Source organism: Rhizobium sp. Nf11,1 (genome assembly GCF_050587665.1).
Lineage (GTDB): Bacteria > Pseudomonadota > Alphaproteobacteria > Rhizobiales > Rhizobiaceae > Rhizobium.
In genome coordinates this window covers 282,900-339,474 of sequence record NZ_JBOBHU010000004.1, presented here as the reverse complement: position 1 = coordinate 339,474, position 56,575 = coordinate 282,900, and the positions used below count along the sequence as shown (strand labels likewise).

Genomic DNA, 56,575 nt, shown 5'->3' with positions numbered 1-56,575 from the left:
GCACATGCTCGGCCTGGCGCTGTTCCTGATCGTAGATCTTGGTCGGGTGCATATGGCCGTTGAACTCGGTGATGAGGTACGGCACCTTATGTGACAGCCCGGTATTTTCCTGCTGGGCGCGGAGCGCGGTGCGCGGGCGGTTGGAGCCCGGCAGTTCTTCGTTGCCGAGGATGAAGTCGTTCATCGTGTAGACGTCTTCGAGCAGCTCGCTTTCGGTGATGTAACGCACGCCGCCGGTCTGGCGGGTGCTGTCGAGCTCACGGGCCAAGCGGTTGGTCTGAACGTAGAAGTCGTGGCTATCCTGCGACTCGTTGATGCGCACGCCCCAGATGATGATCGAGGGATGGTTCCAGTCGCGCTCAATCATGCGGCGGACGTTCTCGATCGATTCCTTCTGCCAGTCGGCATCGCCGATATGCTGCCAGCCGGGGATTTCCTCGAAGACCAGGAGGCCAATTGTATCGCAACGGTCGAGGAACCATTTTGACTGCGGGTAATGCGAGGTGCGGACGATATTGCACTTCAGCACGCTCTTCATGATGTCGGCGTCGCGTTCCTGGGCGGAACGGCCGGCGGCGTAACCGACATAGGGGAATGCCTGATGGCGATTGAGGCCGCGCAATTTCAGCGGCTTGCCATTGAGGCGGAAACCTTCGGGGGTGAATTCGGCGGTACGGAAGCCGAAACGGGTAGAGAGACGGTCGGAGCCGTGCTCGGTCCTGATTTCGACGGAGATTTCGTAGAGCGCTGGATTGCTAATGTCCCAGAGCGCGATGCCGGTGAGGCCGCCGAAGGAAAGCCGGGTTTGCTCGCCGAGCGTTTCGGTCGCGGCGGTGGCGATCACGGCGCCGTCGGCTTGCTTCAGCGTGGCGGTGACCGTTGCAGAGAAATTGCGGCCTTCGGGATTGGCAATATCGACGCGGACGGTCGCGGATTTCTCAGGGGCGAGAACGTCTGATGTTTCGATCTTGAGATTGCGGATCGAGACCGGGTCGGTGACCTTCAGCCAGACGTCGCGGTAGATGCCGGCATAGGTCAGGTAATCGATGCGGCCGCCGAAGGGTGGAATGGCAGGATTTTCGCTGCCGTCGATTTTCACGGTCACGAGGTTTTCGCCCTTGACCAGCCTGCCGGTAAGGCGGGCCTCGAAGGGAGTATAGCCGTCCTTGTGGGCGATGATCTCCTCGCCGTTCAGATAGACGACGCTATCGGCCATCGCGGCGTCGAAGATCAGCGAAACCTCGCGGCCCTCGAATTCCGGCAGCCAGCGCAGCACCTTCTGATAGGTGAAGGCGCGCTGATAGCTCTTTTCATCGAAATAGTTAAAGGGCAGTTCGACGGCGGTGTGGGGCAGGCTGACCGGCTTGGCGGCATCGAAGTTTTCGAGCAGGCGCTGGCCGAAGCCCTCGTGGAAACTCCAGCCCTCGTTGAAGGAAACGACGGAACGCATCTTAGGCTCTCCGGGTCGTAGCATCAGGAGCCGTGCGGCTCCCTTTGGCGCATGAAAATCGGATCATCGGGTATTCCTCCTTGATGCAATGAGGCGCGAGCGCTCCAGCGCGTCGCATCAAAACTGATTCATGCGATGCGCTTTAGCTTTTTTCGTGCAGGCCGTCATCCGGAACCGCTGCCGCCCCTTGCAGATGACGCTCCGGGGCAACACCGTCCTATCAGACGACGGCGATATCGTCAGGCATGCCTGTCCAACGCACGGCGCTGCGCTCCATAAACTACGGATATTGTGCGCCGTTCGTCTTGGTATAGATCGAATAGACCGAACGGGTCGCGGTAATGAACAGCCGGTTCTTCTTAGGGCCGCCGAAGGTGAGATTGGACACCGTCTGCGGCACCTTGATCTTGCCGAGCAGCGTGCCATCGGGTGAGAAGCAATGCACACCATCACCCGCGCTTGTCCAAAGGTTGCCGCCGATATCGAAACGAAAACCGTCGGGATGGCCGGCATCGAGGCTGCAGAAATAGCGGCTGTTGGCAAGCGTTCTGCCGTCGACGACATCAAAAACCCGGATGTGGCATGGCACTTCGTGTTTGCCCGAGCCGGAATCGGCGATGTAGAGTTTCGTTTCATCGGGCGAGAAGGCAAGGCCGTTCGGCTGGATGAAATCTTCGACGACGGCGTCGATTGCGCCGCTTATCGGGTCGATCCGGTAGACGTTGCGGGTCGGCTGTTCGGGCTCGGCCTTGTGGCCCTCGTAGTCCGAGAGGATGCCGTAGGTCGGATCGGTGAACCAGATCCCGCCGTCCGAATGGACGACAACGTCATTTGGCGAATTTAATCTCCTGCCCTGGTAGCTGTCGGCGAGGACGGTGATGCTGCCATCGAATTCGGTGCGGGTGACCCGGCGGCCGCCATGTTCGCAGGAGATGAGCCGGCCCTGTTTGTCACGGGTATTGCCGTTGACATAGTTTGAGGGCGAGCGGAAGACGGAGACCGTCCCATCCGGTGTCCAGCGCATCATGCGTTCGTTCGGGATATCGCTCCAGAGAAGGCAGTTCAGGTCGGAAAACCAGACCGGGCCCTCCGTCCAGCGGCAGCCGGAATAAAGCTCATCGAGGGCGGCGCTGCCGATAACCAGAGCGGCGAAACGTTCATCGCGGACCTCATAAAGCGGATTGTCAGCCACGCCAGTTCCTCCCTGAATGCTGCTGTCTTTCTCCTAGCGACAAATCCTCCCAGCGACCAGAGCGCGGCAACGGGAAATGTGAGGGCTCGGGTTTTCTCAGAGAGCGGCGACCGGATGCGGCGAGCCGTCGTAAGCACCCCAGATCGATTGATCGAAACAGATGACTGAGCCGGTCATCAGGCCGGATTCCGCCGATGACAGGTAGGCGCAGGCGCGCGCCACCTCGTGTGGATCGACGAGCCGGCCGAAGGGCTGATTCGCCGCTGCCTTCTCCAGCCAGTCTGCAGGTGCATCGTGATATTCGCGCTGGATGCGATCCTCGCCTTCGGAGGCCATCCAGCCGATGTTGAGGCCGTTGACGCGGATGCGGTTGCGCAGCAGCGCATAAGCGGTGTTCTTCGTCAGCGTTTCCAGCGCGCCCTTGGAAGCGCAGTAGGCGGCGATGAAGGGCTGGCCGGCTTTAGCCGACATCGAGCCTATATTGACGATCGTGCCTTCGATCTTTTCGCGGCGCATGACCTTCACTGTTTCCTGCATCAGGAAAAACGGCGCCCGCACATTGACGGCAAACATGGCGTCGAAGAGTTCGGGGCTGGTGTCGAGGATGGTGCCGCGATCGGTAATGGCGGCGGCATTGACCAGCGCGTCGACACGACCGAAGGCCTTGTCGCATGCGTGGACGACGTGGCTCGCATCCTCGACTTTGGCGAGGTCAGCCTTGACGTAAACGACCTTCACGCCGGTCGCAGCCGAAATCTCCGCCGCCCTCGCCTTGCCCTTGGCTTCGTTGCGGCCACAGATGATGATGCCTTCCGCGCCGCGTTCGGCGAAGAGACGAGCAATGGTGGCACCCAAGCCTTGCGTGCCGCCGGTGACGATGGCGATCTTGCCGTCAAGGCGGCCGTGATCCGTGCTCATGTAATTCCTCCTTAGTGATGATGTGCGAATGCCTCCCGCAATGCGGGAGGCTCTTAGATTGGTGCCGTGTGGCCCCCTCATCCGCCCTACGGGCACCTTCTACCCTCGGGGAGAAGGTGCCGGCAGGCGGATGAGGGGGCCTCTATTTCTACTTCAGCTCAACTTCTTCCGCGCCTGCTCGGCAAGCGCTACCTTGAAGGTCTCGTCGCTCCAGCCTTCCCGCAGCGCCTCATGCATCAGCTGCGCCTGCGTCTTCGGCGCCAGCCCGCCGAGCGGCGGGTCGCGGTCGAGATTGGTGGGGAAGGAATAACCTTCGGCGCAGGCGGCGACGGCGTTCGCGATTTCGTCGGACGAGAGCCGGTCTTGCAATGCCTTCAGGGCGGGGAAGAGCGTGGCGCTCATCCTCTCGCGATTGACAGTCTCCATGGCCCGTCCAAAGGCGGAGGAGACCTGCAGGAGGTTGGCGACACGCTTTATGTCGGCCGAACGGTTGGTGCCAGCGGCGTGGAAGAGGGCGGGATTGAAGAAGACGACGTCGCCTTTTTCGAGCGGCAGCTGGATGTGGTTGGCCTCGAAATAATCCCGGAACTCCTGGCGCTTCAGCGCCAGATAACCCGGTAAATAGGTCTGGCTGTGCGGCAGGAAGAGCGTCGGACCGCTTTCGAGCGGCATGTCGCAGTGCGCGACCGCGCCCTGCAGCGTCAGAACAGGCGATAGCCGGTGAACATGCGCCGGAAACTGCTCGATAACCTTCGATGACTGGAAGCCGAGATGATAGTCGCGATGGGCCGACTGCGCCGCACCGCCCGGATTGACGCGATTGACCTGCGCCGTCATCTGATAGCTCGGCCCGAGCCAGGCTTCGCTTGCGAGCGCGATAACGGCGTTGCCGTAATATTCGGCGAAATTTTCCGGATCGGCGAGGCAGTGTTTTTCCAGCGAATTCCAGATGCGATCGTTGGCGCCGGGCTTGGCGAAATGATCGCCGCCGCCCGTCGAGGTGCGGTGCTGATCCTCGATGATGGCATTGAAAATCGCGCTGGCGCGGTCGATGATGCCGGTGTCTTGATAAGCATGTTTGAAAACGACGACGCCTGGGCCTTCGCCGAAGGCTTCGCAGATTTCGGCCAGCACGAGGCGTTTGCCTTCGCCGGTTGCCGCCGCCGTTACCTTGCGGCTGTCATAGATCAGCACGTTCTTCTCGACGGCTGAAGCTGTGGGGTAATCGGCAAGCGCGGTAGTCTTTTCCGCAAGGCGGCGAAAATCGTCGAGATCGCAGGCATCTTCGCTGAGCCAGACTCGGTCGGCGCGCAGTTTCTGCTGATTGTCGGTCTTCATGATGGCTCCTCCTCTTTCGATGAAGGCACTATACGCTGCGATACCGGGTGATGTAGATCAGAAATCCATCAAAAAACCATCAAGCGGATTCTATGGCCCATCCCTTTCTCGTCAAGGACATCGCCTTCCAGGCGGGACTGAGCACCGCCACCGTCGACCGGGTGCTGAACGGCCGGCCGGGTGTGCGTCAGCAGACGGCAATGCGGGTGAGGGCGGCGATCGCCGAGCTGGAAAAACAGCGGGCCGGCGCGATGGGCAGTGGGCGAACGCTGGCGATCGATATCGTCATGGAGACGCCGCAGCGGTTCAGCGATGCAGTGCGCGCCGCTTTCGAGGCCGAGATGGCGGCCTTCCTGCCCGGCGTTTTCCGCTGCCGTTTCCATTTTGCCGAGGTGATGAAGCCGGCCGAACTGGTGCAGATTCTCGATCGTATCCGGCTGCGCGGCACGCATGGCATCGTACTCAAGGCGCCTGACGTTGCCGAGGTGGCCGCGGCCGTCGCGCGGGCGGATGCCGCCGGCATTCCGGTGGTGACGCTGGTGACCGATCTGCCGAATTCGTCCCGCATCGCTTACGCCGGCGCCGACAACCGGGCTGCGGGAGAGACCGCCGCCTATCTGATCGGCGAATTCCTCGGAACTGCCGGCGGCAAGGTGCTGGTGACGCTGTCGAGCGGGCGGTTCCGCGGCGAGGAGGAGCGCGAAATCGGCTTTCGCCGCGTCATCCGCGCCCATTATCCCGCAATCGGCATTGCCGAAATCAGCGAAGGGCACGGCACCGATACCGCCACGGGAACGCTTGCGGCGGCAGCACTTGCGGCTGATCCGGCCATCAATGCCGTCTATTCGATCGGCGGCGGCAATCGCGCGGTGCTGGCGGCCTTCGATGCGGCAAAGCGTCCCGTCCGCGTCTTCGTCGCCCACGATCTCGATGCCGATAACCGCGCCCTGCTTTCCGCAGGCCGTATCGGCTTCGTGCTGCATCACGATCTCAGAACCGATGCCCGCTCGGCCTTCAGGGCAATCATGAGCCGGGCACAAGCACCGGGGCGGGCCGTTCCGGCTTCACTTTCTTCCGTCGAAATCGTCACGCCCTATAATATGCCCACGCCCGGTTGAGCCAATTGACTTCCTTCCACGCTGAGTTCGGGCTACAGCTTCGGAACGGACAAAGGTGAGCGGCATGGATTACAGCGACGTCAGCACGATTGCGGCCTGGGTTACGGAGCGGGGACTGAAGGGCGCTTCGGAAGCGGAGCTCATGACCGGCTTCTGCGCCGCCTGCCGCGATGCCGGCCTGCCGCTCGACCGCGGCATGGCGCTAATGGACACGCTGCACCCCGTGCATGAGGGCAGGGCCTTCCGCTGGGACAGCGTGGAAGAGATCGAAACCGAATTCGAGTATGGCCCGACGGGCTCGGGCGAAGCGGCTGCGACCTGGCAGCGCTCGGCCTTCTATTATCTTTGGTCGGGCAACGAGCGGGAGGTCCGCCGACGCATCGGCTTCGGCGATCCGATCGATTTCACCATGCTCGACAAGATCGCCGAAGCTGGTAACACCGATTTTGTAGCAATGATGCATCGTTTCAGCGAAGCCGGCACGATCGGTGAGATGGATTGCTTCTTTTCGCATTTCGCAACCAAGCATCCCGAGGGTTTCTCGGAGCACGATATCGCCATTCTGCGCAAGCTCGTGCCGGTTCTCGGACTGGCGATCAAGTGCATTGCGCTCGGGCGCATCGCCCGCACCATCGCGGAAGTCTATCTCGGCGAGGATGCGGCGCGGCAGGTGATGGAAGGCAAGATCAGCCGCGGTAAATCGGAGCGGATTTCGGCTGCGCTGTGGTTTTCCGATCTGTTGAACTACACCAAGATTTCGGATCGCGTGCCGCCGGAGGAAATCATTCCGCTGCTCAACGATTACAGCGAGATAGCGATCTCGGCGATCCATGAGGCGGGCGGCAATGTGCTGAAGCTGATCGGCGATGGTGTGCTCGCCATCTTCAAGGGCGAAGTGCCGGCCGAGACCTGCCGGGCGGCGCTGAGGGCGGAATCGCTGCTGCGGGAAAAACTCACTAAGCTGAATGCCGCACGCGCCACCGACGGCCGGCCGACGACCGATGTCTATATCGGTCTGCATATCGGCGATGTCTTCTACGGCAATATCGGCAGTCAGGACCGGCTGGACTTCACCGTCATCGGTCCCGCCGTCAACGAGGTCAGCCGGATTGCCTCCATGTGCCGCTCGGTCGACCTTAACCTGCTGATCTCCTCCGATTTCGCCGCGGCCATACCGGCGGAAGAGCGTGCCGCGCTTGCCTGCGTCGGACGTTATGCGCTGCGCGGCGTGCAGCGTGCGCAGGAACTCTACACGCTCGACAGCGCCCGGCTAAACGACTGACATTTTCACGAAACCTTCGAGGCTTACCGCAACAGGCCCTGGCCGCCGTCGATCCAGATCGGCGTGCCGGTGATGTGCCGGGCGCGATCGGAGGCAAGGAAGAGGATGGTTTCGGCAACATCCTCGCTTTTGCCTGCCTTTCCGCCGGCAATCGGGATATCGCCCTGCGGCCAGATGACCGGCACCTCCGTCTCCTCGCGACGGCGGCTGTCGGTATTGGCGCTGATGTTGGTCTCGATCTCGCCAGGGCAGACGGCATTGACGCGGATGCCGTGCCGGCCGAGTTCCAGGGCGAGCTGCTGCACCATGGCGACCTGGCCGGCCTTGGTTGCCGTGTAGGCGGTGGCGCCCGGCGTCGTAAAGGTGCGGGTGCCGTTGATCGAGGAGACGACGACGATCGAACCGCCACGGCGCTTCAGGTGCGGAACCGTCAGGTGCAGGGTCAGGTAGGTGCCGCGCAAATTGACGGCGATGGTCTTGTCCCATTCATCCGGCTTCAGATCGTCGATGGGCGCCCAAACCCCATTGATGCCCGCATTGGCAATGACGATGTCGAGGCCGCCGAAGGTGTCGGTGAGCTTCTTCACCGCGGCTCTCATTTGCGTTTCGTCGCTGGTGTCGGCCGTCAAGGCGATCGACTGACCGCCGGCGGCTTTGATCTCGGCGCAGGTTTTTTCGACTTCGTCGGCGGTGCGGCTCAGTGCGGCAATTCTTGCTCCCTCGGCAGCAAACCTTAACGCAGCCGCTTTGCCGATACCGGAACCGGCACCCGTCACCAGTGCGATCTTTCCCTCAAGCTCCATGGTCGGCCTCCTTGACCTTCTGCCGATAGGCAATGTTCGACGCGACCGTTGGTTCCCGGCAGCAGCGGACGCAGGGCTATCTCAGGAGCGCTTGTCGCAAGGCCCATTTTTCCGGCCCGTGGACGGCGGCGAAGAGCAGGCCGGCGAGGAAGGTGAAGTGATCGACGAAGAAGCCGAATTCGGCCTGGTTCTGTTGCCAGTGGGACGGTCCGTGGAAGACGAAGGCAAGGAAGATCACGTAGATGCCTGCCAGCAGGCTCGCCTCGGTGAAAAAGGCGCCTGATATGAAGGCAAGGGCCAAGGCGATCTCGAAGAAGGCTGCGACCCAGGTGAGGAAGGTCGCCATCGGAAATCCGGCGGCAGCGATATAGCCCGCCGTGGCGCCGATATCAGCGAACTTGAAGCCTGCTGCCATGAAGAAAATGAAACTGAAGATGATGCGGGCGACGATGACTGCAATTGCTCTGGCCATTCCGAAATCTCCTCTTTGAGTTTCCATTATGACGGATGAGGCGCCCAATCTCCGACAGGGCGATTAAAAAAGGGCCGCTTGCGTGACCCTTCCACTCTCACCACTCGGCAAAGCTCCCGTCGGCGTGCCGCCAGATCGGGTTGCGCCAGCGATGGCCCTCCTTGGCGCGCTCGATGACATAGGCCTCGTCGACTTCGATGCCGAGGCCCGGCCCCTGAGGGATGGAAACGAACCCATCGGCATATTGGAACACCTCCTTGTTGGAGATGTAGTCGAGGATATCGTTGCCGGTATTGTAATGAATGCCGAGGCTCTGTTCCTGGATGAAGGCATTGTAGCTGACCGCATCGACTTGAAGGCAGGCAGCGAGCGCGATCGGGCCAAGCGGGCAATGCGGCGCCAGCGCGACGTCATACGCTTCGGCCATCGCCGCGATCTTGCGGCATTCGGTGATGCCGCCGGCGTGGGAAAGATCCGGCTGGATAATGTCGACATAGCCGTCGGAAAGGACTTGCTTGAAATCCCAGCGCGAATAGAGCCGCTCACCAAGCGCGATCGGTGTCGAGGTATGATTGACGATATCGCGCAGCGCTTCCTTGTTTTCGGACAGCACCGGTTCCTCGATGAACATCAGCTTGTAGGGCTCGAGCTCCTTGGCGAGAATCTTTGCCATCGGTTTGTGGACGCGGCCGTGGAAATCGACGCCGATGCCGATATGCGGGCCGATCGCCTCGCGGATGGCGGCGATGGTCTCGACCGCCCTTTCCACCTTCTCGTTGGTGTCGACGATCTGCATTTCCTCGCAGCCGTTGAGCTTGATCGCCTTGAAGCCGCGGGAAACCACGTCTCTGGCATTGTTGGCGACGTCAGACGGACGGTCGCCGCCGATCCAGGAATAGACCTTGATGCGGTCGCGCAGCTGACCGCCGAGCAGGGAATGGATCGGCTGGCCCAGCGCCTTGCCCTTGATGTCCCAGAGCGCCTGGTCGATGCCCGAGATCGCGCTCATATGGGCCGCGCCGCCGCGATAGAAGCCGCCGCGATACATCACCGTCCAGTGGTCCTCGATCAGGAAGGGATCCTTGCCGATCAGGTAATCTTCCAGCTCATGGACGGCGGCCTCGACGGTCAGCGCGCGGCCCTCGACGACCGGTTCGCCCCAGCCGACGATGCCCTCATCGGTGTCGATCTTCAGAAACAGCCAGCGCGGCGGAACGATATAGGTGGTGAGTTTGGTGATCTTCATCTTAGGTCTCAATCTCTTCTCGGATTTGCGATGGGACAGCGTGTCCACGGCCTCTCGTGATCGATCATTTCGTCCTGCCGATCGCCTTCTCGGCGGCAGCAAGGTCGCGAACCGCAAGGTCGAGCATGCGATTTGCGCATTTCCTCGCGCCTGTTTTGTCGCGCATACGCAACGCCTCAACTAGCTCGCCGTGAACGAGCACCGCATCCTCGCGATTCTCGACGGCGATGTTGGAAGCGTGCAGCGCGTATTTCAGGGCGGCGTGGATGGCGCTCGACAGACGGCGGAACACCTGGTTGTGGCTGGCGGTGAGCAGCACCGTATGAAACATCACGTCGGCGTCGGTGAAGCTTTCCGGATCGCCTGCGCTGTCGCGCATCTGCCGCCAGGCCTTGTCGAGATCGGCGATCTCCTGGGCGCTGGCACGTTCGGCGGCATATTCGGCGGCGGCCGGTTCGATGGTGCGGCGCGCTTCGAGAATGCAGCCGAGCAGGTCGAAGTCCCTGATGTAAGGTCCCATCCAGTCGAGCACTTCGGCGTCCAGGATGTTCCATTCATCCCGGTCGCAAACGGTCGTCCCGACCCGCGGCTTGCCGCGGACGAGCCCCTTGGATTCAAGGACTTTCAACGATTCGCGGATCACGGTGCGGCTGACTCCATAGAGTTCGCAAAGGTCGTTCTCGCGGGGCAACGGCGAGCCCGAGGGATAGCGATCCGCGCAGATGTCCTGAGCGATCGCTGCCGTGACGTTGCGGCGTACGCGGGGCCGGCGTTCGCTACCGGAGCTTTCCGTTCGGCCCTGTTCCTCGGTCGATTCCAACTTCACCTCTCCGCAATCTCTCCCAGGCAGCAACCGAACCTGATTATCCGAATTCGGTCCGCTTTGCGACGGGTCCATCGGGCTCCCATGAGTGACCTATTATTCCAATCATCATACATTGGCAATTGACTGGTATGATGATTTAACATAATTCGTTGGATGCTGCCTGGGAGGCAGCTGCTCGATTTCAGGGTTTAGGGAGAGAGACATGCGCTTGTTCAAAGCAGCCATCCTGGCTGGCACTTTCGCCATTCTGGCGGCCGGCTCGGCATTTTCCGCAGACGTCAAGATCGGTTTCATCGTCAAGCAGCCGGAAGAGCCGTGGTTTCAGGACGAATGGAAATTCGCCGACCAGGCGGCCAAGGAAAAAGGCTTCACCGTCGTCAAGATCGGCGCCGAAGACGGCGAGAAGGTTCAATCGGCGATTGATAACCTCGGCGCGCAGGGCGCTCGGGGCTTCATCATCTGCACGCCTGACGTGAAGCTCGGTCCCGGCATCGTCGCCAAGGCCGAAGCCAACCAGCTGAAACTGATGACGGTCGACGACCGTCTCGTCAGCGCCGACGGCAAGCCGCTGGAAGAGGTGCCGCATATGGGTATCTCGGCCACCAAGATCGGCGAAACCGTTGGCCAGGCGATCGTCGATGAAATCAAGAAGCGCGGCTGGGACATGAAGAATGTCGGCGCGATCCGGGTCTCCTACGATCAACTTCCAACCGCCGTCGACCGCGTCGAGGGTGCGATCTCGGTGCTGAAATCCGCCGGTTTCCCGGCTGAGAACATCTATGATGCGCCGCAGGCGAAGACGGATACCGAGGCAGCGCTCAACGCCGCGACCACCGTTCTCAACAAGCATGCCGACGTCAAATATTGGGTCGCTTTCGGCCTCAACGACGAAGCCGTTCTCGGTGCCGTTCGCGCTTCGGAATCGGTTGGCATTCCGGCGACAAACGTTATTGGCGTCGGCATCGGCGGTGCAGAATCGGCGATCAACGAGTTCAAGAAGCCGGCAGCGACGGGCTTCTTCGGAACAGTTATCATCTCGCCGAAACGTCACGGCTATGAGACGGCGCTGAACATGTACGACTGGATCGCCAACGGTAAAGAGCCGGAAAAGCTGACGCTGACGTCAGGTTCGCTGGCGCTACGCGGCGATTACGAGAAGGTCCGCAAGGAACTCGGCATCGATTGATCATCGCTCAAGATGAGACGTCTCCGGCGGCGGCGTAAGCGTGCCGCCGGAACCTTCGGTGGGATGATGATGGCTTTTCTCGAATTCAAACATATCTCCAAGGGCTATCCCGGCGTGCAGGCACTGTCGGACGTCTCGTTTGCCGTCGCGAAGGGCGCCGTCCACGGCCTGATGGGCGAGAACGGCGCGGGCAAATCGACGCTGATCCGCGTGCTGTCGGGCGATCAGGCCGCCGACGCCGGCAATATTCTCATCGACGGCGAGGAACAGAAATATGCCTCGGTTCGCGACGCCTTCCACGCCGGCGTCATCGTCATCCATCAGGAACTGCAGCTCGTTCCGGAGCTGACGGTGGCTGAAAATCTCTGGCTCGGGCGTTTTCCTGCCAAGGGCGGGGTGATCCAGGCCAAGACCCTGATCGAGACGGTGCGGTCGAAGCTCGATGAAATCGGCATCGATGTCGATCCGGCGGCCAAGGTCGCTTCACTTTCGATCGGCGCGCGGCAGATGGTCGAGATCGCAAAGGCCGTCATGCTCGAGGCGCGGGTGATCGCGCTCGATGAGCCGACCTCCTCGCTCTCCTCGCGCGAAAGCGAAATCCTGTTTTCACTGATCGAAAGATTGAAAGCGAAGGGAGCGGTCATCCTCTATGTTTCGCACCGTCTCGACGAAATCTTCCGGCTTTGCGACAGCCTGACGGTGCTGCGCGACGGCAAGCTTGCTGCCCATCATCCTGAGATCGCCGCCACGACACGTGAACAGATCATCTCGGAGATGGTCGGCCGCGAGATCAGTGATATCTGGGGTTGGCGCGAGCGTCCGCTCGGCGACATCCGACTGGAGGTCACGGGCCTCTCGGGGGCCAAGCTTCGCCATCCCATCAGCTTTTCAGTTCGCCGAGGGGAGATCCTCGGCTTTTTCGGCCTGATCGGCGCCGGCCGCAGCGAGATGGCGCGGCTGCTCTACGGCGCCGATGCGAGGCATCAGGGCCAGGTGACGATCGATAGCATCGCCGTTTCGCCGAACGATCCGAAAGCGGCGATCGACGCCGGCATGGTGCTTTGCCCGGAGGATCGTAAATCCGACGGCATCGTTCAGGGGCGGTCGATCGAGGAGAATATTGCGATCTCGTCGCGCCGGCATTTCTCTCCCTTCGGGGTTCTGAACCCGAAGAAGGAGGCGGCGCTGGCCGATCAGTTCATCGCCCGGCTGCGGGTGCGCACGCCATCGCGCAAGCAGGACATCATCAATCTTTCGGGCGGCAACCAGCAGAAGGTCATTCTGGGCAGGTGGCTTTCCGAACAGGGCATCAAGGTTCTGGTGATCGATGAGCCAACGCGCGGCATCGATGTCGGGGCGAAGTCGGAAATCTATGAAATCCTTTATGAGCTGGCGGCCGACGGCATGGCGATCGTGGTGATCTCAAGCGAGCTGCCCGAGGTCATGGGAATCTCCGATCGCATCATGGTGATGTGTCAGGGCAGGGTGGCGGCCAATGTCGCCCGCCCGGATTTCGACGAGCGCGGCATCCTGACGGCGGCACTCCCCGACAAGAATGCCGCAGGCATCATGTAAGACTGGGAACACGGACGATGACTTCGTTGAAAAAAATCCTTCTGGGGGAGCAGGGGCTGGTGGTGATTTTCGCCGCCGCCTTCGTGATCGTCTCGCTCTTCGTTCCGAACTTCCTGACCGAGCGAAACATGCTTGGGCTGCTGCAATCGGTCGTCACGATCGGCATCGTCGCATGCACCATGATGTTCTGCCTGGCTTCCCGGGACTTCGACCTTTCCGTCGGATCGATCGTCGCTTTCTCCGGCATGGCTGCGGTGATGGTCTCGAACGCGACAGGCTCCATTCCCGTCGGGTTGCTGGCAGCCTTGCTCTGCGGCGCCGTCGTTGGCCTGGTCAACGGTATCGTCATCGCCCGGTTCCGCATCAATGCGCTGATCACGACGCTTGCGACTATGCAGATCGTGCGCGGGCTGGCGCTGATCGCGTCGGATGGCCGCGCCGTCGGCATCAACGATCCCGCCTTCTATCAGCTTGCCCTGTCGCGTTTCCTCACCGTGCCGACTCCGATCTGGATCATGCTCATCCTTTTCTTCTTCTTCGGCTTCGTGCTCAACCGCACCGTTTTCGGTAAGAACACGCTGGCGATCGGCGGCAATCCCGAAGCTTCGCGGCTTGCCGGCGTCAACGTCGTCAATATGCGCATCTGGATCTTTGCGCTGCAGGGTCTTGTCTGCGGCATTGCCGGCATCCTGCTCGCCTCGCGCATCACTTCCGGCCAGCCGAATGCGGCGACGGGGCTCGAGCTCTCGGTGATCTCGGCCTGCGTCCTCGGCGGCGTTTCGCTTGCCGGCGGCCGGGCGGCAATGAGCGGCGTCATCGTCGGGGTGCTGATCATGGGAATTGCCGAAAACGTTATGAATCTGCTGAATATCCAGGCATTCTATCAGTATGTCGTGCGCGGGCTGATACTGCTGATCGCAGTGCTGCTCGACAATTTGAGATCTTCGGCTGCGGGACGACGCGGATGAGCAAAGGGCATGGCGGGGACGACATCGATCTGGGCCGCGGTGATCTCTCCGTCAGGATCAGCCGCCGGGGCGCGGCCGTCACCGCCGCAACATTCCGGGGCAAGCCTTTCCTCGTTTCGACAGGTGGCCAGGATGGGACCTTCGCGAGTTTTCCCATGGTTCCGTTCGGAAACCGCGTGGAAGGCAATGCCATGACCTTTGGCGGACGCAACTATGCCTTCCAGCGAAATTGCCACGATCCGCTCTACCTGCATGGCGATGGCTGGATCAGCCTATGGGAGCTGGAAGAATCGAGTTCCGAGCACGCGCAGCTCCGCTTTTGGCGCGATGCCGACAGGATCTCGCCCTATGCCTATCTCACCCGGCAAGAGATCCGCCTCAGCGGCAATCGGCTAGCGCTGACGCTCTCGGTGGAGAACAGGGGAGAGGCGGTCCTGCCCTTCGGGCTGGGGCAGCATCCCTTCTTCACACGGACGCCGGAAACACGATTGACGATCGCAGCCGACCGCTTCTGGAGCGAACGGCCGGACCATCTCCCTGATGCACCTGGTCCGGTACCCGCTAAATTCGATTTCACTTCCGGTGCGCTGTTGCCGTGGCAATGGATGAACAACGCCTTCGAAGGATGGAACGGACGGGCAGCCATCGCTTGGCCGGAACTTGGAATCCAGGCGACGCTGGAAGCCGATGATGCGCTCAATCGCTTCATGCTGTACATGCGGCTCGACCGGACAGATTTCTTCTGCCTGGAACCGATGAGCCACCTGCCGAATGGGCATCATCTGCCGGATTTCGGAGGGCTCAAACCTCTTGAGCCGGGCGAGGCTCTTTCAGGCAAGGTCACGATCGATCTGTCGGCGCTGCCGGTTCAGCCGGAGGGAAGATAGATGGGTGATCGCCTGCAGCGCAAAAATATTCTGATCACCGGCGCTGCGCAGGGTATCGGCCTTGCGATCGCCAAGGCTTTCATCAGGGAGAATGCCGCGGTCTATCTCGTCGATCGCGATGGAGCGCTGCTGGCGCATGCAGCGGGAGAACTCGCCAGCACGGGCGGCCGGGTTGGTTATCTGCCGGCCGACATTACCGATGCCGGAACAATCGCCAAGGCGGTTGCTCAGGCGAATGACGAGATCGGGCCATTGAATGCGCTCGTCAACAATGCCGGGGTCAATGTCTTTGCCGAACCGCTCCACACGACCGACGAGGAGTGGAGCCGCTGCTTCGATATCAATCTCAAGGGAGCATGGAATTGCTGCAAGGCGGTGCTGCCCGGCTTCATCGAGCGCGGCGACGGCGTCATCCTCAACATTGCCTCCACGCACGCTTTCACGATCATTCCGCATACGTTTCCCTATCCGCTGGCGAAACATGCGCTGCTCGGCATGACGAAATCCCTCGCCCTGGAGTATGCGTCCCGCAATATCCGGGTGAACGCGCTGGCGCCGGGCTATGTCTCGACGCAGAAGGCGATCGACTACTGGAACAGCTTCCCCGATCCGGAGGCAGCGAAAGCCGAGACGATGAAGCTGCATCCCGGCGGGCGGATCGCAACGCCTGAGGAGATCGCCATGGCGGCGGTGTTCATGATCTCCGACGAATGCCCGTTCATGAACGCCACCTGCCTGACGATCGACGGCGGTCTCAGCGTGCAGCAGCATCCCGCCTGAAAGGCTTTCTATTTCGCCGATTTTTACGAGCCTGTCGTCTTCTCAGGATAGAGCGTTATATTGTCCCACCGGGAGGCTATCCAATCTCCCTCAGGCATGGAGCGGCGCCCTGCCGCTTCCTCAAAACCATCGAAACAGGAGGACGGCATGCAGATCAATCGCACGGCTTCGGCTCATTGGAGCGGCGGCCTCAAGGACGGCAAGGGCTTGATCTCGACTCAGAGCGGCGCCCTGACAGACTATCCCTACGGCTTTGCCAGCCGCTTCGAAGGCATTCCCGGCACCAACCCGGAAGAGCTGATCGGCGCTGCCCATGCCGGCTGCTTCACCATGGCGCTGTCGCTCATCCTCGGCGAAGCCGGCTTCACCGCCGAGCATATGGAAACCTCGGCCAAGGTGACGCTCGAAAGCGTCGAGGGTGGCTTCGCCGTCACTGCCATCCATCTCTCACTTTCCGGCCGCGTCCCCGGTGCAGATGAGGCGACCTTCACCGAACTGGCCAACAAGGCGAAAGCCGGCTGCCCGATTTCCAAGGCGCTCGCCGCCGTTCCGATCACGCTCGACGTCAAGCTCGCCTGATTTTTTTCTGCTATTGCCGCGAAGTGCCGCGCGTCTGATGTCGCGGCACTTTTCAATCGTGGCTCGCGCTCATCATCACCTCGTTTCGAAATTTATCGTACCGCTCGCGTCACGCAGGCGGCATTGACAAGTGACGTTTGATATTTTACGACTGACGAAATTCGAAAATCGTCAGTCGTTACTCGAGGTCTCGAAGTCCATGAACGACATTGCGGAAAATACGCTCGACGTCACGCGACAGGAGAATATCACGCGGATACTCGACGCGGCCGAGCGGCTGTTCCGTCACTACGGCTACAGCAAAACGACGGTGGCAGACATCGCCCGCGATCTCGGCATGTCGCCGGCCAATATTTATCGATTCTTCGCTTCGAAGGTGGAGATCCATCAGGCGCTCTGCGGACGCATGCTCGCCACTTGCTATCAGCTCGCTTACGACATCCGCCACCAGCCGCTCAGCGCCAGCGAACGGCTGCGCCTTTATGTCGAGACCCAGTATCAATGGACGATGGATACGATGCTCGACGAGATGAAGGTGCACGAGATGATCGTGGTCGCGATCGAGCGCGACTGGCATGTCATCGAGAAACATATCGATCGCGTCCATGATCTGATTGCTGAAATCATCGCCGAAGGCATCGCCTCCGGCGAGTTCGCCGAGCACGATCCGGTGGTCGCCTCGCGCTGCTTCGGCGCGGCGACGGTCAATCTCTGTCATCCCCAGATGGTGGCGCAATGTCTCGCGAAGACCAACCGCGCTGCCGTCGACGAACTGATCGATTACGCCATCAGGGCGCTCAAGAAATAATCGACGGCAGCCGTCGTCGGTCCCCCGAAACATTCCAGGAGTGCGGAAGATGTTTTCGCTCAACACCCTCAGCAACCGCATGCCGTCCGTCGCGAACCTCGCGCTCATCGGCGTCATCGGGATCGGCCTGTCCGCCTGCTCGGAAGAAAAAGCTGAGGTCAAGGAAGTTATTCGGCCGGTGAAGGTCGTGGAGATCGCCAAAGCCGACGATACCCGCAAGCTCGATTATTCGGGGTCGGTCAAGGCGCGCACGGAGATGAACCTCGGGTTTCGGGTGGCCGGCAAGATCACCGAGCGTCTCGTCGATATCGGCGACCGGGTGACGCCGGGCGACGTTCTCGCGCGCATCGATGCCACAGACTATCAGCTCGCGGTCAAGACGGCCGAGGCCAATCTCGCCGCGGCCGAAAGGGGCGTCGAAACCGCCGATCTCGCCAACAAGCGCGCCGAGCAGTTGTTCGACAAGAGCGTCGCCCCGAAGTCGCAGCTCGAACAGGCAGCACTCAGCCATGACCAGGCGATCTCGCAGCGCGACGCAGCGCTCTCGGCGCTGGATCAGGCGAAGAACCAGGTGAGCTATACCGAGCTCAAGGCCGGCCAGAATGGGATAGTGACATCGATCAATGCCGATATCGGCCAGGTCGTTGGCTCCGGCAGCCCCGTTTTGACCGTTGCCGTCGATGGTGAAAAGGAAGTGCAGATCGCGGTTCCGGAAAACGACATTGCCGAATTCAAGCCCGGCAAAACGGTCAAGGCCAGTTTCTGGGCTGATGCCAGGCTGGTGCTCGACGGCAAGGTGCGCGAGGTTTCCGGCAGCGCCGACCAGCAGTCGCGCACCTTTGCGGTTCGCGTGAGCCTGCCGAATGATCCGCGGGTGTTGCTAGGCATGACCGCGACCATCGAAGCCGATGTCAACAACGGCAACAGCTATGTCTCGATCCCGCTCACTGCGCTGGCCGAAAAGGACGGCCAGCAGATGGTCTGGACGGTCGACCGTGACACGGCGACGGTGCATGGCCGCATCATCGAGGTCGCCGATTTCACCGGCGACGGCGTGCATGTGACCCAAGGCCTCGATAGCGGCGATCTCGTCGTTGCCGCCGGCACCCAATTCATGAGCGAGAACCTGAAGGTGAAGGTGCCGGAGCAGCAATCGGCTTCGGCCGATTCCGACCAGACCGTGCGTTGATCGCGCAAATCAAAGTTATTTGAGCATGATGTTCGCCCGAAACCGCTGACACTTTTCGGCATCATGCTCCAAAGGGAACAGAACCATGGACGCCAACACTGAAAAGCGGCCCTTCAATCTGTCGCGCTGGGCGATCGGACATCCGAGCATCGCCCGCTTCCTCTTCGGCCTGATCATCATCACCGGCATTCTCGGCCTGATGCGCATGGGCCAGCGCGAGGATCCCGAATTTACTTTCCGCGTCATGGTCGTCCAGGCGATCTGGCCAGGCGCTTCCATTCAGGAAATGGAAGATCAGGTCGTCAACAAGATCGAGCGCAAGCTGCAGGAAACCCCGCATCTTGACTGGGTCAAGTCCTATACGCGGGCGGGCAGCGCCATCATCACGCTTCAGGTCAAGGGTGATACGAATTCGAAGGACGTGGCCGATGCCTTCTACCAGGTGCGCAAGAAGGTCGGTGATATCTCCAGCGAGCTGCCGCAAGGTCTGCTCGGCCCCTATTTCAACGATGAGTTCGGCGATACCTTCATCACCCTGCATTCGATCAGCGGCGAGGGTTATACCTATCCGGAACTGAAGAAGTTCGCGATCCAGGCGCGCGACATGCTGCTGACGACACCGGGCGTCGAGAAGGCGGTCATCATCGGCGACCAGCCTGAGAAAATTTATATCGACGTCTCGTCCAAGGCACTCGCCGAGCGCGGCCTGACGATCCTCGACCTGCAGAACGCCATCAAGGGTCAGAACAATGTCGATCCGGCGGGCTCCGTCGATACCGGCCTGCGTTCGGTACGCATATCTGTCGAAGGCGACGTGAAGAAGGCGGCCGATATCCGTGAGCTCAGCCTTCGCGCAGGCGCCCAGGTGACGCGCCTCGGCGATATCGCCACCGTCAGTTCCGGGCTCGAAGATCCCTACCAGCGCAAGTACCGGTTCAACGGCCATGACAGCGTCCAGGTCGGCGTCGTCATGGCCAAGGGCTTCAACGTCACCGATGTCGGCAAGGATGTGGAGGCGACCTATCAGCGCTTCGAGGAATCGCTGCCTTACGGAGTCGCAGTCGATCAGATCGCCAACCAGCCCGACGTGGTAACGGATGCGATCGGCGAATTCATGCATGCGCTCGGCGAAGCCCTCACCATCGTGCTCGTCGTCTCGTTCCTGTCGATTGGCTGGCGCTCGGGCCTCGTCATCGCCATCGCCATTCCGCTGGTGCTCGCCGCGACTTTCGCGCTGATGTACGAACTCGGCATCGACCTGCAGCGCATCTCGCTCGGCGCCCTGATCATCGCGCTCGGCCTGCTGGTCGACGATGCGATGATCGTCGTCGAGATGATGGAGCGGAAGCTGGAGGAGGGACTGGTCAAGATCGAGGCGGCAAGCTTTGCCTATTCCTCAACCGCCTTCCCGATGCTGACGGGGACGCTGATCACCACGGCCGGCTTCATTCCCGTTGGTTTCGCCGCATCGACGGCCGGCGAATATGTCCGCTCGCTGTTCTACGTCGTCGGCATCGCGCTTGTTACCTCGTGGTTCGTCGCGGTCTATTTTACGCCGTGGCTCGGTTACATGATCCTCAAGCAGCGCCATCACGCCGGCGAGCATCATGATGCCTTCGACACCCGCTTTTATCGCCGGCTGCGCGGCACCGTCGGCTGGGCGGTTCGCCATCGGGTGATCGTGCTGCTGTTGACGCTCGGAACCTTCGTCACCAGCCTCTGGGCCTTCCAGTTCATTCCGCAGAATTTCTTCCCGCAATCCTCGCGGCCGGAAATCCTGGTCGATCTCTGGCTGCCCGAAGGCACCAGCATTCGGGAAGTCGAAGTGCAGGCGAAGGCGCTCGAAGCGAAGATGATGGATGATCCCGACAAGCGGTTCATCGCCACCTATATCGGCGAAGGCGCACCGCGTTTCTTCCTGCCGCTCGACCAGCAGCTGCGCAACCCGAACTTCGCCCAGCTGCTGGTTATGGCGAAGGACGAACCGGCGCGCGAACGGCTGATCGTCAAGCTGCGCACCATTCTTGCCGAAGACTTCCCATCGATCCGCGGCAAGGTCGACCGCCTCTTCCTCGGCCCGCCCACAGGCTGGCCGGTGCAGATGCGCATCATGGGGCCCGACCGCCAGGAGGTGCGAGCGATCGCCGATCAGGTGAAGGCGCGCTTTGCGGCCAACCCGATGCTCGGCGCCATCCATGACGACTGGCTGGAGCCGGTGCCGGCGATGAAGCTGGTGATCGACCAGGACCGCGCCCGGGCGCTTGGCGTGACCTCGCAGCGCGTGCGCCAGATGCTGCAGACCGCCATGTCCGGGGCTCCGCTCGACGATTTCCGCGACGGCGAGGAGACGGTCTCGATCGTCGCCCGCGAGCCGGATGCCAGCCGCTCGCTGCTGTCGGCGGTCAATTCCGTCTACGTGCCGACGGATTTCGGCGGCTTCGTTCCGGTCTCGCAGGTCGCCAAGGTCGTGCCCGTCATGGAGCAGGGCATCGAATGGCGGCGCGACCGGCTGCCGACGATCACGGTGCGCGCGACGCTGCCGGACGGCGTGCAGCCGAATGACGTGGTCATGAAGATGTATGCCGACATGAAGGACCTGCGCGACAGCCTGCCGGCCGGCTACAACGTCGAGATCCAGGGCGGTGCCGAGGATGCGGCGGAAAGCCAGATGTCGATTGCCGCCAAGGCGCCGATCATGCTCGCCGTCATCATCGTGCTGCTGATGGTGCAGCTGCAGCATTTCGGCAAGGCGATGCTGGTGCTTGCCACCGGCCCGCTCGGCATCATCGGGGCGGCCGCCGCCTTGCTGATCAGCGGCGCGCCCTTCGGCTTTGTGGCGATCCTCGGTGTCATCGCGCTGCTCGGCATTATCATGCGCAATTCGATCATTCTGGTCGATCAGATCGATCAGGACATCAAGGCTGGTATGCACCGGCAGGAGGCGATCGTCGGTGCGGCCGTGCGGCGTTTCCGGCCGATCATGCTGACGGCGCTGACCGCCGTGCTGGCGTTGATCCCGATCTCGCGCGGCGTCTTCTGGGGTCCGCTCGCCTTCGCCATGATGGGCGGCATCTTGGTTGCGACAGTGCTCACCATTCTGGTTCTGCCCGCCGGTTACGCCCTTTTCTTCGGCCGGGAGCCGAAGGCAAAGGACGAGCCAGGCCGGGATGCCGACGCCATCCAGGAAGAGGCGGATGACAGACATCCGCCGGCGTGGGCAGCCGAGTGAGGACGGCGCGGCGAAAGCCGCGCCGTTTTCCTTGCAGGCTATCTTCCTTCGCTCAGCAAGCAGTCCGTAAAACGACCATTTGTTGCTGCCTGCCGCCACCTCGAGGTTGCGCAGCTCGGACGACGTGCCCTGGATCTGCTCGCGGGTGCCGTCTTCAGATGCTGTCAGGGTCAGTTCCATTGATGCATGAAGAACGACGGGGTGGTCCGACTTTATGGGCTTCCTCCCGCAGGACACCCAGACTTGATGCATTGGCTGCAGGCGACAAAAGCTTGCGAAGGCAACAGGATATCTTAATGCTAGGCACGGAATCAATGATGTAACACGAGCTTTCAGCCGACATGAGCAAAGTATTTATTAGCCATGCTACCGCAGACGCCCGGCTTGCAAAGCTGATGGTCAATTTTCTCAAGGAGGCCGTTGGCGTCAAGGATGGTGACGTCTTCTGCAACAGTATAACAGGTCATGGCGTTCCTCTGATGGCTGATTTCAACGGGTATATCCGCGACCAGATTGAGCAGCCCTATATCGTACTTGCTCTCGTGACGCCCGCTTACTTCGATAGTGATTTCTGCTTGATGGAACTTGGCGCAGCATGGTCAAAGTCGCTGAAAACCCTCGCGGTAGTCGTGCCAGATGTTTCGTTTGACATCGTGACGAAGACGCTTGGCCTGAAACAAGCTTGGCGTATTAACGACCATATTCAGGGCCTTGTTCAGTGAGTTGGAGCTTGAAACCCGTGCCCCCGCGACCTGGGAAGGAAAGACGGCTGAATGGCGAAAAAAGCTTCCGGCTGTCCTAAGGGCGCTTCCTTCCTCTAAGTCCGTTTCGAAGGAAAGCCACGATGCCGCGCTCTCTGAGATCACCACTTTAAAGCGCACCACGGCTGAGGAAGTTGAACGAGCAGTTGGCCGAAGCCGCGAGCTTGAGGAAGAGAACATTACGCTCCGAAAAAGGCTGGCAGACAACGAAGCTTGTCTACCTCGAATCCTTATTGCCGAGGGCGAGCCGCTGATAGCCGAGGACTTGCAGCTCAATCTGCTAAAGAACCGATACGATGTCGTCGGAATCGCGAGAACGAAGGAAGAGGCGATTGTCGCTGCACTTGAACATAGGGCGGAGATCATCCTCACCGAGACCGCCCTAGCTGACGGCTCCTCCGGAATCGAGTTGATAAACCACCTTTACTCACTGCTGGACTGCGTTGCCATTTTTGTGACGGCGTATCCAGAAAGGCTCTTGTCGGGGACCCGACCGGAGCCCGTCTTCCTGGTGACGAAGCCCTTCACGCCCGATATGATCGTCCAAATGGTCGGGAATGCCCGGACGCATCTTTTGGAAAGGCGAGCCCTGGCCCAAACACGGACAGCAATGGAGCGGCCGGCCAAGTAGCTGCCAATGACTCGAAACGATTTGCAGGATATTTAATCTCGATCATGAAACCACCCCAGCTCTTTGTTCCGCCGCAATTCCTGCAAACCGTGCAGGCCGCCCCCGCTTGAACTCGCGTTGATTCCATTGCCCTCCCGAAAGAGCTAAGCTCGTGAAAGCATGCCGGGCGAGCGGTCGCGATCCCGGCCGCTCATTGACGGGGAGGGCGAGACCATGGCCGATTATCGTCTGGAAACAAGCTGGCATCCGGTCGAAGGCAGTTTCGGGCGCTTGATTTTCACGCTCTTCAATCTCTCGGCCGAGCCGCTTTCCGGTTTCTCGCTCGCCTATACGTCGGAGACACGGGTTGCCGAAAAACACGTCTGCGATGGCGGCAGCCTGAAGCGACAAGTCGCGCATCTCCATGAATTCCGGCCGCCCGACGGGCTGAGTGTGCCGCCGGGCGGCCACTGGCGGTTCACCGTCGAGGGACTGACCCGAGAGCCGAAACATGTGACATCGGGGGTCAAATCGGCCTATCTGGCACTTGGCGACGGGCGCCATATTGCTGTCGCCTTCGGCGATCTGATTCTCGAAGACCGCGATGGCGGAATTGCGCCGCCGCTTCTGCCGCCGGGCCGGGTAGAGGAGCCTTATTCGCTGCTGCCCTGGCCGCTGGCGCTCGCGTTGAAGGCGGGAGAACTGCCGCTCGTCCTTTATCCGGCCGAGAGGACACGGCCCGAGGCGGTCAAGGCGTTGTCTCTGGTTCTTTCGCTTTACCAGCGGCTTTATCCGGCCGAAAATGTGCCGTTCTCGCTCTGCGCCGTAAAGGGCGGGCGGGCTATTCGTTTCGTTACTGAATCATCGATCGCTGCGTTCGCCTATGAAATACGATTTACCGCGCATGAGGTCGTGCTCTCCAGCGCGGATGCGGCGGGTCGGCACTATGGCCTGATCAGTCTGGCGCAAATCATGCACGGCGCGCGTGCCAATCGGGAGAGCTTCAGATTTCCGAATTTCGGCACGATCGCCGACCAGCCTCGTTATGACTGGCGCGGCTGCCATCTCGATGTGGCCAGACAGTTCTATCCGGTGGCTGACGTCATGCGGCTGATCGATATCCTCGCCTGGAACAAGCTCAACATCTTCCATTGGCACCTGACAGACGACGAAACCTGGCGGCTGGAGATCAAGGCCTATCCCCAGCTTACGGAGATCGGCGCGCTGCGCGGGCCGGACGAGGTGCTTGTGCCGCAGCTTGGTGACGGGGCGGAACCGCGCTCTGGCCATTACACGCAGGAGGATGTCAGGCGGATCGTCGCGCATGCTGCGTCGCTTCAAATAGAAGTAGTGCCGGAAATCGATGTTCCCGGCCATAGCACCGCGACGCTGTTGTCACTGCCCGAACTCGTCGACGGGCAGGAGGCGCCGGACAGCTATCGCGCCGTGCAGGGTTATCCCAATAATGCCCTCAACCCGGCGGTCGAATTCACCTATGAGTTCCTCGGGAAGGTGTTCGACGAGATGGTCACGCTGTTCCCCGGTGAATATATCCATATCGGCGGCGACGAGGTCGCAAGCGGCGCCTGGCTTTCCTCGCCGCTTTGCAAGGCGCTGATGGAACGGGAGAAAATTGCCGGCACAGCGGAGCTGCAATCCTATTTGCTGAAACGGATCAAGGCCATGTTGTCGGAGCGCGGCAGGAAGCTCGCCGGCTGGAACGAAGTCTCGCATGGCGGCGGAGTTGATCGCGACGGCACTTTGCTGATGGCCTGGGAAAAGCCCGCTGTCGGAATCGAGCTGGCGCAGCAAGGTTACGATGTGGTGATGACGCCGGGCCAAGCCTATTATCTCGACATGGCGCAAGCGGAAGCCTGGTCTGAGCCCGGCGCGAGCTGGGCTGGCCATGCGCCGCCGGAACACACCTATGCTTACGAGGCCGAGGGCGAGTTGCCGGATGCGCTGCGGGAGAAGCTGCGCGGCGTCCAGGCCTGCATCTGGACTGAAAACTTCCTCTCTCGCGCCTATTTCAACCGGCTGGTCTTCCCGCGCCTTCCGGCCGTCGCCGAAGCCGGATGGACGCCATTGGAACGCAAAGACTGGGACCGGTTCGCAGCGATCGTGCGGATGTGGCCGGTGCTTTAAGACGTGATTGCTTCCGCCTTGAGCCCCAACAGCGCTGCGCCGATCAGGCCAGGTTCGATGCGGCATTCACTCGGCACCACCAGCGGACGGTCGAATTTGCGCAGGATGCGGGTACGCACGGCCTTGTCTAGCTCGGCGAGCAAGGGCTCGACATTGGAAAGTCCGCCGCCGACCGGAACGATGGTGGCGCCGGTGATGTTGATCGTCAGGGCGAGCGGTGATGCAACCAGATCGACATAGACGTCGATGGTGCGTGTCGCCTTCTCCTCCCCTTGTCGCCACTGACCGATGATCTCTTCGCTTGAGAGCTTGAGATCATGCAGCGTCTTATGCAGGCGCTCCAGCCCGCGGGCGCCGCCGACAGTGTCGACACAGCCCTTCTGGCCGCAGCCGCAGGCGTAAGCAGGAATGGCGACGGGAGGATTACCGGCCGCCGAGGCGATGATCGGCCCATGACCCCATTCGCCGGCAAAGCCTCCGGCCTCATTGACGAGCCGCCCGTCGGCGACCAGACCGCCGCCGACGCCGGTGCCGAGGATGGCACCGAAGACGATGCGATGGCCGCGGCCGGCGCCGAGACCGGCTTCAGCCATGGCGAAACAGTCGGCGTCATTGGCGATCAGCACCGGCAAGCCGAGTTCGGCTTCGAGATCGGCCGCGAGCGTGCGGCCGTGGATGCAGGGAATGTTGGCGCAGGTCAGCCGCTGGGTATCGGGATCGACGACGCCAGCGATCGAGAGGGCAATACGGCTCGGGCGTTCGCCGGTTTCGGCGATGATATCGCACAGGGTCTCGACGAAAGCGCCAAAATCATCCTTCGGCGTCGGACGGCGGCCAAGGGGAACGATGTCTGACTCGGAGCGGGCGATGCCGCCCTTGATGGCGGAACCGCCGATGTCGAATGAAATGACCATTGCCTGCCTGCCGTTTCTCTAGCCTTCAGCGTCTGCTCGCACTGTTGGCAGGGAATTTCAAGCCTTGATGCATCTGCCTGCCACGCGCTTGCGGCGCAAAAAAGCGGCGGTCGAATGTAAATGGCCGCCGACAGGTCTTCTCATTGATTTCCTGTCCCTTAAGTCATTCAATTGGCATATTGCGCGGCCAAGATCGGGCTTGGCATTCCATCATCTAACGGTATCATGACCTTCGAAAACGCCGATCCCCACAGACGCCGAAGACCACGTCCGCCCCGTCCAAAAGGCCGCCGCCTCTCAGCTGTCCTGCGGCAGTTGGCAGGCGATCAAAGCCGGGAGTGGATTTCGATCGGCGATCTGTTCGAGACGATGGGTGACAGGGCGATCAGTGCTCTGATGTTGATCTTCGCGCTGCCGAACGCTTTTCCCACCCCGCCCGGCACATCGGCCGTGCTTGGCGCGCCGCTGATTTTTCTGGCGGCCCAATTGACCTTCGGGCTAAAACCCTGGCTGCCGAAGGCGATCGCAAACCGCTCGATGCGGCGGGAGGATTTTGAGACTATCGTCGGCCGCATCCATCGCTGGCTCGCCTGGGCGGAGCGCATGCTGAAGCCGCGACTTGCCATCTTCGCCGAACCGCCGGCGGAATATTTCGCCGGCCTCGCCTGTCTGCTGCTTTCGATCGTGCTGGTTCTGCCGGTACCGCTCGGCAATATCCTGCCGGCAATCACCATTTCGGTGTTCGCGTTCGGCATTATGGGCCGTGACGGGCTTTTCGCGCTCATTGGCTTTATCATGACGACCGTGTCGCTCGTCATTGCCGGCAGCGTGATTTACGGTCTCGCGAAGGCGTCGATTTATTTCGTCATGCAATGGTTCGCCTGAGCGGTTGCGTCAACAGGCTCGACATTTTCGGGAATTTTGTTTTGAACTGGCGTGGATAGAGACTCACATCATGCCGGCGGCGGCAAGCCGGCTCATTTTGCGCGGTAGGCAGTAGATGGCAAAAAGATCCGAGACCCCTGCACGGCTCGACGATGCAGCCCGTGCCGGTTGGCTTTATTATGTCGCCGGACGCACGCAGGATGAAATCGCCGCCACGATGGGCATTTCACGGCAATCGGCGCAGCGGCTGGTGTCGCTTGCTGTCGCCGAGCGTCTGATCAAAGTGCGGCTCGACCATCCGATCGCCGCCTGCCTCGAGCTTGCCAACCAGCTGCGGCGAAAATTCGGGCTGAAACATGTGGAAGTGGTGCCGAGCGATGCGGGATCCTCGTCGACCACCATCGGCATCGCCGAGGCGGGTGCGGCCGAGATCGAGCGCTGGCTGAAGCGGCCGGAACCGATCGTGCTGGCGGTTGGCACCGGCCGCACGCTGAAGGCGGCGGTCGACCAGCTTCCGGCGATCGAATGTCCCAATCACCGGATCGTCTCTCTGACCGGCAATATCGCGCCGGACGGTTCGGCCGCCTATTACAACGTCATCTTCAGCATGGCGGATGCAGTGAAGGCACGGCACTATCCGATGCCGCTGCCGGTGCTCGTCACCTCGGCCGAAGAACGGGAGCTGCTGCATGGGCAGCAACTGGTGCGCTCGACGCTCGACATGAGCGCGCAGGCAGACGTCACCTTCGTCGGCATCGGCGAGCTCGGCATCGACGGGCCGCTCTGCGTCGATGGCTTTCTTGAAAAGGACGAGATGATGGAACTGATGCGTGGAGGCGCCGTCGGTGAAATCTGCGGCTGGATCTTCGATGTCGACGGCAAACTGCTCGACAACCCGATCAACGAGCGTGTCGCCTCGGCGCCGATCCCGTCCCGCGAGGCTTCGATGGTTATCGGACTCGCCAAAGGCAAGCGAAAATACAAGGCTATCAGAGCCGCCGTAGTCGGCCATCAAATCAATGCTCTGATCACTGACGAAGAGACCGCTGAGTTTTTGCTCAAAAGCTGAGCAAAAAATATAGCAATTAAATCAAGGACAAGACCACTGCCTTCGGCATCGCAGCAACGATTGTCGATTGACTTTTTTCATGCAGTGATGAGTAATTGCTCATGAGCAAAGCGAATGCTCACATCTCGTCTTCTGGGAGGAAGATATGACATTGAGAACTTTCCTGCTGGGCGCCTGCTCAGCATTGGCGTTTGCCGGCATGGCTTCGGCCGAGACGCTGACAATTGCGACCGTCAACAACGGCGACATGATCCGGATGCAGAAGCTGACGGACGACTTCAAGGCAAAGAATCCCGGCATAGACCTTGAATGGGTCACCCTCGAAGAAAACGTGCTGCGCCAGAAGGTCACGACCGACATCGCGACCAAGGGCGGCCAGTACGACGTTCTGACGATCGGCACCTATGAAGTTCCGATCTGGGCGAAGCAGGGCTGGCTGCTGCCGCTCGACAATCTCGGCGACGCCTATGACGTCAACGACCTGCTGCCGGCCATCCGCAGCGGCATCAGCATGGACGGCAAACTCTATGCCGCGCCGTTCTATGGCGAAAGCTCCATGGTCATGTACCGCAAAGACCTTTTCGACGCCGCTGGCCTGAAGATGCCCGACGCGCCGACCTGGGACTTCATCGCGGACGCTGCGAAGAAGGTCACCAACAAGGACAAGGAAATCTACGGCATCTGCCTGCGCGGCAAAGCTGGCTGGGGCGAAAACATGGCCTTCCTGACGGCTATGTCGAACTCCTTCGGTGCGCGCTGGTTCGATGAGAAGTGGAAGCCGCAGTTCGATCAGCCCGAGTGGAAGGACACGCTGACCTTCTACGTCAACCTGATGAAGGAAGCTGGCCCTCCGGGCGCCTCCTCCAACGGCTTCAATGAAAACCTGGCGCTCTTCCAGACCGGCAAGTGCGGCATGTGGATCGACGCGACGGTTGCCGCTTCCTTCGTCTCCGATCCGAAGCAGTCGCAGGTCGCCGACAAGGTCGGCTTCGCGCTCGCTCCGGACAAGGGCCTCGGCAAGCGCGGCAACTGGCTCTGGGCCTGGAACCTCGCCATTCCGGCAGGCTCGCAGAAGGTCGAGGCCGCCGAGAAGTTTGTCGCCTGGGCAACGAGCAAGGAGTACACCAACCTGGTTGCCGAGAAGGAAGGCTGGCTGAACGCACCTCCGGGCACCCGCACCTCGCTTTATGCGAATGCGGAGTATCAGAAGGCTGCTCCCTTCGCCAAGATGACCCTCGATTCGATCAACTCGGCCGACCCGACCAAGCCGACCGTCAAGCCGGTCCCTTATGTCGGCGTCCAGTTCGTGGCGATCCCGGAATTCCAGGGCATCGGCACGGCGGTGGGCCAGCAGTTCTCGGCAGCCCTTGCCGGCCAGATTTCGGTCGATCAGGCTTTGAAGAGCGCACAGCAGCTGGCGACCCGCGAAATGACCAAAGCCGGCTACATCAAATAACCTCCTGAGAAGAGGCGGATCCTTGACAATCCGCCCCTCTGGGCCGCCGATTGCCCAAACCGCATCGGCGGCCTCTTTTCCAGATCAAGCTGCATTGCGGCCGCTCCCCGCTTCACTTCAGATCGGTGATTGCCATGGCAACAACACATACTCGCTCCGCGGCGCGCCTGATGATTGCGCCCTCCGTGCTGTTCCTCTTTGCGTGGATGATCGTCCCGCTTGCGATGACGATCTATTTCTCTCTGCTGAACTATAATCTGCTCAGCCCTGGCATGGAGAGCTTCGTCGGCCTGCTGAACTACGAATATTTCCTGTCAGATCCGGCCTTCATCGCCGCTCTGATCAATACGCTGCTGCTTGTCGCCGGCGTTCTCGTCGTCACCGTCGTCGGCGGCATCGCCTTCGCGCTGCTGCTCGACCAGCCGATGTACGGCCAGGGCATCGTGCGCATCCTTGTCATCGCGCCGTTCTTCGTCATGCCGACAGTGGCAGCACTCGTTTGGAAGAACATGTTCATGAACCCGGTCAACGGCCTGTTTGCGCATCTTGCGAAGGCGCTCGGCCTGCAGCCGATCGACTGGCTGGCGAATGCGCCGCTGCTCTCCGTCATTCTCATCGTCGCCTGGCAGTGGCTGCCCTTTGCCACGCTCATCCTGTTGACGGCGCTGCAGTCGCTCGATGAGGAGCAGAAGGAGGCGGCCGAAATGGACGGCGCCGGGGCGATCTCGAAATTCATCTACATCATCCTGCCGCACATGGCGCGTGCCATCACCGTGGTGATCCTGATCCAGACGATCTTCCTGCTCTCGGTCTTCGCCGAAATCCTCGTCACCACCAATGGCGGGCCGGGCACCGACAGCACCAACCTCACCTATCTCGTCTATGCGCAGGCTCTGCTGCAGTTCGATATCGGCGGCGCTTCTGCAGGCGGCATCGTCGCGGTCGTGCTTGCCAATATTGTCGCGATCTTCCTCGTCCGCCTCGTCGGCAAGAATCTGGAGGCTTGAGATGGCCAGAAAAGTCACAACTCAGCGCAAGCTCATCGTGACGGCGGTCGCCTGGACGCTCGGCATCCTGATCTTCTTCCCGATCCTCTGGACGTTCCTGACCAGCTTCAAGTCGGAAGCCGACGCCATCGCCTCGCCGCCGCAGTTCCTGTTCTTCCACTGGACCGCGGAGAACTATGCGGAAGTGCAGAGCCGGTCGAACTATCTCAGCCACTTCATGAACTCGGTGGTCATTTCCTTCGGCTCGACGCTGATCGGCCTGATCATCGCTATTCCGGCCGCCTGGGCGATGGCGTTCGCGCCGACCAAGCGGACGAAGGACGTGCTGATGTGGATGCTCTCGACCAAGATGATGCCGCCTGTGGGCGCGCTGATCCCCATCTATCTGATGTTCCGCAATTCCGGTCTGCTCGACACGCGCATCGGGCTGGTGATCGTGCTGACGCTGATCAATCTGCCGATCATCGTCTGGATGCTCTACACCTACTTCAAGGAAATTCCCGGTGAGATCCTCGAAGCGGCCCGCATGGACGGCGCCTCGCTGATGAAGGAGATCGTCTACGTGCTGACGCCGATGGCGGTGCCGGGCATTGCCTCGACGCTGCTTCTGAACATCATCCTTGCCTGGAACGAGGCCTTCTGGACGCTCAACCTCACCGCCTCGAAGGCGGCACCGCTGACGGCCTTCATCGCCTCCTATTCCAGCCCCGAAGGCTTGTTCTATGCCAAGCTCTCGGCGGCCTCGACCATGGCGATCGCGCCGATCCTGATCCTCGGCTGGTTCAGCCAGAAGCAACTCGTCCGCGGCCTGACCTTCGGCGCAGTGAAATAAGAAAAGGGAGACAAACATGGGCAGCATTACCCTTCAGAAGGTTTCCAAGGTCTTCGGCGAAGCCAAGGTCATCCCTTCGATCGATCTCGATATCAACGACGGCGAGTTCGTCGTCTTCGTCGGTCCATCCGGCTGCGGCAAGTCCACGCTGCTTAGGCTGATCGCCGGTCTTGAGGATGTCTCCGGCGGCAAGATCGTCATCGACGGCAAGGACGCCACCGAGAAGGCGCCGTCGGAGCGCGGCCTTGCCATGGTGTTCCAGTCCTACGCGCTCTATCCGCATATGAGCGTGCGCAACAACATCGCCTTCCCGCTGAAGATGGCGGGCGTCGACAAGGCGGAAATCGACCGTAAGGTGACGGATGCGGCACGAGTGCTGAACCTCACCGACTATCTCGAGCGCAAGCCGCGCCAGCTTTCCGGCGGTCAGCGCCAGCGCGTCGCGATCGGTCGCGCCATCGTGCGGCAGCCTTCAGCCTTCCTCTTCGATGAACCGCTGTCGAATCTCGACGCGGCTCTGCGCGTCAATATGCGCCTCGAAATCAGCGAGTTGCATCAGCAGCTGAAGACGACGATGATCTATGTCACCCATGACCAGGTCGAGGCCATGACCATGGCCGACAAGATCGTCGTGCTGAACCGCGGCAATATCGAGCAGGTCGGCTCGCCGCTCGAACTCTACAGCCGCCCGCGCAATCTTTTCGTCGCCGGCTTCATCGGCTCGCCGAAGATGAATTTCATCAAGGGCCAGAACGCCGCCGAGCTCGGCGCGCACACGCTCGGCATCCGTCCCGAACACATACTGCTGTCGATGGAGAGCGGCGATTGGAAGGGCAGGGTCGTCGTTGCCGAGCATCTCGGTTCCGACACCTTCCTGCACATAGATGTCGAGGGGATCGGGATGGTGACGGCGCGTGGCAGTGGCGATTTTGCCGCGCAAGCGGGCGACACGGTCTATCTGACGCCGGACCGGTCACGCATTCATAAATTCAACGAGGGCGGCCTTGCCATCTGAGCAGGCGGCCGGCTGGGGGCAGGCATGCGAGCCGGGCGATGGCGCTCGGCCGTCTCGGCAAGACCTTCAAGAGGACTGAAACATGACGTGCAAATTATCGCTGGCAACGCTTTCGGACGCGGCGCGCACTGCCGCCATCCCTTCCTACGACAGGGCGTCGCTGAAAGCCGGCATCGTGCACTTCGGCGTCGGCAATTTCCACCGCGCGCATCAGGCGATCTATCTCGACGATCTCTTCAACCAGGGCGCCGATCACGACTGGGCAATTATCGGTGCCGGCGTTCTGCCATCGGATGCCGCCATGCGCGAGAAGCTTGCGGCGCAGGATTTCTTGACGACGGTGGTGGAGCAGGACAACAACAAGACGGCGGCGCGTGTCACCGCCCCGATGATCGACATTCTGCCGGTCGGCGATCCTGCCGCCATCATCGCCAGGCTTGCCGATCCCGAGATACGCATCGTCTCGCTGACGATCACCGAGGGCGGTTATTTCATCGATGCTTCAGGCACGTTCAATCCGGCCCATCCTGCTATCGCCGCCGATGGACAAAATCCCGGTGCGCCGAAGACGGTTTTCGGTCTGATCGTCGCTGGCCTCAAGGCGCGCAAGGACAAGGGCATCGGACCTTTCACCGTGATGTCCTGCGACAACATTCCCCATAATGGCGTCGTCACCGCCAATGCCGTGATCGGCACGGCAGCCCTTTCGGATGCCGCCCTTGCCGACTGGATCAGGGCTAATGTTGCCTTTCCAAACGCGATGGTCGACCGCATTACGCCGGCGACCGGCCAGCGGGAGATCAATTTCCTCAGGGACAATTTCGGCATTGAGGACAATTGGCCGGTTTATTGCGAAGAATTCAAGCAGTGGGTGCTCGAAGACAAGTTCACGGCCGGCCGCCCGGCCTTGGAAAAGGTCGGCGTCACCTTCGTGCCCGATGTCACGCCTTACGAGCATATGAAGATCCGCATCCTGAACGGCGGGCATGCCGCGATCGCCTATCCGGCGGCGCTGATGGACATTCATTTCGTGCATGAAGCCATGGAACATCCGCTGATCCGGGCGTTCCTGGCCAAGCTGGAGACAGACGAAATCATTCCGATCGTGCCGCCGGTGCCAAACACCTCGCTGACGGATTATTTCGCCCTCATCGAACATCGGCTTCTCAATCCGAAGATCGCCGATACCATCCCGCGTCTGGCGCAGGATGGCTCGAATCGCCAACCGAAATTCATCCTGCCGTCCACGCTCGACAATCTGCGCCAGGGCAGAGATGTCATCGGCCTGGCGCTGGTCTCGGCGCTCTGGTGCCGTTATTTCGCCGGCAAGACCGACAGCGGCAAGGATATCGTCTTCAACGACGCCAGCGCCGAGCGCCTGCACGCAGCGGCGCTGAAGGCAAAGGCCGATCCGTCAGCCTTCCTCGGCTTCGATGATATTTTCGGCGAGGTGGCGAAATCGGATCTTTTCCGCAAACGTTTTGCTCATGCTGTTAAAACCTTGTGGGAAAAGGGCACGCGGGAAACGCTGCAGCTCTATCTCGACGGCAAGCTCGCAGTGTAAGGGGAATGCGGATGGCGGCATCGGCTGGCGCCATCCATCCCGCCTTGCGGGCGGCGCGGGACGATCATGCGTCCGAATTGAAGTCAGGTTGGGTATTTCATGGCTGATGCTGAACCACGGCTGGTCATTTTCGATTGCGACGGCGTGCTCGTCGACAGCGAACCGATCTCGATCAGCGTGCTCGTCAGGGCGATGAGTGATCTCGGCGTTTCGATTACCGAAGACCAGGCCTATGAGCGCTTCCTCGGACGCAGCCTGGCAACCCTCATCGATACGCTGGAAACCGAGTTCAATATTCACGCCGGCGAAGAATTCCTGGAGCGCATTCGCACTGATCTCTACGCGCGGTTTCGCACCGAGCTGAAGCCGATAGACGGCATCGCGGCGACGATCGACGGACTTGGCATTCCCTATTGTGTCGCTTCATCAAGCCAGATGGAGCGAATCCGGTTGTCGCTGTCCGTCACCGGACTTCTCGACAGGCTGCCCGACATCTTCAGCGCGACGATGGTCAAGCGCGGGAAACCGGCGCCCGATCTCTTCCTCCACGCGGCACGGCAAATGCATGTCGAGCCGGGATCCTGCCTCGTCATCGAGGACAGTCCGGCCGGCATTGCTGCCGCCAAGGCGGCGGGCATGACGGTCTTTGCCTTCACCGGCGGATCGCATGCGAATTTCGCCGGATACCGCGCCGAACTCGACCGGCTTTCGCCTGATGTCGTGTTTGACGCCATGCCGGAATTGATACACCTTGTCCGCAACCATAAGCTGGACGGGACTGCAATTTGATGCGTGATCATGTGGTTGCGGTGGATGTCGGCACCGGCAGCGCGCGCGCCGGCGTCTTCGATGCCGGGGGCCATCTGCTGGCCAAGGCTGAACATCCGATTGTCATGAACCGGCCGCGTGAAAACCACGCCGAGCACGATTCCGAAGACATCTGGTCGGCCGCCTGCACCGCGGTGCGCAGGGCGATGGAGCAATCCGGTATTGCCGCCGCCTCGGTCGGAGCAATCGGCTTCGACGCTACCTGTTCCCTCGTGGTCCGCGACGTCGAAGGTGGGCCGATCAGCGTGTCCACAACCGGTGAGCGGCGTTTCGACACTATCGTGTGGCTCGATCATCGCGCGCTGAAGGAAGCCGACTTCTGCACGGCGACGGAGCACAGGGTGCTTGAACATTCCGGCCACGTCATGTCGCCGGAAATGGAAATGCCGAAGCTGATGTGGCTGAAGAAGAAGCTGCCGGCGACGTGGGAAAGGGCGGGCTATTTCTTCGACCTTGCTGATTTCATGACCTGGAAATCAACTGGGTCGACCGCCCGTTCTCGTTGCACGCTGACGGCAAAATGGAATTATCTCGCCCATCTCGAAAAGGGATGGCAGCAGGATTTCCTGCAGCGGATCGGGCTCGATGATCTTCAGACTCGCGGCCGGCTGCCGGATGAGACTGTGCCGGTCGGCGGCAGTATAGGCCGGCTGACGGCTGATGCGGCCGAGGCGCTCGGGCTGACTACGGAGTGCCATGTCTCCGCGGGAATGATCGACGCTTATGCCGGCGCGCTTGGGGCGCTCGGCGGTTATGCCGCCGATCCCGTAACACGTGAGCGCCAGCTGGCACTGATCGCCGGCACGTCGAGCTGCGTCGTCGCCTTCTCGCGGGAGTGCAAGCCAAGCCACGGCATGTGGGGGCCTTATTACGAGGTTGTCTTCCCGCAGTCCTGGCTGGTGGAAGCGGGGCAATCGGCGACCGGTGCGCTGCTCGACCATATCGTGCGCATGCATGCTGCCGGCGGTGAGCCGACAGCGGCATTGCACCAGAAGATCGTCGCGCGCATCGCCGAATTGCGGGCAGAGGAGGGCGACGCTTTCGGCGAGCGTATTTTTGTGCTGCCGGACTTTCACGGCAATCGCTCGCCGCTTGCCGATCCGCATGCCGTCGGCGTAATCAGCGGGCTGACGCTCGACACTTCCTTCGACGGGCTTTGCGCGCTCTATTGGCGGTCTGCCGTCGCGATCGCTCTCGGCATCCGCCATATCCTGGAGACGATGAAGGACTACGGCTACGTGCCCGATACGCTGCATATCGCCGGCGGACACGTGAAGAACCCGGTGCTGATGGAACTCTATAGCGACGCCACCGGCTGCAAGGTCGTGGTGCCGAAGATGAACGAGGCGGTGCTGCTCGGTACGGCGATTGCGGCATCCGTCGCCTGCGGCCTGCACGAGGATTTGGCGGCAGCCGGCGAGGCGATGTATCGGGGCGGCGTCGAACGGCTTCCCGACGAAGCGAAACAGGCGCTTTACGACCGCGATTATCGCCGTCTTCTGGCCATGCATCGGCACCGTGCCGAGCTGGAAGCGATGTTCTGAAAGCTCACATCTAGTGGTTCGCGGTTTCACCGAGGACGGCCGCAAATTCCAGCATGCGGCGGCGGCGCAGCGCTGCCTCCTCTCCGACTTCGAGAATGACGGATTCCGAAAGGCAATCGAGCAGTGCGATCAGCGGCGGAAGGTTGTCGAGATCGGGAGCGCGTGCCGGCGGCAAGGACAGCATGACGTTTGACTGATCTGCCATCCAGTCTGCTTGCTGAGGCGAAATCAGCACGACCTTGTAGCCGTAGCGGCGCGCGGTTCTGGCAAGCAGCCGTGCCTTGGCGAAACGGCGGCAGTCGATGATGACGAGCAAAGCGTCGTCGACGGCCTGCCGGGCGAAGAGTTCGGCAAAACGGTTGTCGGTGGCATCGAGCGTGCGAACGCCATCGCGGGCCTGCGTCAGCCGCTGGGAGAAATGATTGGCAAGGCTTGCGAGCCGCGCATGCGTGGCGATCGATACTTCGCGGGCCGTGCTGATCAGGCGGACGGCTTCGGCCCAAAGCGGCTGCGCCGTCAGATGATAGATGTGATGCAGGGCCTGGATCTGCTCGGCAACCAGCACGGCAAGCGGCTTGCCCTCCGCGGCGTCCGCATGCAGTTCGCTCATGGCGCTCTGCAACTGCGCCGGCGATGTCGTCACGGTCTCGCGAATTTCCACCTTGACGCTGTCCAAACCCTGATAGCCGAGCGCGCGCAGGAAGCGCCCGACGGTCATCGGCGAGAGGTCCAGCCTGTCGGCGACAGATGCTGCCGTCTCAAACGGCAGGTCGTTCAGGTGCTCGGAGAAATATTTCGCAATACGACGCTCGGCCGGTGTGCCGCTTTTTACGTATTGCCTGAGTTTATGTACAAAGTCTTCCACATCAGCCTCCCCGTATTTCCTCAGAGGCGTTCCGTGGATGCGCTATCGCAATCCCTTGTCTTGGCAACTATTGTCGGAAGCTGCTTCTCAGGCCCATGCGTATTTCTGCGTCTCATAATATTATATTCGTTCTAATATTGCGACAAGTTTCTATTAAAGCCTGCAATTTTATTCTCTCTTGTCGGTAGCATTCGCCTTTCCTACATCTTTTGCGCAACCGGAGACGCTGAAGAAATGATTCTTGATGCCGCACGCCTTTCGCTCGCCAATCTGTTCGCGCCGGAGACACGCTTGGTCTTCTGGAAGGTGCTCGGCCTGACGCTTCTCGTGCTCGTCGGCCTCTGGTTCGCGCTACGGGGGGCCTTCATGGCCTTCCTCTTTCCCTGGCTCACCAGTTTCTTTCCCGATATGCCGGATTGGGCGGGATGGTTTGCTCTGGTCTTCGCAATCCTTGCCGGGGTCGGCCTTGCACTCGTGCTGGCGTTGCTGCTTTCGCCCGTCACGGCGCTGATTGCGGGCCTTTTCCTCGACGATGTCGCCGACGTTATCGAAAAACGTGACTATCCCGGCGACGCGCCGGGCGCCGCCATGCCGCTCGGCCCGGCGATGGCGAGCTCGATCAAATTCCTGGGGGTGGTGATCCTCGGCAATATCGTGGCGTTGTTGTTGCTGTTCATTCCCGGCGTCAATCTGGTCGCTTTCTTTCTGGTGAACGGCTATTTGCTCGGACGGGAATTCTTTGAATTCGCCGCCATGCGCTTCCGTTCGCCGCATGAAGCGCGGCTCTTCCGTGCCAAACATGCGCCGACGGTCTTTCTCGGCGGGCTGGTCATCGCGCTCTTTCTGGCGATCCCCGTGGTCAACCTGCTGACGCCTCTCTTTGCGGCGGGCATGATGGTGCATCTGCACAAGCTGATTTCGGCAAAGGACGCCGGTTTTCGCGCCTGAGGATCAACCCGGTAAGGCTGATGTCTCGTACATTGGCGCAAATTCGGCGCTCGGCGGGATCGGCGTGATGATGTCGATCAGCACGCCGTTCGGATCGGCGGTGATGAAATGCCGCTGGCCGAAATCCTCGTCGCGGATCTCCTGCAGGATCGGGAGGTTTGCGCTGTTGCAGGCCGCGTAGACCGCATCGACATCGGCAACCTCGAAATTGAGGAGCAGTCCGGACACTTTGCCGCGAGCCGCAGCCGGGATGGTTTCGTGGCTGCCGTCGAGGATTGCGAGCGAGACATGCTCCGCCTCAGTCGATTGCAGATGAACGTACCACTCGCTCTCGAACAACGCCCCGAAGCCGAAATGCGTGCAATAGAAGCGGGCGGAACCGGCAACGTCGTCGGTCATGATGACAGGATAATAGCTCGTCGATTTCATCCTTTTCCTCCATAGATACAAACAGACTGTATGTTTTTATTCTTAACATACAGTCTGTTTGTATGTAAATGGGGGAAATGGGCCGCAGCAATCGCGAAAGAACGGAACAGACAAGAGGGGCGCTGATCGATGCCGGACGACGCCTCTTCGTCGATAAAGGGTATGCCGAAACGGCGACGCCGGAGATCGCGGCGGCGGCGGGTGTGACACGCGGAGCGCTCTATCATCATTTCGAAGACAAGAAGGCGCTCTTTCGCGCGGTTGTCGAAGTCGAGGCGCGCGCAGTCGCCGAAGCAATCGCGGCATCTTCGGCGTCCGATGATACGCCGCGCGACGCGCTGATTGCCGGCGTTTCGGCCTATTTCGACGCAATGATGGCGGAGGGCCGCACGCGGCTGCTATTGATCGACGCTCCTGCCGTTCTCGGTCTGCCGGCGAGCCAGGCGATCGATGCCGACAACGCGGAAAGGACATTGCGGACAGGACTTGCAGCCATGCTTCCGAGAGCTGGCGCTACGCTTGAGCCTCTGACATTGCTGCTATCGGCGGGCTTCGACCGCGCGGCAATTGCGATCGAGGCGGGCGCCGAACGGCGGAGCTACGAACAAGCGATCACTGTTCTACTCGACAGCCTCGCCGATCACCTGCGGCGGTAGTTCGACCAGCGGGGCCGGCACATCCGAACTCTTCTCCGGCGATTTGCAAATATCGGCGATGACGCAGCGCTCGCATTCGGGGCGGCGTGCCTTGCAGGTGTAGCGCCCGTGCAGGATCAGCCAGTGATGGGCGTGATAGAGATAGTGTTTCGGCACCACTTTCATCAATCGCGCTTCGACTTCATCAGGCGTCTTGCCGGGAGCAAGCCTGATGCGATTGGCGATCCGGAAGATGTGCGTATCGACGGCCATGGTGGCCTGGCCAAAGGCCATCGACAGCACGACATTGGCAGTCTTGCGGCCGACACCCGGCAGGCGCACCAGTTCCTCGCGCGTTTCCGGCACCTTGCCGGCGAAGTCGTCGACCAGCATTTGCGAGAGCGCGATGACGTTTTTCGCCTTGTTGCGGTAAAGGCCGATAGTCTTGATGTAATCGCGAAGCTTGTCCTCGCCGAGATCGAGCATTTTCTGCGGCGTATCGGCTACCTTGAAAAGCGCTCGCGTCGCCTTGTTGACGCCGGCATCCGTGGCCTGGGCGGAGAGAGCCACCGCCACGACGAGGGTGAAAGGGTTGGTGTGTTCCAGCTCGCCCCGCGGCTCGGGTCGCTGCACGGAAAAGCGACGGAAGATTTCCTCGCGCTCGGCCTGCGAATAGGCGGTTTTCACCGCCGCCGCCGGTTTGCGGCGGGTGATCACATTCGTGCCTTGCGGCAGGGATTTGAGTTTCGGATTCGCCATAGAAACTCTATACTCAGCGGTCATGATGGAAAGCAACGCCAACAGCTCTAGCGAGCAGCCTGTTTTCGCCGCCGAGCTCTTCCCCCACCGGTCGCTCGGCCGCCGCGGCTTCAAGGTGCTGCTCATCCTGTCCGGCGCCGTCTGCTTCCTCTATGGGATGTTCTTCATCGCTACCGGCGCCTGGCCGATCGGCTTCTTCTTCGGATTGGATTTTGTGCTTCTCTACGGCGCCTTCTGGCTGAATTACCGGTCCGGGCGGGTGCGCGAACAGGTCACCGTGTCGCGCACCGACGTATCGGTGCGCAAGTTTGCCCCATCGGGGCGGATGGTAGAGCATCATTTCAACCCGTTCTGGGCGCGTTTCCTCGTTCGGAGGCATCAGGAGATCGGCATCCTCTCGATGCATATTTTCGGCGAGGGCCGGCGCACGGATATCGGCTCCTTCCTCAATCCGGATGATCGCGAGAGCTTCGCAAAGGCCTTCAAAGGCGCGCTTGCGACGGTCAAGCAGCGTATCTGAGCGTAGTGGACGAGCGCGCAAGAATCGGGTGGTTTGCCCCGGCCCTATTGATTATCTCCTTGTTGCAAGGAGAAAGACCATGGATATGATCGCGAACCTGCAGACCGACATCACGCCTGACGGCCCCGATTACGATATCGTCCGTCGGGTCATCGAACTCATCACCGAGGATTATCGCGACCAGCCGTCGCTGGAGGCGATCGCCGCTAGGCTCAACCAGTCGCCGACGCAGCTGCAGAAGACCTTCACCCGCTGGGCCGGCCTCTCGCCGAAAGGTTTCCTGCAGGCGGTGACGCTCGACCACGCCAAGCGGCTGCTGCGCAAGGAAGACATGCCGTTGCTCGAGACGTCGATCGAAGTCGGCCTCTCCGGGCCGAGCCGCCTGCACGACCTTTTCGTGACCCATGAGGCGATGTCACCCGGCGAATGGAAGGCAAAAGGCGGCGGCCTCACCATCCGCTACGGTTTCCACATCTGCCCCTTCGGCGTGGCGCTGATCATGGTGACCGATCGCGGTCTTGCCGGCCTTGCCTTCAGCGATTCCGGCGGGGAACGGGCTTGCCTCGAGGACATGACCTGCCGCTGGCCGAATGCCGAATACATCGAAGACCTGCAGGCGACGATGCCCTATGCCGCCCGCATCTTCCAACCCGGAAAATGGTCTTCCGAGCAGCCGCTTCGCGTCGTGCTGATCGGGACGGACTTCCAGGTGCGCGTCTGGCAGAGCCTCATGAAGATACCGTTCGGCAAGGCGGTCACCTATTCCGACATCGCCAACGATATTGGCCGGCCGACGGCGCAGCGCGCAGTGGGCGCGGCGGTCGGGGCAAATCCGATCTCCTTCGTGGTGCCTTGCCACCGGGCGCTCGGCAAGAACGGTGCGCTGACGGGCTACCACTGGGGCCTCACCCGCAAACGGGCGATGCTCGGTTGGGAATCGGCGCATGCGTAAAGCCTGCCCAGCAAAAAGCACGGCATGCCAATCTCCAAGATCGCGGCGCCTTTTAGGCCTGTTCGGCAAGTTCCAGCAATGCTTGCGCCGCACCTTCATCGGTGATCAGCGTGTTGCAGCCGATGCGCTTGATCGTGGCGCGGATGGCGGTGGCCCGGTGGGCGCCGCCGGAGGAAAGCACGATGTGCTTGGCCTCTTTCAGCATGTCGAGGTCGACGGACATCACGCGCTGGTTGATCGAGTGATCGACCGAATTGCCGTCCTTGTCGAGGAAATTGAACATGGTGTCGCAGACGCAGCCGGCATTGATCAGTTCTTGCAACTCGGCCTTCGATATCCAGCCTTCCGATAGCGAGGTCGAGTGCGGCCCGATATCACCGCAGCTGACGATCGCGAGATCGAGGTTCTCGGCGAGGCGGTAGATCGTGTCCAACCCGCATTTGTCGATCAGATTGCGTTTGGTTTCGATGGAATCGACGAGAAGCGGCGCCAGGAACATGTAACATTCGGCGCCGAGCTGGTTGGCCAGCCGCCAAGTGTAATCGATCGGATTCGTCTGATGCACGGCAACGATGCCGCCGAGCAGCGAAACGACCTTACAATTGGCGCGGCGTGGCGGCCGGAAGCTCGCCAGCGAGGCGGTCATGGTGCGGCCCCAGCCGACACCGATCGTATAGTCGTCGGGAATGGCTTCGGAGAGGAACTGGCCAAGCGCCAAGCCGACGTTCTTTGCCAGTGAATCGACATCGCCATGAACCGGCGCAGGCACGACGATCGCTTCGTCGAGGCCATAGGCACGCTCCAGCTTGACCGAAAGCTCGACGCAATCGCCGATCGAATCGTTGATCCAGATCTGGACTTCGCTGCGTTTCATCGACTCGTCGAGCAGGCGGATCACCGTCGTCCGGCTGATGCCGAGCTGTTCGGCGACGTCTTTCTGGGTCAGGCCCTCATTGTAATAGAGCCATGCAGCCCTCAGCCGCAGCGAGGATGCCTCGGAATAGGCGGTATGGGTGCCGCGTTTGAGCTTGACCACGTCTCCTCCCGCAGGATTTTCGCCTAAATCCCTGATGGGACGAAAGGCTGCGCCTATGCGTTTGCTGCCGGGATAATGACGGGTGTGACACTTATGTCAATCAGAATGCACAAATGTCCTTGACTTTTCCTTGCGCGAACGGCGATAGTCCTCGCGACACAAAGTCGTCCCTGTCAGTCCGAGGAGGACATAGTGCGGGCATGCCGAAAGTCACGACCGGCCTTTGCGCCGCAGGCGGTATCGCCTGCGTTCGAGCAGCCGTTCGCATGCGGCCGGAACACGTCGACTGTCCCTCACGTTTATGAATCATCCGTGACGGAAGCGCGTATATTCGCCCGCAGCATGCAAAACATCTGTCCCTAGATCATCTCTTTGCCGGGCGGAAGTCGCGCCGGTCCGCTTTGAATTCAATAAGGATCACCAACCATGACATCCAAGCTTGACCAACTCCGCGAGATTACCACCGTCGTCGCCGATACAGGCGATATTCAGGCAGTCGCCCGCCTGAAGCCGGTCGACTGCACGACCAATCCATCCATCGTCCTAAAGGCGCTCGGTACCGAAATGTTCGCAGACGACATGAAGGAAGCGATCGCCTGGGGCAAGAAGCTCGGCGGCGATGCAAATGTTGCCGCTGCAGCCGTTGCCGACCGCCTTGCCATCTCGGTCGGCGCCGCCCTGGTGAAGCTCGTTCCCGGCCGCGTTTCGACGGAAGTCGATGCCGACCTGTCCTTCGATACCGAAGCATCGCTGAACAAGGCACGCAGCATCATTGCCGCCTACAAGGAACGCGGCATCGAGAAAGACCGTATCCTCATCAAGCTCGCGTCTACCTGGGAAGGCATTCGCGCAGCGGAAATCCTGCAGAAGGAGGGCATCGACTGCAATCTGACGTTGCTCTTCTCCAAGGCGCAGGCGATCGCCTGCGCCGATGCCAAGGTTTTCCTGATTTCGCCCTTCGTCGGCCGTATCCTCGACTGGTACAAGAAGTCGACGGGCAAGGATTTCACTGCCGAGGAGGATCCGGGCGTCATCTCCGTCCGTGACATCTACAACTACTACAAGGCCAACGACATCAAGACGGTCGTCATGGGCGCGTCCTTCCGCAATACCGGCGAGATCGAAGCGCTGGCCGGTTGCGATCGCCTGACCATCGCTCCGAACTTGCTCGACGAGCTTTCGAACGACCAAGGCAAGCTCGAGCGCAAGCTGTCGCCTGAAACGGTCAGGCCGGCTGCCAAAATCTCCGTCGACGAAAAGACCTTCCGCTGGATGATGAACGAAGACGCGATGGCGACGGAAAAGCTCGCGGAAGGCATCCGCGCCTTCGCCAAGGACCTGTCGACGCTGCGCACCATGGTGCAGAAGGAACTGCAGCTCGCTGCCGCCTGATAGAGCACGCCAACGATCGAAGGCGCGGATGCCGGGCTGGCAACCGCGCCTTTTTCATGCTCTTATCAATGACATATGCTGTCGGAGACCGATATGGCGGACGAGGAACCGGCAAGGTCGCCTGTGGCACTTGCCCGCAAGCACGCAAGCTTCATCATTGCCGCTGTTGCCGGACTGGTGGTCTTCTTGGCTCTGGCCTCGCGGGAGGTCAGTGCCGGCAATATCCTGTTCGGCTGGAATATCAGCGCCATTGTTTTTGTCGCGCTCAGCTGGCGCAAGATGCTGCGGGCGACGGTCGAATCGATCCGGAAACGCGCCGCCGATCTCGATTTTTCGGATACCGTTTTGCTGGCCCTTTCAATCGGTGCTGCGCTTGCGAGCATCGTCGGCATCGGCACCGAGCTTCATTCGATCAAGGAGGCGCCACCTGACGTTGCGCTGTCGCGAGCGGGTGCCGCGGTGCTGACGATTCTGATCTCGTGGATTTTTCTGCATACGCTTTTCACCATCCACTATGCCCATTATTTCTATGGCGGGGCGGACGAAGAGAGCGGCCTCAAATTCCCCGACGGCATCGAAGAGCCCGGCTATTGGGACTTCCTCTATTTCTCCTTCACCGTCGGCGTTGCCGCGCAGACCGCGGATGTCGCGGTCAGTTCGACCAGCATGCGCAAGCTAACACTGCTGCATGCCGTGCTGTCGTTCCTGTTCAACACGACGATCCTGGCGCTGGCGATCAATGTCGGTGCAAGCCTGTTATAATGCGCCGTAGCCGGCGACCGGGAGGATCCAGCCCATAACACCCGGGAGACGGGACGGAATTAACGCAGGGGCCACACGACTGGTCCACCTGCTCTGCAAAGCGGAGGGTATGATGAAGAGCGTCGCAAGCCGGTTCCGATCCGCCGACCTCGTTCTGCTTCTGGGCAGGCTTCTGCTGGCGCTGATTTTTCTGCACGAAGGCTCGTCTCTTGCGGCAGATCTCGGGTCGACCATCGACACCTTCGCGAACTTAGGGCTGTCGGCGCCGGTAGCCTTGGCCACCATCGCTCTTCAAATCGGCGCCGGCATTTCCGTTGCGGCGGGTTTCCTCGGTCGGCTGGGTGCCACGGCGCTGGCGCTCTTCTGCCTGGCGACCGCCTTTCTCTTTCATACGAACTTTACCAGCCAAAACGAACTCTTGCATTTCGAGAAGGACCTGGCGATTGCCGGCGGCATGTTCGTTCTCGCCGCTTCCGGAGCGGGTTCGGTATCGGTCGACAATCTGCTGAAAAGGCAGGCTAGCAGCCTTCATCCCTGGCTGAGGGCCATGCTGTAGCCAATTGCTGCAGGCTTTTGCGCGCCATGAACATTCCGCGGCTCTTCCGAGCCGCGGAATTGCTCCGGATTGGGCGGCGCCCGCTTACAAGACCGCCTGGCCGGCCATCAGCGCCAGAACCAGGAAGATCAGGAAGATCACCAGTGCAATACCGAAGAGCACGCGGGCGATGGTCGCGGTGGCGGCGGAGACGCCGGAGAAGCCAAAGAAGCCGGCGATGATCGAAATAACGAAGAATATCAGAGCCCATTTCAGCATGACATCATCCTTTGCGTTTGTCTGAAAAGACGCGGCAACCGGGAAATTGTTCCACGTCGCGCGAAATTGGACGATATTCCTGCTGTCGGCGTGGCTTCCATATCCTTGACGTTTTCGCCGGTCAGCCGTGATTGATCATCACATGGCGAACGGCGGTATAATCCTCCAGCGCATAGACGGACATGTCCTTGCCGTAACCCGACTGCTTGAGGCCGCCATGCGGCATCTCGTTGACCAGCATGAAATGCGTGTTGATCCAGGTGCAGCCATATTGCAGGCGGCCGGCGGTCTTCATGCCGCGGCCGATATCCCTGGTCCAGACCGAGGAGGCGAGGCCGTAATCGCTGTCGTTCGCCCAAGCGACGGCATCGTCAGCGTCGGAGAAGCGGGTGACGGAGACGACCGGGCCGAAGACCTCGCGGCGGACGATCTCGTCGTCCTGCAAGGCGCCCGCAATGACGGTCGGCGTGAAGAAGAAGCCTTTGTCGCCGGAGACCTTGCCGCCGGTGGTGATTTCCATGTGCTTGTGCTCGGAAGCGCGGGCGACGAAGCTTTCGACGCGGTCACGCTGGCGCCTGGAGATCAGCGGACCGATCTCGTTTTCGGTATCGTCGGCTTGGTTGAAGCGGATGCTTGAGACGGCCGAAGAGAGATCGGCAACGAAATTGTCGTAGACCTTGGCGTCGGCATAGATGCGGCAGGCCGCGGTGCAGTCCTGACCGGCATTGTAGTAACCGAAGGTGCGGATGCCTGACACGACGGCATCGATATCGGCGTCGTCGAAGACGATGACCGGGGCCTTGCCGCCAAGTTCCAGATGAGTGCGCTTGACGGTTTTGGCGGCGGCCTGCAGCACCTTCTTGCCGGTGGCGACATCGCCCGTGATCGAGATCATGTTGACTTTGGCGTGGTTGATCAGCGCATTGCCGACGCTTTCGCCGCGGCCGAGGATGACGTTGACCACGCCTTCGGGAAGGATGTCGGAAAGCAGCTTCGCCATCTTCAGCGCTGTCAGCGGCGTCTGTTCCGAGGGTTTGAAGACGACGGTGTTGCCGCCCGCGATTGCCGGCGCCAGCTTCCAGGCCATCATCATCAACGGATAGTTCCACGGCGCGATCGAGCCGACGATGCCGATCGGATCACGGCGGATCATCGAGGTGTGGCCGGGCAAGTATTCGCCGGCGGCCGGTCCGTGCAGGTTGCGCACTGCCCCCGCGAAGAAGCGGTAACAATCGACGATTGCCGGGATTTCATCGTTCAGCACTGAATTGATCGGCTTGCCGCAGTTCAGCGCTTCCAGCGCGGCGAAACCGGCGGCGTCCTTCTCGATAGCGTCGGCGATCTTCAGCAGGTAACTCGAGCGTTCGGAAGGCGTCGTCTGCGACCAGCTCTTGAAGGCTTTTTCGGCGGCATCGACGGCGGCATCGACCTGGGAAAGCGAGGCCTCGGGAAGGTCGATCACCGTCTCTCCGGTCCTCGGGTTCAGGATGTGCTCTTCCGTCTCCGTGCCTTTTTCGAAGCGGGAACCGATCAACATTTGCGTATCCATGATGTTCTCCCTGTTATTTGCCGGCACCGGCGATCTGGTCGCCGTCGCGGGTGAGGTAATAGGCTGCCAGAATCGGCAGGAAGGTGACCAGCACCACGACCATGGCGACCACATTGGTGACGGGGCGCTGGCGCGGGCGGATGAGTTCTTCGAGCATCCAGATCGGCAGCGTCGATTGCTGGCCGCCGGTGAAGGTGGTGACGATGACCTCATCGAAGGACAGGGCAAAAGCGAGCATGCCGCCGGCAAGCAGGGCAGTGCCGATATTCGGCAGGATGACATGGCGGAAGGTCTGGAAGCCATCGGCGCCGAGATCCATCGAAGCTTCGATCAGCGAGCCGGAGGTGCGGCGGAAGCGGGCGACGGCGTTGTTGTAGACGACCACCACGCAGAAAGTGGCGTGGCCGAGCACGATGGTCCAGACCGAGAACGGGATGTCGAAGAGGCTGAAGGCGGAGCGCAGCGCAATGCCGGTGATGATGCCGGGAAGCGCGATCGGCAGGATGACCAGCAGCGAGATCGCCTCGCGGCCGAAGAACTTCGTCTGGCTGACGGCAGCGGCACAGAGCGTGCCGAGGATCAGCGCGATCGCGGTGGCGATGACGGCGACCTGCACGGAAAGGCCGAGCGCCGACCAGACGTCGGGCCGGTTCCAAGCAACGGCGAACCATTGCAGCGTCAACCCGGGTGGCGGCCACTGATAGCTCTTCTCCTCCGTCGTGAAGGCATAGACGAAGATCAGCAGGATCGGCAGGTGCAGGAAAAGCAGCCCGCCGGCGGCGGCGATCTTCAAGGGCAGCGGCGATGTCTTGAGATCAGAGGGCATCGAAGGCCCCCAGTCTTTTGGCGAGCGACAGATAAAGCGCCATGATGACGATCGGCACGACCGAGAAGGCAGCCGCCAGCGGCACGTTGCCAGCCGTCCCCTGCTGCGCATAGACGGCCTGGCCGATGAACAGCCTGGAAGAGCCGATGATCTGCGGGATGATGTAATCGCCGAGTGTCAGCGAAAAGGTAAAAATCGAACCGGCGACGATGCCGGGGAGTGCCAGGGGCAGCAGCACGGTGCGGAATGTCTGGCGCGGGGTGGCGCCGAGATCCGCCGAGGCCTCAATCAGGTTGCCGGGCACACGCTCGAGGGCCGCCTGAGTCGGCAGGATCATGTAGGGCAGCCAGATATAGATGAAGACGATGAAGGTGCCGAGGTAGCTGACCGAAAGCGAATTGCCGCCGACGACGGGCAGGTTCAGGACGCCGTCGAGAAGCCAGGAGAGATGGAGCTGTTCGAAGATCCAGGTCAGGATGCCTTCTTTAGCGAGGATCAGCTTCCAGGCGTAGATCTTGACGAGATAACTCGACCAGAGCGGCAGCATGACGCCGAGATAAAACAGCACCTTCCATTTGCCCCGCGCATAACGGGCGGCGTAGTAGGCGATCGGGAAGGCGATGAGTGCGGAAGCGACGGTGACCAGCGCCGCCATTACGACGGTGCGGATAATGATGTCGAAATTCGTCGGGCTCAGAAGCTGGGCGTAGGTCGACAGCGTGAATTCGTAGTTCACCAGTCCGGAAAAATCGTCGATCGAGAAGAAACTCTGCAGAAGCAGGGCGATGAGCGAGCCGATATAGATGATGCCGAGCCAGAGCAGGGGCGGTGTCAGCATCAGGAACAGCAAAAGCTTCGGGTGCCGCCAGAAGGCATCCGACAGCCGGCCGAAGACGCCGCTGCGTCCCGGAAGGATCGATGTCTTGCCGTCGGAGATGATGAGTGCCGTCATGCCGCATCGTCCATGTAGTGGATATCGGCGGGCTGCCAGGCAAGCCGGATGCCGGCGCCGATATCCGGCACAGGCATGCCTGCCGGCAGCGTGACATGCAGCCGGCTGCCCTGCAGGTCGACGCTGAGACGGGTGGCGGCGCCGAGGAAGCTCGCATGCTCGACCTTCGCCTCGATGCCGTCACTTGCCAGCCGTATCGCCTCGGGGCGCAGGCTCGCCCAGCGTTTCTCGCCGCCGATCGCGGCCATCAGATCAGGCGCGATCACATTGGACGAGCCGACGAAATCGGCGACGAAACGGGTCTTCGGGCAGCGGTAGATATCCTGCGGCGTGCCGTGCTGGACGATATTGCCATTGTTGAAGACCGCGACGCGATCGGCCATGGACAGCGCCTCGCCCTGATCATGGGTGACGAAGACAAAGGTGATGCCGAGCGCGCGCTGCAGGCTCTTCAATTCCTCCTGCATCTGCTCCCGCAGCTTCAGGTCCAGCGCACCGAGCGGCTCATCGAGCAGCAGCACCTTCGGCTTGTTGACGAGGGCGCGGGCGAGCGCCACGCGCTGCCGCTGGCCGCCGGAGAGCTGGCCGGGGCGGCGGCCGCCATAACCCGGCAGTTTGACGAGCTCGAGGGCTTCTCCCGCCGCCTTCATCCGCTCCGCCTTGCCGACGCCCTTGACCATCAGCCCGTAGGCGACGTTGTCGAGGATGTTGAGATGCGGGAAGAGCGCGTAATCCTGGAATACGGTGTTGACGTTGCGCCGATAGGGCGGAACGCCGTCGGCCGTCTCGCCGAAGATCTGAATGTGGCCTGCTGTCGGCTGTTCGAAGCCGGCGATCAATCTGAGGCACGTCGTCTTGCCGGAGCCGGAGGGCCCGAGCATGGCAAAGAATTCGCCCGGCGCTATTTCGAGATCGACGCCGTCGACGGCGCGAACCTGGCCGAAATGGCGCGATACCTGTTGGAAGCGGACGGCTGACGTCATGGAAGGCTCCGGGTCTTTCAATAGGGGGCGTCGGTCGCGGCTTAAAAGACCCCGCCCCAAACCCCTCCCCACAAGGGGGAGGGCTTAATCTGCCGCATCCTCGCAAAGAACTCGGCGTTCAAGAGGAGCGAGGCGGTGCCACTTGTAGCCCCTCCCCCTTGTGGGGAGGGGTTGGGAAGGGGTCTTCAACCACACAAGCCGACTTGGCTATTACCGCCCGCCAATCACGCCGATGTAATCCGACACCCAGCGGTGATAGGGCACGCATTCGCTCTGCGTTGCGCATTTGGCGACCGGTGTTTTCCAGAACTTGATCTTGTCGAAGTGATCGAAGCCGTTGGTGGCGCAGCCGGTTTCTCCCATCAGCTCGTTGCCCTTGCAGGCAGCGGGAACGGAGGGCACGGCGCCGAACCAGGCGGCGGCGTCGCCCTGGACCTTGGCCTGCAGCGAATGTTCCATCCACATATAGGCGCAGTTCGGATGTTCGCTGTCGGCGTGCAGCATGGTCGTGTCGGCCCAGCCGGTGACGCCTTCATCCGGAAAGGTGGAGGCGATCTTCTGCTTGTCGGCCTGGAGCAGGTTGACCTGGAAGGGCCAGGAGCCGGAGGCGACGACGCCTTCGTTCTTGAAGTCGTCGATCTGGATCATCGCGTCGTGCCAGTAGCGTGAGACGAGCTTGCGCTGGCCGCGCAACAGGTCGAGGGCGGCCTTGTACTGGTCCTCGGTCAGTTCGTACGGGTCCTTGATGCCGAGATCGGGCTTATGGGCCATCAGATACATGGCCGCATCGGCGATATAGATCGCGCCGTCATAGGCCTGGACGCGGCCCTTGTTTGACTTGCCGTCCGGCAGGGTCTGCTCCTGGAAGACGACACCCCAGCTGGTCGGCGCCTTGTCCTTGAAGGCGTCGGTATTGTACATCAGTACGTTCGGCCCCCAGAGATAGGGCACGCCGTAATGCACGCCGCCGACGGTGTACCATGGGCCGTCCTGCAGGCGCTTGTCGACATTCTTGAAGCTCGGGATCAGATCGGTATTGATCGGCTGGACACGCTTGCCGGCGATGAGGCGAAGCGACGCGTCGCCGGATGCGGTGACGAGATCGAAGCCACCTTCGTTCATCAGCGACACCATCTCATCGGATGTGGCGGCAGTCTTGACTGAGACCTTGCAGCCGGTTTCCTTTTCGAAGCCGGTAACCCAGTCGTAATTCTTGTCGGTTTCGCCGCGTTCGATGTAGCCGGCCCAGGCGACGATGCTGACCGCGCCTTCGCCCTTACCCAAGGCCTTCAGCGGTTCGGCGGCGACCACCTGTGTCGCGAAGCTCAGGCAGGCGAGCGCTGCCGTGCAGGATTTCAAGAGATTCGTCATCTGCGTCTCCCGGTTTGGTGCCACTTCTGTGGCGATTTGTTCCCGGTTGAAAAGGTGACGCCAAAAGCCCGGTTTCGCAAATTCATTTATCAGAAAGGCGATATCGGAAATCCCGATATCAGCGGAGCCGGCCGGACCGCATGGTTTCGGCGATGCCGACGAAATCGCGCGCAGCCTGCGGCAGGCTGGAGCCCTTCCGCCAGACCATCCCCACCTGGACGACCGGCAGTGAGCCGGAGACGTCGCGGCTCTCGATGCGGTCGCCTTCGAGCGACCAGGGTCGGTAGACAAGATCGGGAAGCAGCGCCACGCCGGCGCCTGTGGCGACCAGGCTGCGCACCGCTTCCACCGAGCGGGTGCGGAAGGCGACATGCGGGCGGGCGCCGAGTGCGGAGAGCAGTTTGCCGGTATTCTCCTCGATCTCGTCGACCGTCAGCATGATCAGCGGTTCGCGGGCGATATCGGCGACAGAGATGATATCGGCCGACACCAGCGGATGGCCCATCGGCAGCCAGAGGCGATAGGGCGAGGTTTCGAGGATTTCCGCCTGGAGCGCCATGCGGTCGCGGAGATTGGATATCACCATCACCGCCACGTCGAGTTCGCCGCCGACCAGCAGATGTTCGAGATAGCCGCCATTGTCCTCGATGGCGCTGACTTCGATGCCCGGGCAGGCGCGCCGGTATCGCGCCAGCAGATCGGAGAGAACGTAGCCGGCGACAAGCGAGGTGACGCCGATATTCAACGTGCCGGAGAGGGTACTCTGCTGGCCGGAGAAGCTAGTCCGCGCATCGGAGACGGAGGCGAGAATCTTGGTCGCGTGACGGAGGAACTGATGTCCGTTGTGGGTAATCGTCAGGCCGCGCGGATGGCGCTCGAAGAGTTCGACGCCGAGATCGTTTTCGAGCTCCTTCAGCGCTTCCGTCACCGAGGATTGCGAGATCGAAAGGTTCTGCGCGGCTCGTGTCACCGAACCCTGTTCGGCGACGGCCACGAAATATTGGATCTGGCGAAGCGTGAAGGCCATGGGTGTTTAGAGCATGGCGGAATGTGCCGTGGCAAGCAGCCGAAAAATTCGGACCTTTTTTGGGATTTTCCTGAAATGGAGCGAGCACGGCGCGCCCACTTAAACTTTCCGAAACGTCATTTCCCTAGCATTCTCAGCACCTGTCCTGCGTTGGAGTTTGAGATGGCGGAGCAGTTGGCGTGAAGGCCTTACTGCGCATATTCCGGCCTTCCCGGAAATTGGCAATCATCATCGGCGGAGTCGCGCTTCTGGCGGGCGTTTCCGGCGGCGCGGCGCTGTATGTCGGCAAGGACAGGCTGATCGGCGTCTCCAGTGGCGGCGCGCTCGAATGCAGCGACGTCAACCTTGTGACGATCAGAAAGCAGGATCATGTCTGGGTGCGGAAATACATCAAGACCGAACCGACCGACGGGATGACGCGGGTCAGGACCGCGCTCCGTGTCGCCCAGGCCGTCTATGCCGCGCAGAAACCGGATCTGGTACAGGTGGTGGTGCTTGATGAGAACGGCCCAACGCTGCGCGCCGATATTCGCGGCCGGGCGATAGGCGCCGATGTCGTCTTCATCCCGCATCCCGACAAGACCGTTCCCGGCCTCGACGACAAGCGCTATACGGCGCGCTACTACGACGGCAAGGCCAGCGAAAACGGATTGTTCTTCGGCGAGCGTATCGAACTGCCGGCCGATGAGATCGCCATGATTAGCGCTGGCTTCAAGGATCCGGAGGATTGCGTCGATCCGGTCGCCGTCGCCTCGACCAAGGGCGAGGCGACGGGCAAGAAGATTGAGGAGAAGGACAAGAAGGCCGAGGGCGGGGGACATGGCGCGGCACCGGCTGCCGAAAGCGAACCGGCGCCAGCTGCCGAGGGCGACGGCGCCGATGTAGTGGCCGAAGCGCCGGCCGAAGAACCGTCGGCGGAAGCCGCCAAGACCCACTGAACAGGCATATGAAAAAGCGGAGCGCCGGCCGGCAGTCCGCTTTGATCAACCTGCATCTTTCCTGTCAGTCGGCCTTGCTGCGGCGGGCCGGGAAGAGGATGACGTCGCGGATCGACGGCGCGTTGGTCAGAAGCATGATCAGACGGTCGACGCCGATGCCGAGGCCACCAGCCGGCGGCATGCCCTGGTCGATCGCGTCCAGGAATTCGTCGTCCAGCTGCTTTTCCTTTTCGCCGCGGGCATGCGCCTGCTCGAGCTGCTCGACCATGCGGCGGCGCTGTTCCTCGGGATCGTTGAGTTCCGAGAAGGCGTTGCCGAGTTCCCAGGCATTGCAATAGGTCTCGAAGCGTTCGACAAGCCGCGGCTCGCCCGGCACTTCCTTGGCGAAGGGCGAGATGTCCTTCGGGAAATGCGTGACGTGGGCCGGCTGGATCAGCGTCGCTTCCACCTTTTCCTCGAAGATGAAGGCGAGGCATTCGCCCCAGGTCCAGTCCTTCTCGACCGCAAAGCCGGCAGCCTTGGCGGCGGCGCGGGCTTCCTCGTCGGTCTTGATGGCGAGGAAATCGATGCCGGTTGCTTCCTTGACGGCATCCGGCATCGGCACACGCTTGAACGGGCCCTTGAAGGAGAGGCGCTTTTCGACGAAGTCGAATTCCGTCGTGCCATGAATGGAGAGCGCCAGGGTCTCGAACAGCCGCTCGACGAGGTCCATCATGTCCTCGTAATCGGCATAGGCCCAGTAGCACTCCATCATGGTGAATTCGGGATTGTGGCGGGTGGAGACGCCTTCGTTGCGGAAGTTCCGGTTGATCTCGAAGACCTTGTCGGTGAGGCCAGAGACCAGCGTACGCTTCAGGAACAGTTCCGGCGCGATGCGCAGATACATGTCGAGCTTCAGCGTGTTGTGATGCGTCTTGAACGGCTCGGCGGTGGCGCCGCCATAGACGGAATGCAGCATCGGCGTCTCGACTTCCATGAAGCCGTCATTCTCCATGAAACGGCGGATCCCGGAGACGATCTTCGAGCGCTGCTGGAAGCGCAGCTTCGAATCCTCGTTGGTCATGATGTCGAGATGGCGCTTGCGGTAACGCAGCTCGATATCGGAGAGACCGTGCCACTTCTCGGGCATCGGCAGCAGCGACTTCGTCAGCATTTCGATTTTCTGCGCGTTGATCGTCAGCTCGCCGCGCTTGGTGCGGCGCACGATGCCGGTGACACCGATGATGTCGCCGATATCGATCATCGGCAGCAGGGCGCGGGCCTCTTCCGGCGTCGTGTCCTTGTGGCTGAAGATCTGGATCTTGCCGGAGGCGTCATGGATATCCATGAACATGCCGGAATTGCGCGAGGAATAGACGCGGCCGGCGACGGTGACGACATCCTGCGTCTCGACGTCGGGTTCCAGAGATTCATACTTGGCGCCAAGCTCAGCATTGGTCAGCGTCCGGTGAAAATGCGCCGGATATACATCGCCGATCTGCGCGCGCAGCAGCTTGAGCTTCTGGGCGCGCACCTCGGTCGCGTCGGAGGAAAGGGTGTTTTCGGTCTTGTTGTCAGCCACTGTCGAAATCCTCTGACTTTTCTTATTTCGAGCCGACGAGGGCGGCGACCGCCTGTGCTGCGAGCTTCAGGCGCTGGCGCACGACGGAGCGGCCGAGCAGCGCCATGGAATCGAAGAGTGGCAGCGAACGCGACGAGCCGGAGACGGCGACGAAGAGCGGTGCCACCACGACCTTCAGCTTTTTGCCCATGCGGTCGGCGACGGCGCGCAGCTCCGCCTCGATCGTCTCGACATTCCATTCCAGGATCTTTTCGAGATCGGGCTGGACGGTGTTGAGGATCTCTAGGATCTCTTCCGGCGGCGATTTGATCTTGGCGAAATCGGACGGCTGCAGGCTAAGATCGGATTTCAGCAGGAAGCCTGCTAGATCGGGCAGTTCGCCGAGCTTGGAAATGCGCGTCTGCGACAGGCGCAGGCCGGCCTTCAGGCGATCGTTCTCCATCGCCCAGGTCAGTACGCGCGCCTGGAATTCCTCCTCGGAGAGCTTCTCGCGGATCCAGCGGCCGTTCAGCCAGTCGAGCTTCTGAATGTCGAAGATCGCGCCTGCTTTGGAGAGATTGTCCGGATCGAACTTTTCGGACAGTTCTTCCATCGTCAGAAGCTCTTCGCCTTCGGCGATCTGGATGAAGAACAAGCCGAGGAAGTTCATCAGCGCCTCGGGGATATAACCGAGCGCGGAATAATAGGAGATCGAGGTTGGGTTCTTGCGCTTCGACAGCTTCGACTTGTCGGCGTTGCGCATCAACGATAGATGCATGAAGACCGGCTGCTCCCAGCCGAAATAGCGATAGAGCAGGATGTGCTTCGGCACCGACGCCAGCCATTCCTCGCCGCGCGCCACATGGGTGATCTTCATCAGATGATCGTCGATAACATTGGCCATGTGATAGGTCGGCATGCCGTCGGCCTTGATGAGGACCTGCATGTCGACGGAATCCCACGGAATGGAGACGTCGCCGTAGACGCCGTCGGTAAAGTCGCACGAGCCTTCGGCCGGGATCTTCATGCGGATGACGGTGCTTTCGCCGGCCGCCATGCGCGAGGTGACTTCTTCGGCCGTGAGGTTCAGGCAGAGACCGTCGTATTTCGGCGGCTTGCCGTCGGCGCGCTGCGCCTCGCGCATCTGCTCCAGCCGCGCAGGCGTGCAGAAACAGCGGAAGGCATGGCCATTGTCCAGCAGTTCCTGTGCATAGGGCTGGTACATCGGCTTGCGGTCGGACTGGCGATAAGGGCCGTAGGGGCCGCCGATATCGGGGCCTTCCTTCCATTCCAGCCCGCACCATTTCAGCGCGTCCAGCACCTTGGTCTCGAATTCCGGGGTCGAGCGCGTCGCATCGGTATCTTCGATGCGCAGGATGAACTCGCCACCGTGCTTCTTGGCAAAGAGGTAGTTGAAGAGAGCGATATAAGCGGTGCCGACATGCGGCTCGCCGGTCGGCGAGGGAGCGATGCGGACGCGGACGCCGGAAGCTGTCCCGGAATTTGTCATTGTATGTGCCCGTCAATGAATGCCGGACTGCTTTCACGGGAAAGCGACGTTCGGCCGGAAGGATGCAGATATCTTCATCGGCAAACCGGCCGAAAAAGGGCATTCGCCCGCACCATTCGCCGATCGTCCGTTCGGCTGGCCTTAGGCCATATTCAACCGGGCGCGTCAAGAAAAACCGCGTCCGCAACGGCTTGCGGACGCTGAGAAGGTGCGCCGGTTGCGGCGCACGCTCCCGTATCTGCCTCAGTGCGCGCCTTCGCGTTTCCGCTTGCGGGCGTTGCGTGCGAACAT

Annotated in this window: 54 protein-coding genes (2 of these 54 only partly in view); 31 read left to right on the top strand and 23 right to left on the bottom strand. The window is 61.1% G+C overall.

Annotation, left to right across the window (positions count from 1 at the left end; all coding sequences use genetic code 11):
• The 4 genes from ACQ7C1_RS09380 to ACQ7C1_RS09365 form a co-directional block, all read right to left on the bottom strand.
• Positions 1–1,450, bottom strand: partial view of a glycoside hydrolase family 2 TIM barrel-domain containing protein gene (locus ACQ7C1_RS09380; RefSeq protein ID WP_430958082.1) — the 5' portion only. The gene continues 797 nt to the left of window position 1, outside the view; the window shows 1,450 of its 2,247 coding nt (coding positions 1–1,450); it begins with the start codon at positions 1,448–1,450; its stop codon lies beyond the left edge, outside the window.
• 280 nt (positions 1,451–1,730) lie between these two features.
• A complete protein-coding gene (locus tag ACQ7C1_RS09375) occupies positions 1,731–2,642 on the bottom strand; it encodes an SMP-30/gluconolactonase/LRE family protein (RefSeq protein ID WP_430958081.1) in 912 nt (303 codons plus the stop codon).
• 96 nt (positions 2,643–2,738) lie between these two features.
• Positions 2,739–3,560 carry an SDR family oxidoreductase gene (locus tag ACQ7C1_RS09370; protein ID WP_183698562.1) on the bottom strand — a complete coding sequence of 274 codons (822 nt, stop codon included), beginning with the start codon at positions 3,558–3,560 and terminating at the stop codon, positions 2,739–2,741.
• 153 nt (positions 3,561–3,713) lie between these two features.
• Complete coding sequence (locus tag ACQ7C1_RS09365) at positions 3,714–4,898, bottom strand: phytanoyl-CoA dioxygenase family protein (protein ID WP_430958080.1); 1,185 nt, start codon at positions 4,896–4,898, stop codon at positions 3,714–3,716.
• Positions 4,899–4,990: 92 nt separating this feature from the next.
• Here ACQ7C1_RS09365 and ACQ7C1_RS09360 point away from each other — a divergent pair, with 92 nt between their 5' ends.
• A complete protein-coding gene (locus tag ACQ7C1_RS09360) occupies positions 4,991–6,016 on the top strand; it encodes a LacI family DNA-binding transcriptional regulator (RefSeq protein ID WP_430958079.1) in 1,026 nt (341 codons plus the stop codon).
• A 64-nt stretch (positions 6,017–6,080) separates the two neighbouring features.
• The gene (locus ACQ7C1_RS09355; RefSeq protein ID WP_430958078.1) at positions 6,081–7,298 is read left to right on the top strand and encodes an adenylate/guanylate cyclase domain-containing protein; all 1,218 of its coding nucleotides are present in this window, start codon (positions 6,081–6,083) and stop codon (positions 7,296–7,298) included.
• 23 nt (positions 7,299–7,321) lie between these two features.
• Here ACQ7C1_RS09355 and ACQ7C1_RS09350 read toward each other — a convergent pair whose 3' ends face one another.
• The 4 genes from ACQ7C1_RS09350 to ACQ7C1_RS09335 form a co-directional block, all read right to left on the bottom strand.
• Entirely contained in the window at positions 7,322–8,101 is a 780-nt protein-coding gene (locus ACQ7C1_RS09350) for an SDR family oxidoreductase (protein ID WP_430958077.1), read from the bottom strand.
• Positions 8,102–8,177: 76 nt separating this feature from the next.
• A complete protein-coding gene (locus ACQ7C1_RS09345) occupies positions 8,178–8,573 on the bottom strand; it encodes a DoxX family protein (protein WP_430958076.1) in 396 nt (131 codons plus the stop codon).
• A 97-nt stretch (positions 8,574–8,670) separates the two neighbouring features.
• Positions 8,671–9,819: a galactonate dehydratase gene (gene dgoD / locus ACQ7C1_RS09340; protein WP_430958075.1), complete on the bottom strand. Its 1,149-nt coding sequence runs from the start codon at positions 9,817–9,819 to the stop codon at positions 8,671–8,673.
• Between the two features lie 64 nt (positions 9,820–9,883).
• Positions 9,884–10,639, bottom strand: coding sequence for a FadR/GntR family transcriptional regulator (locus ACQ7C1_RS09335; RefSeq protein ID WP_430958074.1), 756 nt, complete (start codon positions 10,637–10,639; stop codon positions 9,884–9,886).
• 208 nt (positions 10,640–10,847) lie between these two features.
• Between ACQ7C1_RS09335 and ACQ7C1_RS09330 the strand changes: the two genes are divergently transcribed.
• From ACQ7C1_RS09330 to ACQ7C1_RS09275, 12 genes are all read left to right on the top strand, one after another.
• A complete protein-coding gene (locus tag ACQ7C1_RS09330) occupies positions 10,848–11,831 on the top strand; it encodes an arabinose ABC transporter substrate-binding protein (RefSeq protein WP_430958073.1) in 984 nt (327 codons plus the stop codon).
• A gap of 69 nt (positions 11,832–11,900) precedes the next feature.
• Positions 11,901–13,406, top strand: a complete 1,506-nt coding sequence (araG, locus tag ACQ7C1_RS09325; protein WP_430958091.1) for an L-arabinose ABC transporter ATP-binding protein AraG — start codon at positions 11,901–11,903, stop codon at positions 13,404–13,406.
• Between the two features lie 17 nt (positions 13,407–13,423).
• The gene (gene araH / locus ACQ7C1_RS09320; RefSeq protein WP_097597158.1) at positions 13,424–14,374 is read left to right on the top strand and encodes an L-arabinose ABC transporter permease AraH; all 951 of its coding nucleotides are present in this window, start codon (positions 13,424–13,426) and stop codon (positions 14,372–14,374) included.
• Entirely contained in the window at positions 14,371–15,261 is an 891-nt protein-coding gene (locus tag ACQ7C1_RS09315; protein ID WP_430958072.1) for an aldose 1-epimerase, read from the top strand. Before araH ends, ACQ7C1_RS09315 begins: the two co-directional genes overlap by 4 nt.
• The gene (locus ACQ7C1_RS09310; RefSeq protein WP_430958071.1) at positions 15,262–16,041 is read left to right on the top strand and encodes an SDR family oxidoreductase; all 780 of its coding nucleotides are present in this window, start codon (positions 15,262–15,264) and stop codon (positions 16,039–16,041) included.
• Positions 16,042–16,188: 147 nt separating this feature from the next.
• Positions 16,189–16,620, top strand: coding sequence for an OsmC family protein (locus tag ACQ7C1_RS09305; protein ID WP_085779561.1), 432 nt, complete (start codon positions 16,189–16,191; stop codon positions 16,618–16,620).
• A 199-nt stretch (positions 16,621–16,819) separates the two neighbouring features.
• Positions 16,820–17,428 carry a TetR family transcriptional regulator gene (locus tag ACQ7C1_RS09300; RefSeq protein ID WP_085779560.1) on the top strand — a complete coding sequence of 203 codons (609 nt, stop codon included), beginning with the start codon at positions 16,820–16,822 and terminating at the stop codon, positions 17,426–17,428.
• Positions 17,429–17,477: 49 nt separating this feature from the next.
• A complete protein-coding gene (locus ACQ7C1_RS09295) occupies positions 17,478–18,617 on the top strand; it encodes an efflux RND transporter periplasmic adaptor subunit (RefSeq protein ID WP_430958070.1) in 1,140 nt (379 codons plus the stop codon).
• 85 nt (positions 18,618–18,702) lie between these two features.
• Complete coding sequence (locus tag ACQ7C1_RS09290) at positions 18,703–21,846, top strand: efflux RND transporter permease subunit (protein ID WP_430958069.1); 3,144 nt, start codon at positions 18,703–18,705, stop codon at positions 21,844–21,846.
• A 341-nt stretch (positions 21,847–22,187) separates the two neighbouring features.
• A complete protein-coding gene (locus ACQ7C1_RS09285; protein ID WP_430958068.1) occupies positions 22,188–22,568 on the top strand; it encodes a toll/interleukin-1 receptor domain-containing protein in 381 nt (126 codons plus the stop codon).
• Positions 22,558–23,238: a hypothetical protein gene (locus ACQ7C1_RS09280; protein ID WP_430958067.1), complete on the top strand. Its 681-nt coding sequence runs from the start codon at positions 22,558–22,560 to the stop codon at positions 23,236–23,238. The genes ACQ7C1_RS09285 and ACQ7C1_RS09280 overlap by 11 nt, the downstream gene beginning before the upstream one ends.
• 213 nt (positions 23,239–23,451) lie before the next feature.
• Positions 23,452–25,362 (top strand): beta-N-acetylhexosaminidase, encoded by a 1,911-nt coding sequence (locus ACQ7C1_RS09275; protein ID WP_430958066.1) that lies wholly within the window; start codon positions 23,452–23,454, stop codon positions 25,360–25,362.
• On the opposite strand, the gene ACQ7C1_RS09270 is transcribed toward ACQ7C1_RS09275, so the two are convergent.
• Complete coding sequence (locus ACQ7C1_RS09270; RefSeq protein ID WP_430958065.1) at positions 25,359–26,276, bottom strand: ROK family protein; 918 nt, start codon at positions 26,274–26,276, stop codon at positions 25,359–25,361. The genes ACQ7C1_RS09275 and ACQ7C1_RS09270 overlap by 4 nt on opposite strands.
• A 306-nt stretch (positions 26,277–26,582) precedes the next feature.
• On the opposite strand from ACQ7C1_RS09270, the gene ACQ7C1_RS09265 reads away from it, so the two are divergent.
• The 9 genes from ACQ7C1_RS09265 to ACQ7C1_RS09225 all read left to right on the top strand — a co-directional run bounded on the left by ACQ7C1_RS09265 (position 26,583) and on the right by ACQ7C1_RS09225 (position 36,476).
• The gene (locus ACQ7C1_RS09265) at positions 26,583–27,161 is read left to right on the top strand and encodes an exopolysaccharide biosynthesis protein (RefSeq protein ID WP_430958090.1); all 579 of its coding nucleotides are present in this window, start codon (positions 26,583–26,585) and stop codon (positions 27,159–27,161) included.
• 115 nt (positions 27,162–27,276) lie between these two features.
• The gene (locus ACQ7C1_RS09260) at positions 27,277–28,230 is read left to right on the top strand and encodes a sugar-binding transcriptional regulator (RefSeq protein ID WP_085779554.1); all 954 of its coding nucleotides are present in this window, start codon (positions 27,277–27,279) and stop codon (positions 28,228–28,230) included.
• Positions 28,231–28,375: 145 nt separating this feature from the next.
• Entirely contained in the window at positions 28,376–29,686 is a 1,311-nt protein-coding gene (locus ACQ7C1_RS09255) for an ABC transporter substrate-binding protein (RefSeq protein ID WP_085779553.1), read from the top strand.
• A 134-nt stretch (positions 29,687–29,820) separates the two neighbouring features.
• Positions 29,821–30,693, top strand: a complete 873-nt coding sequence (locus ACQ7C1_RS09250; RefSeq protein ID WP_085780200.1) for a carbohydrate ABC transporter permease — start codon at positions 29,821–29,823, stop codon at positions 30,691–30,693.
• A gap of 1 nt (position 30,694) precedes the next feature.
• Positions 30,695–31,525, top strand: coding sequence for a carbohydrate ABC transporter permease (locus ACQ7C1_RS09245; protein ID WP_085779552.1), 831 nt, complete (start codon positions 30,695–30,697; stop codon positions 31,523–31,525).
• 16 nt (positions 31,526–31,541) lie between these two features.
• Positions 31,542–32,540: an ABC transporter ATP-binding protein gene (locus ACQ7C1_RS09240; RefSeq protein ID WP_430958064.1), complete on the top strand. Its 999-nt coding sequence runs from the start codon at positions 31,542–31,544 to the stop codon at positions 32,538–32,540.
• 82 nt (positions 32,541–32,622) lie between these two features.
• Complete coding sequence (locus tag ACQ7C1_RS09235; protein ID WP_430958062.1) at positions 32,623–34,104, top strand: mannitol dehydrogenase family protein; 1,482 nt, start codon at positions 32,623–32,625, stop codon at positions 34,102–34,104.
• Between the two features lie 99 nt (positions 34,105–34,203).
• Positions 34,204–34,893, top strand: a complete 690-nt coding sequence (locus ACQ7C1_RS09230) for an HAD family hydrolase (protein ID WP_430958061.1) — start codon at positions 34,204–34,206, stop codon at positions 34,891–34,893.
• Complete coding sequence (locus ACQ7C1_RS09225) at positions 34,893–36,476, top strand: FGGY-family carbohydrate kinase (RefSeq protein WP_430958060.1); 1,584 nt, start codon at positions 34,893–34,895, stop codon at positions 36,474–36,476. The genes ACQ7C1_RS09230 and ACQ7C1_RS09225 overlap by 1 nt, the downstream gene beginning before the upstream one ends.
• Positions 36,477–36,486: 10 nt before the next feature.
• Here the strand turns inward: ACQ7C1_RS09225 and ACQ7C1_RS09220 are convergent, their stop codons facing one another.
• Positions 36,487–37,341, bottom strand: a complete 855-nt coding sequence (locus ACQ7C1_RS09220) for a MurR/RpiR family transcriptional regulator (RefSeq protein ID WP_430958059.1) — start codon at positions 37,339–37,341, stop codon at positions 36,487–36,489.
• 234 nt (positions 37,342–37,575) lie between these two features.
• Here ACQ7C1_RS09220 and ACQ7C1_RS09215 point away from each other — a divergent pair, with 234 nt between their 5' ends.
• Positions 37,576–38,289 carry a sulfate transporter family protein gene (locus ACQ7C1_RS09215; protein WP_430958058.1) on the top strand — a complete coding sequence of 238 codons (714 nt, stop codon included), beginning with the start codon at positions 37,576–37,578 and terminating at the stop codon, positions 38,287–38,289.
• A 3-nt stretch (positions 38,290–38,292) separates the two neighbouring features.
• On the opposite strand, the gene ACQ7C1_RS09210 is transcribed toward ACQ7C1_RS09215, so the two are convergent.
• Complete coding sequence (locus ACQ7C1_RS09210) at positions 38,293–38,718, bottom strand: VOC family protein (protein WP_430958057.1); 426 nt, start codon at positions 38,716–38,718, stop codon at positions 38,293–38,295.
• A 77-nt stretch (positions 38,719–38,795) separates the two neighbouring features.
• Here ACQ7C1_RS09210 and ACQ7C1_RS09205 point away from each other — a divergent pair, with 77 nt between their 5' ends.
• On the top strand, positions 38,796–39,374 hold the full coding sequence (locus ACQ7C1_RS09205) for a TetR/AcrR family transcriptional regulator (protein WP_430958056.1): 579 nt from the start codon (positions 38,796–38,798) through the stop codon (positions 39,372–39,374).
• On the opposite strand, the gene nth is transcribed toward ACQ7C1_RS09205, so the two are convergent.
• Complete coding sequence (gene nth / locus ACQ7C1_RS09200; RefSeq protein ID WP_430958055.1) at positions 39,339–40,136, bottom strand: endonuclease III; 798 nt, start codon at positions 40,134–40,136, stop codon at positions 39,339–39,341. The two genes, ACQ7C1_RS09205 and nth, sit on opposite strands and share 36 nt — an antisense overlap.
• Here nth and ACQ7C1_RS09195 point away from each other — a divergent pair.
• Together ACQ7C1_RS09195 and ACQ7C1_RS09190 are read left to right on the top strand one after the other, a co-directional pair.
• On the top strand, positions 40,135–40,632 hold the full coding sequence (locus ACQ7C1_RS09195; RefSeq protein ID WP_430958054.1) for a DUF2244 domain-containing protein: 498 nt from the start codon (positions 40,135–40,137) through the stop codon (positions 40,630–40,632). The genes nth and ACQ7C1_RS09195 overlap by 2 nt on opposite strands.
• 79 nt (positions 40,633–40,711) lie before the next feature.
• Positions 40,712–41,584 (top strand): methylated-DNA--[protein]-cysteine S-methyltransferase, encoded by an 873-nt coding sequence (locus ACQ7C1_RS09190; RefSeq protein WP_085860514.1) that lies wholly within the window; start codon positions 40,712–40,714, stop codon positions 41,582–41,584.
• Positions 41,585–41,636: 52 nt separating this feature from the next.
• On the opposite strand, the gene ACQ7C1_RS09185 is transcribed toward ACQ7C1_RS09190, so the two are convergent.
• The gene (locus tag ACQ7C1_RS09185; RefSeq protein WP_221112669.1) at positions 41,637–42,620 is read right to left on the bottom strand and encodes a sugar-binding transcriptional regulator; all 984 of its coding nucleotides are present in this window, start codon (positions 42,618–42,620) and stop codon (positions 41,637–41,639) included.
• A 426-nt stretch (positions 42,621–43,046) separates the two neighbouring features.
• On the opposite strand from ACQ7C1_RS09185, the gene tal reads away from it, so the two are divergent.
• From tal to ACQ7C1_RS09170, 3 genes are all read left to right on the top strand, one after another.
• On the top strand, positions 43,047–44,012 hold the full coding sequence (gene tal / locus ACQ7C1_RS09180) for a transaldolase (RefSeq protein WP_430958053.1): 966 nt from the start codon (positions 43,047–43,049) through the stop codon (positions 44,010–44,012).
• Between the two features lie 93 nt (positions 44,013–44,105).
• Entirely contained in the window at positions 44,106–44,774 is a 669-nt protein-coding gene (locus ACQ7C1_RS09175) for a DUF1345 domain-containing protein (RefSeq protein WP_430958052.1), read from the top strand.
• 109 nt (positions 44,775–44,883) lie between these two features.
• On the top strand, positions 44,884–45,330 hold the full coding sequence (locus tag ACQ7C1_RS09170; protein ID WP_430958051.1) for a DoxX family protein: 447 nt from the start codon (positions 44,884–44,886) through the stop codon (positions 45,328–45,330).
• A gap of 84 nt (positions 45,331–45,414) precedes the next feature.
• Here the strand turns inward: ACQ7C1_RS09170 and ACQ7C1_RS09165 are convergent, their stop codons facing one another.
• From ACQ7C1_RS09165 to ACQ7C1_RS09135, 7 genes are all read right to left on the bottom strand, one after another.
• The gene (locus ACQ7C1_RS09165; protein WP_004678026.1) at positions 45,415–45,588 is read right to left on the bottom strand and encodes a DUF1328 domain-containing protein; all 174 of its coding nucleotides are present in this window, start codon (positions 45,586–45,588) and stop codon (positions 45,415–45,417) included.
• A 121-nt stretch (positions 45,589–45,709) separates the two neighbouring features.
• Positions 45,710–47,137: a gamma-aminobutyraldehyde dehydrogenase gene (locus tag ACQ7C1_RS09160; RefSeq protein WP_430958050.1), complete on the bottom strand. Its 1,428-nt coding sequence runs from the start codon at positions 47,135–47,137 to the stop codon at positions 45,710–45,712.
• Positions 47,138–47,150: 13 nt separating this feature from the next.
• Positions 47,151–47,963, bottom strand: coding sequence for an ABC transporter permease (locus ACQ7C1_RS09155; protein ID WP_430958048.1), 813 nt, complete (start codon positions 47,961–47,963; stop codon positions 47,151–47,153).
• On the bottom strand, positions 47,953–48,915 hold the full coding sequence (locus ACQ7C1_RS09150) for an ABC transporter permease (RefSeq protein WP_430958047.1): 963 nt from the start codon (positions 48,913–48,915) through the stop codon (positions 47,953–47,955). The genes ACQ7C1_RS09155 and ACQ7C1_RS09150 overlap by 11 nt, the downstream gene beginning before the upstream one ends.
• Positions 48,912–49,898 (bottom strand): ABC transporter ATP-binding protein, encoded by a 987-nt coding sequence (locus ACQ7C1_RS09145; protein WP_430958046.1) that lies wholly within the window; start codon positions 49,896–49,898, stop codon positions 48,912–48,914. The genes ACQ7C1_RS09150 and ACQ7C1_RS09145 overlap by 4 nt, the downstream gene beginning before the upstream one ends.
• A gap of 210 nt (positions 49,899–50,108) precedes the next feature.
• The gene (locus ACQ7C1_RS09140) at positions 50,109–51,269 is read right to left on the bottom strand and encodes an ABC transporter substrate-binding protein (RefSeq protein WP_430958045.1); all 1,161 of its coding nucleotides are present in this window, start codon (positions 51,267–51,269) and stop codon (positions 50,109–50,111) included.
• Between the two features lie 118 nt (positions 51,270–51,387).
• Positions 51,388–52,296, bottom strand: a complete 909-nt coding sequence (locus ACQ7C1_RS09135; protein ID WP_430958044.1) for a LysR family transcriptional regulator — start codon at positions 52,294–52,296, stop codon at positions 51,388–51,390.
• A gap of 179 nt (positions 52,297–52,475) precedes the next feature.
• Here ACQ7C1_RS09135 and ACQ7C1_RS09130 point away from each other — a divergent pair, with 179 nt between their 5' ends.
• On the top strand, positions 52,476–53,234 hold the full coding sequence (locus ACQ7C1_RS09130) for a hypothetical protein (protein WP_430958043.1): 759 nt from the start codon (positions 52,476–52,478) through the stop codon (positions 53,232–53,234).
• A 64-nt stretch (positions 53,235–53,298) separates the two neighbouring features.
• Here the strand turns inward: ACQ7C1_RS09130 and lysS are convergent, their stop codons facing one another.
• The 3 genes from lysS to ACQ7C1_RS09115 form a co-directional block, all read right to left on the bottom strand.
• Positions 53,299–54,795 carry a lysine--tRNA ligase gene (gene lysS / locus ACQ7C1_RS09125; RefSeq protein WP_430958042.1) on the bottom strand — a complete coding sequence of 499 codons (1,497 nt, stop codon included), beginning with the start codon at positions 54,793–54,795 and terminating at the stop codon, positions 53,299–53,301.
• Between the two features lie 22 nt (positions 54,796–54,817).
• Positions 54,818–56,284, bottom strand: a complete 1,467-nt coding sequence (gene gltX, locus ACQ7C1_RS09120; RefSeq protein ID WP_085779528.1) for a glutamate--tRNA ligase — start codon at positions 56,282–56,284, stop codon at positions 54,818–54,820.
• A gap of 243 nt (positions 56,285–56,527) precedes the next feature.
• Positions 56,528–56,575, bottom strand: partial view of a TerC family protein gene (locus ACQ7C1_RS09115; RefSeq protein WP_085779527.1) — the 3' portion only. The gene runs 702 nt beyond the window's last position; the window shows 48 of its 750 coding nt (coding positions 703–750); the start codon falls outside the window, past its right edge — the gene reads right to left on this strand; its stop codon occupies positions 56,528–56,530.

Bases quoted from the DNA above. Each gene is read 5' to 3' on its own strand.
- ACQ7C1_RS09370 (WP_183698562.1), bottom strand. From the start codon at position 3,560: ATGAGCACGGATCACGGCCGCCTTGACGGCAAGATCGCCATCGTCACC.
- ACQ7C1_RS09365 (WP_430958080.1), bottom strand. From the start codon at position 4,898: ATGAAGACCGACAATCAGCAGAAACTGCGCGCCGACCGAGTCTGGCTC.
- ACQ7C1_RS09360 (WP_430958079.1), top strand. From the start codon at position 4,991: ATGGCCCATCCCTTTCTCGTCAAGGACATCGCCTTCCAGGCGGGACTG.
- ACQ7C1_RS09355 (WP_430958078.1), top strand. From the start codon at position 6,081: ATGGATTACAGCGACGTCAGCACGATTGCGGCCTGGGTTACGGAGCGG.
- ACQ7C1_RS09350 (WP_430958077.1), bottom strand. From the start codon at position 8,101: ATGGAGCTTGAGGGAAAGATCGCACTGGTGACGGGTGCCGGTTCCGGT.
- ACQ7C1_RS09345 (WP_430958076.1), bottom strand. From the start codon at position 8,573: ATGGCCAGAGCAATTGCAGTCATCGTCGCCCGCATCATCTTCAGTTTC.
- dgoD (WP_430958075.1), bottom strand. From the start codon at position 9,819: ATGAAGATCACCAAACTCACCACCTATATCGTTCCGCCGCGCTGGCTG.
- ACQ7C1_RS09330 (WP_430958073.1), top strand. From the start codon at position 10,848: ATGCGCTTGTTCAAAGCAGCCATCCTGGCTGGCACTTTCGCCATTCTG.
- araG (WP_430958091.1), top strand. From the start codon at position 11,901: ATGGCTTTTCTCGAATTCAAACATATCTCCAAGGGCTATCCCGGCGTG.
- araH (WP_097597158.1), top strand. From the start codon at position 13,424: ATGACTTCGTTGAAAAAAATCCTTCTGGGGGAGCAGGGGCTGGTGGTG.
- ACQ7C1_RS09315 (WP_430958072.1), top strand. From the start codon at position 14,371: ATGAGCAAAGGGCATGGCGGGGACGACATCGATCTGGGCCGCGGTGAT.
- ACQ7C1_RS09310 (WP_430958071.1), top strand. From the start codon at position 15,262: ATGGGTGATCGCCTGCAGCGCAAAAATATTCTGATCACCGGCGCTGCG.
- ACQ7C1_RS09305 (WP_085779561.1), top strand. From the start codon at position 16,189: ATGCAGATCAATCGCACGGCTTCGGCTCATTGGAGCGGCGGCCTCAAG.
- ACQ7C1_RS09300 (WP_085779560.1), top strand. From the start codon at position 16,820: ATGAACGACATTGCGGAAAATACGCTCGACGTCACGCGACAGGAGAAT.
- ACQ7C1_RS09295 (WP_430958070.1), top strand. From the start codon at position 17,478: ATGTTTTCGCTCAACACCCTCAGCAACCGCATGCCGTCCGTCGCGAAC.
- ACQ7C1_RS09290 (WP_430958069.1), top strand. From the start codon at position 18,703: ATGGACGCCAACACTGAAAAGCGGCCCTTCAATCTGTCGCGCTGGGCG.
- ACQ7C1_RS09285 (WP_430958068.1), top strand. From the start codon at position 22,188: ATGAGCAAAGTATTTATTAGCCATGCTACCGCAGACGCCCGGCTTGCA.
- ACQ7C1_RS09275 (WP_430958066.1), top strand. From the start codon at position 23,452: ATGGCCGATTATCGTCTGGAAACAAGCTGGCATCCGGTCGAAGGCAGT.
- ACQ7C1_RS09270 (WP_430958065.1), bottom strand. From the start codon at position 26,276: ATGGTCATTTCATTCGACATCGGCGGTTCCGCCATCAAGGGCGGCATC.
- ACQ7C1_RS09260 (WP_085779554.1), top strand. From the start codon at position 27,277: ATGGCAAAAAGATCCGAGACCCCTGCACGGCTCGACGATGCAGCCCGT.
- ACQ7C1_RS09255 (WP_085779553.1), top strand. From the start codon at position 28,376: ATGACATTGAGAACTTTCCTGCTGGGCGCCTGCTCAGCATTGGCGTTT.
- ACQ7C1_RS09250 (WP_085780200.1), top strand. From the start codon at position 29,821: ATGGCAACAACACATACTCGCTCCGCGGCGCGCCTGATGATTGCGCCC.
- ACQ7C1_RS09245 (WP_085779552.1), top strand. From the start codon at position 30,695: ATGGCCAGAAAAGTCACAACTCAGCGCAAGCTCATCGTGACGGCGGTC.
- ACQ7C1_RS09240 (WP_430958064.1), top strand. From the start codon at position 31,542: ATGGGCAGCATTACCCTTCAGAAGGTTTCCAAGGTCTTCGGCGAAGCC.
- ACQ7C1_RS09235 (WP_430958062.1), top strand. From the start codon at position 32,623: ATGACGTGCAAATTATCGCTGGCAACGCTTTCGGACGCGGCGCGCACT.
- ACQ7C1_RS09230 (WP_430958061.1), top strand. From the start codon at position 34,204: ATGGCTGATGCTGAACCACGGCTGGTCATTTTCGATTGCGACGGCGTG.
- ACQ7C1_RS09225 (WP_430958060.1), top strand. From the start codon at position 34,893: ATGCGTGATCATGTGGTTGCGGTGGATGTCGGCACCGGCAGCGCGCGC.
- ACQ7C1_RS09215 (WP_430958058.1), top strand. From the start codon at position 37,576: ATGATTCTTGATGCCGCACGCCTTTCGCTCGCCAATCTGTTCGCGCCG.
- ACQ7C1_RS09210 (WP_430958057.1), bottom strand. From the start codon at position 38,718: ATGAAATCGACGAGCTATTATCCTGTCATCATGACCGACGACGTTGCC.
- ACQ7C1_RS09205 (WP_430958056.1), top strand. From the start codon at position 38,796: ATGGGCCGCAGCAATCGCGAAAGAACGGAACAGACAAGAGGGGCGCTG.
- ACQ7C1_RS09195 (WP_430958054.1), top strand. From the start codon at position 40,135: ATGATGGAAAGCAACGCCAACAGCTCTAGCGAGCAGCCTGTTTTCGCC.
- nth (WP_430958055.1), bottom strand. From the start codon at position 40,136: ATGACCGCTGAGTATAGAGTTTCTATGGCGAATCCGAAACTCAAATCC.
- ACQ7C1_RS09190 (WP_085860514.1), top strand. From the start codon at position 40,712: ATGGATATGATCGCGAACCTGCAGACCGACATCACGCCTGACGGCCCC.
- tal (WP_430958053.1), top strand. From the start codon at position 43,047: ATGACATCCAAGCTTGACCAACTCCGCGAGATTACCACCGTCGTCGCC.
- ACQ7C1_RS09175 (WP_430958052.1), top strand. From the start codon at position 44,106: ATGGCGGACGAGGAACCGGCAAGGTCGCCTGTGGCACTTGCCCGCAAG.
- ACQ7C1_RS09170 (WP_430958051.1), top strand. From the start codon at position 44,884: ATGATGAAGAGCGTCGCAAGCCGGTTCCGATCCGCCGACCTCGTTCTG.
- ACQ7C1_RS09165 (WP_004678026.1), bottom strand. From the start codon at position 45,588: ATGCTGAAATGGGCTCTGATATTCTTCGTTATTTCGATCATCGCCGGC.
- ACQ7C1_RS09160 (WP_430958050.1), bottom strand. From the start codon at position 47,137: ATGGATACGCAAATGTTGATCGGTTCCCGCTTCGAAAAAGGCACGGAG.
- ACQ7C1_RS09155 (WP_430958048.1), bottom strand. From the start codon at position 47,963: ATGCCCTCTGATCTCAAGACATCGCCGCTGCCCTTGAAGATCGCCGCC.
- ACQ7C1_RS09150 (WP_430958047.1), bottom strand. From the start codon at position 48,915: ATGACGGCACTCATCATCTCCGACGGCAAGACATCGATCCTTCCGGGA.
- ACQ7C1_RS09145 (WP_430958046.1), bottom strand. From the start codon at position 49,898: ATGACGTCAGCCGTCCGCTTCCAACAGGTATCGCGCCATTTCGGCCAG.
- ACQ7C1_RS09140 (WP_430958045.1), bottom strand. From the start codon at position 51,269: ATGACGAATCTCTTGAAATCCTGCACGGCAGCGCTCGCCTGCCTGAGC.
- ACQ7C1_RS09135 (WP_430958044.1), bottom strand. From the start codon at position 52,296: ATGGCCTTCACGCTTCGCCAGATCCAATATTTCGTGGCCGTCGCCGAA.
- gltX (WP_085779528.1), bottom strand. From the start codon at position 56,284: ATGACAAATTCCGGGACAGCTTCCGGCGTCCGCGTCCGCATCGCTCCC.